The sequence below is a fragment of the Neisseria sp. Marseille-Q2251 genome, from assembly GCF_940793045.1.
GTDB lineage: Bacteria > Pseudomonadota > Gammaproteobacteria > Burkholderiales > Neisseriaceae > Neisseria.
The window spans coordinates 1-48,765 of record NZ_CALNWV010000014.1; the positions used below are offsets into that span (position 1 = coordinate 1).

37 protein-coding genes and 1 pseudogene are annotated in these 48,765 nt (G+C 50.7%); 18 read left to right on the forward strand and 20 right to left on the reverse strand.

Annotation, left to right across the window (positions count from 1 at the left end; all coding sequences use genetic code 11):
* Positions 1-158: 158 nt before the first annotated feature.
* Positions 159-2,789, reverse strand: a complete 2,631-nt coding sequence (leuS, locus tag AAG834_RS06760; protein ID WP_342031656.1) for a leucine--tRNA ligase — start codon at positions 2,787-2,789, stop codon at positions 159-161.
* A gap of 360 nt (positions 2,790-3,149) precedes the next feature.
* Here leuS and dnaJ point away from each other — a divergent pair, with 360 nt between their 5' ends.
* Together dnaJ and AAG834_RS06770 are read left to right on the forward strand one after the other, a co-directional pair.
* Positions 3,150-4,283 carry a molecular chaperone DnaJ gene (gene dnaJ / locus AAG834_RS06765; RefSeq protein WP_342031657.1) on the forward strand — a complete coding sequence of 378 codons (1,134 nt, stop codon included), beginning with the start codon at positions 3,150-3,152 and terminating at the stop codon, positions 4,281-4,283.
* Between the two features lie 131 nt (positions 4,284-4,414).
* Complete coding sequence (locus AAG834_RS06770) at positions 4,415-6,430, forward strand: prolyl oligopeptidase family serine peptidase (protein ID WP_342031658.1); 2,016 nt, start codon at positions 4,415-4,417, stop codon at positions 6,428-6,430.
* A 65-nt stretch (positions 6,431-6,495) separates the two neighbouring features.
* Here AAG834_RS06770 and AAG834_RS06775 read toward each other — a convergent pair whose 3' ends face one another.
* Complete coding sequence (locus AAG834_RS06775; protein WP_342031659.1) at positions 6,496-6,729, reverse strand: helix-turn-helix domain-containing protein; 234 nt, start codon at positions 6,727-6,729, stop codon at positions 6,496-6,498.
* A gap of 106 nt (positions 6,730-6,835) precedes the next feature.
* Between AAG834_RS06775 and AAG834_RS06780 the strand changes: the two genes are divergently transcribed.
* The 5 genes from AAG834_RS06780 (at position 6,836) to fabF (ending at position 12,806) form a co-directional block, all read left to right on the forward strand.
* On the forward strand, positions 6,836-8,326 hold the full coding sequence (locus AAG834_RS06780; RefSeq protein ID WP_342031660.1) for a hypothetical protein: 1,491 nt from the start codon (positions 6,836-6,838) through the stop codon (positions 8,324-8,326).
* Between the two features lie 182 nt (positions 8,327-8,508).
* Positions 8,509-9,486 carry a siderophore ABC transporter substrate-binding protein gene (locus AAG834_RS06785; protein WP_342031661.1) on the forward strand — a complete coding sequence of 326 codons (978 nt, stop codon included), beginning with the start codon at positions 8,509-8,511 and terminating at the stop codon, positions 9,484-9,486.
* Between the two features lie 1,057 nt (positions 9,487-10,543).
* Positions 10,544-10,909, forward strand: coding sequence for a cupin domain-containing protein (locus tag AAG834_RS06790; protein WP_342031662.1), 366 nt, complete (start codon positions 10,544-10,546; stop codon positions 10,907-10,909).
* Between the two features lie 237 nt (positions 10,910-11,146).
* Positions 11,147-11,383: an acyl carrier protein gene (acpP, locus tag AAG834_RS06795; protein ID WP_003742600.1), complete on the forward strand. Its 237-nt coding sequence runs from the start codon at positions 11,147-11,149 to the stop codon at positions 11,381-11,383.
* A gap of 175 nt (positions 11,384-11,558) precedes the next feature.
* Positions 11,559-12,806 (forward strand): beta-ketoacyl-ACP synthase II, encoded by a 1,248-nt coding sequence (fabF, locus tag AAG834_RS06800; protein ID WP_003768942.1) that lies wholly within the window; start codon positions 11,559-11,561, stop codon positions 12,804-12,806.
* Between the two features lie 333 nt (positions 12,807-13,139).
* Here fabF and AAG834_RS06805 read toward each other — a convergent pair whose 3' ends face one another.
* Entirely contained in the window at positions 13,140-13,997 is an 858-nt protein-coding gene (locus tag AAG834_RS06805; protein ID WP_107813839.1) for a ParB/RepB/Spo0J family partition protein, read from the reverse strand.
* 159 nt (positions 13,998-14,156) lie between these two features.
* Here AAG834_RS06805 and AAG834_RS06810 point away from each other — a divergent pair, with 159 nt between their 5' ends.
* From AAG834_RS06810 to AAG834_RS06820, 3 genes are all read left to right on the forward strand, one after another.
* The gene (locus AAG834_RS06810; protein ID WP_342031663.1) at positions 14,157-14,735 is read left to right on the forward strand and encodes a UbiX family flavin prenyltransferase; all 579 of its coding nucleotides are present in this window, start codon (positions 14,157-14,159) and stop codon (positions 14,733-14,735) included.
* Positions 14,736-14,937: 202 nt separating this feature from the next.
* The gene (gene gyrB / locus AAG834_RS06815; RefSeq protein ID WP_070454985.1) at positions 14,938-17,328 is read left to right on the forward strand and encodes a DNA topoisomerase (ATP-hydrolyzing) subunit B; all 2,391 of its coding nucleotides are present in this window, start codon (positions 14,938-14,940) and stop codon (positions 17,326-17,328) included.
* 329 nt (positions 17,329-17,657) lie between these two features.
* Positions 17,658-18,608 (forward strand): DUF2167 domain-containing protein, encoded by a 951-nt coding sequence (locus tag AAG834_RS06820; protein WP_342031664.1) that lies wholly within the window; start codon positions 17,658-17,660, stop codon positions 18,606-18,608.
* A gap of 56 nt (positions 18,609-18,664) precedes the next feature.
* Here the strand turns inward: AAG834_RS06820 and gltX are convergent, their stop codons facing one another.
* Positions 18,665-20,059: a glutamate--tRNA ligase gene (gltX, locus tag AAG834_RS06825; protein ID WP_342031665.1), complete on the reverse strand. Its 1,395-nt coding sequence runs from the start codon at positions 20,057-20,059 to the stop codon at positions 18,665-18,667.
* Between the two features lie 159 nt (positions 20,060-20,218).
* On the opposite strand from gltX, the gene AAG834_RS06830 reads away from it, so the two are divergent.
* On the forward strand, positions 20,219-21,313 hold the full coding sequence (locus tag AAG834_RS06830; RefSeq protein WP_342031666.1) for an ABC transporter substrate-binding protein: 1,095 nt from the start codon (positions 20,219-20,221) through the stop codon (positions 21,311-21,313).
* 29 nt (positions 21,314-21,342) lie between these two features.
* Here AAG834_RS06830 and AAG834_RS06835 read toward each other — a convergent pair.
* The 3 genes and pseudogenes from AAG834_RS06835 to arsC all read right to left on the reverse strand — a co-directional run.
* Positions 21,343-21,594 (reverse strand): annotated as a pseudogene (locus AAG834_RS06835) (glutamate--tRNA ligase family protein); the annotation flags it as partial.
* A gap of 110 nt (positions 21,595-21,704) precedes the next feature.
* Entirely contained in the window at positions 21,705-22,376 is a 672-nt protein-coding gene (locus AAG834_RS06840; protein WP_342031667.1) for a YdcF family protein, read from the reverse strand.
* A 22-nt stretch (positions 22,377-22,398) separates the two neighbouring features.
* Positions 22,399-22,758, reverse strand: a complete 360-nt coding sequence (gene arsC / locus AAG834_RS06845) for an arsenate reductase (glutaredoxin) (RefSeq protein ID WP_342031668.1) — start codon at positions 22,756-22,758, stop codon at positions 22,399-22,401.
* Between the two features lie 188 nt (positions 22,759-22,946).
* Between arsC and AAG834_RS06850 the strand changes: the two genes are divergently transcribed.
* Positions 22,947-23,429 carry a TlpA disulfide reductase family protein gene (locus tag AAG834_RS06850; protein WP_003775962.1) on the forward strand — a complete coding sequence of 161 codons (483 nt, stop codon included), beginning with the start codon at positions 22,947-22,949 and terminating at the stop codon, positions 23,427-23,429.
* An 89-nt stretch (positions 23,430-23,518) separates the two neighbouring features.
* Here the strand turns inward: AAG834_RS06850 and prfB are convergent, their stop codons facing one another.
* The 11 genes from prfB to hrpA form a co-directional block, all read right to left on the reverse strand.
* Complete coding sequence (prfB, locus tag AAG834_RS06855) at positions 23,519-24,622, reverse strand: peptide chain release factor 2 (protein ID WP_003743167.1); 1,104 nt, start codon at positions 24,620-24,622, stop codon at positions 23,519-23,521.
* Between the two features lie 179 nt (positions 24,623-24,801).
* Complete coding sequence (locus AAG834_RS06860) at positions 24,802-25,470, reverse strand: XAC2610-related protein (RefSeq protein WP_342031669.1); 669 nt, start codon at positions 25,468-25,470, stop codon at positions 24,802-24,804.
* 499 nt (positions 25,471-25,969) lie between these two features.
* The gene (locus AAG834_RS06865; RefSeq protein ID WP_342031670.1) at positions 25,970-27,475 is read right to left on the reverse strand and encodes an SWIM zinc finger family protein; all 1,506 of its coding nucleotides are present in this window, start codon (positions 27,473-27,475) and stop codon (positions 25,970-25,972) included.
* Positions 27,476-27,680: 205 nt separating this feature from the next.
* Positions 27,681-28,250: a DNA adenine methylase gene (locus AAG834_RS06870; protein WP_342031682.1), complete on the reverse strand. Its 570-nt coding sequence runs from the start codon at positions 28,248-28,250 to the stop codon at positions 27,681-27,683.
* Complete coding sequence (locus tag AAG834_RS06875) at positions 28,246-28,536, reverse strand: DNA adenine methylase (RefSeq protein ID WP_342031671.1); 291 nt, start codon at positions 28,534-28,536, stop codon at positions 28,246-28,248. Before AAG834_RS06875 ends, AAG834_RS06870 begins: the two co-directional genes overlap by 5 nt.
* Positions 28,537-28,591: 55 nt before the next feature.
* A complete protein-coding gene (locus AAG834_RS06880) occupies positions 28,592-29,866 on the reverse strand; it encodes an AAA family ATPase (RefSeq protein WP_342031672.1) in 1,275 nt (424 codons plus the stop codon).
* A gap of 29 nt (positions 29,867-29,895) precedes the next feature.
* Positions 29,896-30,336 (reverse strand): hypothetical protein, encoded by a 441-nt coding sequence (locus tag AAG834_RS06885; RefSeq protein ID WP_342031673.1) that lies wholly within the window; start codon positions 30,334-30,336, stop codon positions 29,896-29,898.
* A gap of 263 nt (positions 30,337-30,599) precedes the next feature.
* Positions 30,600-33,680 carry a DUF3418 domain-containing protein gene (locus AAG834_RS06890; protein WP_342031674.1) on the reverse strand — a complete coding sequence of 1,027 codons (3,081 nt, stop codon included), beginning with the start codon at positions 33,678-33,680 and terminating at the stop codon, positions 30,600-30,602.
* 68 nt (positions 33,681-33,748) lie between these two features.
* Positions 33,749-35,326: a phosphoethanolamine transferase gene (locus AAG834_RS06895; RefSeq protein WP_342031683.1), complete on the reverse strand. Its 1,578-nt coding sequence runs from the start codon at positions 35,324-35,326 to the stop codon at positions 33,749-33,751.
* A gap of 196 nt (positions 35,327-35,522) precedes the next feature.
* Positions 35,523-36,128 (reverse strand): YcxB family protein, encoded by a 606-nt coding sequence (locus AAG834_RS06900; protein WP_342031675.1) that lies wholly within the window; start codon positions 36,126-36,128, stop codon positions 35,523-35,525.
* A 107-nt stretch (positions 36,129-36,235) separates the two neighbouring features.
* Positions 36,236-37,630, reverse strand: a complete 1,395-nt coding sequence (gene hrpA, locus AAG834_RS06905; protein ID WP_342031676.1) for an ATP-dependent RNA helicase HrpA — start codon at positions 37,628-37,630, stop codon at positions 36,236-36,238.
* 128 nt (positions 37,631-37,758) lie between these two features.
* Here hrpA and AAG834_RS06910 point away from each other — a divergent pair, with 128 nt between their 5' ends.
* From AAG834_RS06910 to AAG834_RS06935, 6 genes are all read left to right on the forward strand, one after another.
* Entirely contained in the window at positions 37,759-38,397 is a 639-nt protein-coding gene (locus AAG834_RS06910; RefSeq protein ID WP_342031677.1) for a DUF2961 domain-containing protein, read from the forward strand.
* Between the two features lie 179 nt (positions 38,398-38,576).
* Entirely contained in the window at positions 38,577-39,350 is a 774-nt protein-coding gene (locus AAG834_RS06915) for a transferrin-binding protein-like solute binding protein (protein ID WP_342031678.1), read from the forward strand.
* 378 nt (positions 39,351-39,728) lie between these two features.
* The gene (locus AAG834_RS06920) at positions 39,729-40,508 is read left to right on the forward strand and encodes an exodeoxyribonuclease III (RefSeq protein WP_003758273.1); all 780 of its coding nucleotides are present in this window, start codon (positions 39,729-39,731) and stop codon (positions 40,506-40,508) included.
* Positions 40,495-40,839: a hypothetical protein gene (locus AAG834_RS06925; protein WP_342031679.1), complete on the forward strand. Its 345-nt coding sequence runs from the start codon at positions 40,495-40,497 to the stop codon at positions 40,837-40,839. Before AAG834_RS06920 ends, AAG834_RS06925 begins: the two co-directional genes overlap by 14 nt.
* Positions 40,840-40,849: 10 nt before the next feature.
* Entirely contained in the window at positions 40,850-41,380 is a 531-nt protein-coding gene (locus AAG834_RS06930) for an alpha/beta hydrolase (RefSeq protein ID WP_342031680.1), read from the forward strand.
* A gap of 131 nt (positions 41,381-41,511) precedes the next feature.
* Positions 41,512-42,516, forward strand: coding sequence for a quinone-dependent dihydroorotate dehydrogenase (locus AAG834_RS06935; RefSeq protein ID WP_070870035.1), 1,005 nt, complete (start codon positions 41,512-41,514; stop codon positions 42,514-42,516).
* Positions 42,517-43,293: 777 nt separating this feature from the next.
* Here AAG834_RS06935 and AAG834_RS06940 read toward each other — a convergent pair.
* Together AAG834_RS06940 and vgrG are read right to left on the reverse strand one after the other, a co-directional pair.
* Positions 43,294-43,749 (reverse strand): hypothetical protein, encoded by a 456-nt coding sequence (locus AAG834_RS06940; RefSeq protein ID WP_070870037.1) that lies wholly within the window; start codon positions 43,747-43,749, stop codon positions 43,294-43,296.
* A gap of 25 nt (positions 43,750-43,774) precedes the next feature.
* On the reverse strand, positions 43,775-48,765 hold a 4,991-nt coding region (gene vgrG, locus AAG834_RS06945; RefSeq protein ID WP_342031681.1), incomplete at its 5' end, for a type VI secretion system tip protein VgrG.

Below are 48,765 nucleotides of genomic sequence, written 5' to 3' on the forward strand. Positions count from 1 at the left end.
GCAGGTAGTGGAGTACGGCTTGGTATTTAAAGTGTAATGTATATTTGCTCATAAAAAAACTGCACCTTGGTGGTTGGAGGGTATGTGTCCAACTTTTGGGGTGCAGTTCAGTTTTCAGACGACCTTTTTTAATTACAGCAATCAATGCCGAATCGGCTTTACACCACGATGTTCACCAGTCTGCCCGGTACGACGATGATTTTCTTCGCAGGCTTGCCTTCCATGAATTTCACCGCGCCTTCGGTGGCGAGTGCGGCGGCTTCGAGGTCGGCTTTGGAGGCGTCGGCGGCGACGGTGATTTTGCCGCGCAGTTTGCCGTTGACTTGAACCATCACTTCGATTTCGGATTTGACCAAGGCGGCTTCGTCGACTGTCGGCCAGCCTGCTTCCCACAGTTTCGCGCTGTTCAATTCGCTCCACAGGGTTTCGCAGATGTGCGGCACGATGGGCCACAACAGGCGTACGGCGGTTTCCAATACTTCTTGGGCGACGGCGCGGCCTTGTTCGCCGCCGGTGTCGGTTTTGTCGTATTGGTTGAGCAGTTCCATCACGGCGGCGATGGCGGTGTTGAACTGCTGGCGGCGGCCGTAGTCGTCGCTGACTTTGGCGGTGGTGGAATGCAGTTTGTGGCGCAGGTCTTTGAGTTCTTTAGACAAACCGTCTTGGCTGCCTGCAAACGCTTTGACCGCGCCGCCTTGTTTCAGGTATTCGTAAACGGTACGCCACAGGCGGCGCAGGAAGCGGTGCGCGCCTTCGACGCCGCTGTCGCTCCATTCGAGGGACTGTTCGGGCGGTGCGGCGAACATCATGAACAGGCGGGCGGTGTCCGCGCCGTAGGCGTTAATCAGTTCTTGCGGATCGACGCCGTTATTTTTGGACTTGGACATTTTTTCCGTGCCGCTGATGACGACGGGCAGTCCGTCGGCTTTGAGGACGGCGGAAACTGGGCGGCCTTTGTCGTCGAAAGTCAGCTCGACATCGGCAGGGTTGATCCAGTCTTTGCTGCCTTTGTCGTTTTCGCGGTAGTAGGTTTCGCAGACGACCATGCCTTGAGTCAGCAGGCGTTCAAACGGTTCGTCAACATTAACCAAGCCTTCGTCGCGCATCAGTTTGGTGAAGAAGCGCGCGTATAAGAGGTGCAAAATCGCGTGTTCGATACCACCGATGTATTGGTCGACCGCGCCCCAGTATTTCGCGGCTTCAGCCGATACCATGCCTTCTGCGAACTTGGGCGACATGTAGCGGAAGAAATACCAGCTCGATTCCATGAAGGTGTCCATGGTGTCGGTTTCGCGTTTTGCCGCACCGCCGCAGCATGGGCAGGTGGTTTCGTAAAACTCGGGCATTTTTGCCAGCGGCGAACCCATGCCGTCGGGTACGACGTTTTCAGGCAGAACGACGGGCAGTTGGTCGGCAGGGACGGGGACGTCGCCGCATTTTTCGCAATGGACGATGGGAATCGGGCAGCCCCAATAGCGTTGGCGCGAAATACCCCAGTCGCGCAGGCGGTATTGGGTTTTCGGTTCGCCTGCGTCTTGGCTTTGCAGTTTGGTGGCGATGGCGTCGAAGGCCGTCTGAAAATTCATACCGTCCAAGTCGCCGCTGTTGACCAATACGCCGTTTTCTTTGTCGGCATACCATTCTTGCCATTGGTTTGCGTCAAATACGTTGTCGCCGACGGCAATGACTTGTTTTTTCGGCAGATTGTATTTGGTGGCAAACTCGAAATCGCGTTCGTCGTGCGCCGGAACCGCCATCACTGCGCCGTCGCCGTAGCCCCACAATACATAGTTGGCAATCCACACTTCCAGCTTGTCGCCGTTGAGCGGGTTGACGACGTAGCGGCCGGTCGGTACGCCTTTTTTCTCCATTGTCGCCATGTCGGCTTCGGCAACGGAACCCGCTTTGCATTCGGCGATAAATGCCTGCAATTCGGGTTTGTCGGCGGCTGCGGCGGTTGCCAGCGGATGCTCTGCGGCAACGGCAACATAAGTCGCGCCCATCAGCGTGTCGGGGCGGGTGGTATAAACTTGCAGGAATTTCGCGTAATCGCCTTCCAAGCCTTGTTTGCTGTCGTCTGAAACGGCGAAGCGCACGGTCATACCGCGTGATTTGCCGATCCAGTTGCGCTGCATGGTTTTGACTTGTTCCGGCCAGTGTTCCAGCTTGTCCAAATCGTTGAGCAGCTCTTCGGCGTAATCCGTGATTTTGAAGTAATACATCGGGATTTCGCGTTTTTCGATCAACGCGCCCGAACGCCAGCCGCGTCCGTCGATGACTTGCTCGTTGGCAAGGACGGTTTGGTCGACGGGGTCCCAGTTTACCGTGCCGTTTTTGCGATAGACGATGCCTTTTTCAAACAGCTTGGTAAACAGCCATTGTTCCCAGCGGTAGTATTCGGGTTTGCAGGTGGCGACTTCGCGTTCCCAGTCAATCGCAAAACCCAGGCTTTTGAGCTGGGTTTTCATGTATTCGATGTTGTCGTACGTCCAGGCGGCAGGGGCGACGTTGTTTTTCATCGCCGCGTTTTCCGCCGGCATGCCGAACGCGTCCCAACCCATAGGCTGCATGACGTTGAAGCCGTTTAAGCGTTTGAAGCGGCTCAATACGTCGCCGATGGTGTAGTTGCGCACATGCCCCATGTGCAGCTTGCCGCTGGGGTAGGGGAACATGGAGAGACAGTAGTATTTGGGTTTGGAAGCGTCTTCGGAGACGTTGAAAATACGGGCGTCATCCCATTTTTTCTGCGCCGCAGGCTCGATGGCGGCGGGCTGGTAATGTTCTTGCATGGTCATTCTGTTTTTCGCTTGAAAATGTGAGGGCGGGCTGACGATTCGATAACGGCGGTATTTTGTTCTATCGATTGCCGCCTTCTGCGTTAAAAATATGCGCAAGATGTCTAATCTTGCTGCATTTTTTGCCTTGAATCCGGCATTTCTGTGCCAAAATCCGGCCCGTTTCGAATCGCCCGTCCGCCCTGAGAAAAATAAAGGAGAGATTATAGCAGGTTGTCGGTAGGTCGGTTTGACAAAGGTCGTCTGAAACAGAACGGTATTTTTCAGACGACCTCACATTCAGACTCTTGAGTTTTCCCCACCCCACCCATATATCCGGTCTAGTTTTTACACATATCAACAACCATCACTATCATGAGCAACCAAGATTTTTATGTAACACTCGGCGTGGCGCGTGGTGCGAGCGACGACGAAATCAAAAAAGCCTACCGCAAGCTGGCGATGAAATACCACCCCGACCGCAATCCCGGCGACAAAGAGGCGGAAGAAAAATTTAAAGAAGTTCAAAAAGCCTACGACACCTTGTCCGACAAAGAAAAACGCGCCATGTATGACCAATACGGCCATGCTGCGTTTGAGCAGGGCATGGGCGGCGGCGCGGGCGGATTCGGTGGTTTTGGCGGATTCGGCGGCGCACAAGGCTTCGACTTTTCTGATATCTTCAGCCAAATGTTCGGAGGAGGAGGCGGCGGCCGTCAGCCAAATTATCAAGGCGCGGATTTGCAGGTCGGCGTCGAAATCACGCTGGAAGATGCCGCCAAAGGCATCAAAAAACGCATCAACATCCCAACCTACGAAGAATGCGATGTCTGCCACGGCAGCGGTGCAAAACCCGGTACGTCCGCATCAACTTGTTCGACCTGTCACGGCTCCGGTACGGTACACGTCCGCCAAGCCATTTTCCAAATGCAGCAGACCTGTCCGACCTGCCACGGCACAGGCAAGGAAATCAAAGACCCGTGCGTCAAATGCCGTGGCGAAGGCCGCACCAAAACCAGCAAAACCGTTGAAGTCAACATTCCCGCCGGTATCGACGACGGTCAACGCATCCGCTTGAGCGGCGAAGGCGAACCGGGTACGCACGGCGCGCCCGCAGGCGATTTGTACGTCAACGTCCGCGTCAAAGAACACAAAATCTTCGAGCGCAACGGCTTGGATTTGCATTGCGAGCTGCCCATCAGTTTCGCCGTCGCAGCCTTGGGCGGCGAAGTCGAAGCTCCGACCTTGGACGGCAAAGTCAAACTGAACATCCCGAAAGAAACGCAAACCGGCCGCCGTATGCGTGTCAAAGGCAAAGGCATCAAATCCCTGCGCTCCAGTGCGACGGGCGATTTGTACTGCCACGTTGTGGTGGAAACGCCGGTCAACCTGACCGACCGCCAGAAAGAGTTGCTGGAAGAGTTCGAAAAAATCTCCACCGGCCTCGACCGCAGCCAAACCCCGCGCAAAAAATCGTTTTGGGACAAAGTGGGCGAACTGTTTGACTGATTCGGATTTGAAAACAGTAAAAGGTCGTCTGAAAGCTGATATCGTCGGCTTTCAGACGACCTTTTCATCTGTCTGCAAGGCTTTCCCGTTATAATTCCCGCTTTCGCTATTTTTCAGACGGCCTCCCTTCTATGAAATCCTACCCCGATTCCTATCTCCATTTCGAAAACCTCGACGCCCCCGAAACGCAAAATTTAGCTGCTGAAGCGCATGCCGAAACGCGCAAGCGCTTTTTGGACAACGATAAAGCGCGCGCGCTGTCGGACGGGATTTTGGCGCAGATGCAGGACACGCGGCAGATTCCGTTTTGTCAGGAACACCGCGCACGGATGTACCATTTCCATCAGGACGCGGAGTATCCGAAAGGCGTGTACCGCGTGTGTACGGCGGCGACCTACCGTTCGGGCTATCCCGAGTGGAAAATCCTGTTTTCGGTGGCGGATTTCGACGGGCTGCTCGGCGACGATGTGTATCTGGGCGGGGTGTCGCACTTGGTGGAGCAGCCCAACCGCGCGCTGTTGACTTTGAGTAAGTCGGGCGGCGATACGGCTTATACGCTGGAAGTGGATTTGGAAGCGGGCGGGCTGGTCGAGGGCGGCTTTCATTTTCCGGCGGGGAAAAACCATGTGTCGTGGCGCGATGAAAACAGCGTGTGGGTGTGTCCGGCTTGGGACGAGCGGCAGTTGACCGAATCGGGCTATCCGCGCGAGGTCTGGCTGGTGGAGCGCGGCAAGAGTTTCGAGGAAAGCCTGCCGGTGTACCAAATCGGCGAAGACGGGATGATGGTGAACGCGTGGCGTTACCTCGATCCGCAGGGTTCGCCGATTGATTTGATTGAAGCGTCTGACGGTTTTTACACCAAGACGTATTTGCAGGTGTCGTCTGAAGGCGAGGCGAAGCCGTTGAACCTGCCCGCCGATTGCGACGTGGTCGGCTATCTGGCGGGACATCTTCTGCTGACGCTGCGCAAGGACTGGAACCGCGCGAACCAAAGCTATCCGAGCGGCGCGCTGGTGGCGGTGAAGCTGAATCGGGGCGAACTCGGGGCGGCGCAGCTTTTGTTTGCGCCCGATGAAACGCAGGCATTGGAAAGCGTGGAAACGACCAAGCGTTTTGTGGTGGCGAGCCTGCTGGAAAACGTACAGGGTCGTCTGAAAGCGTGGCGGTTTGCCGACGGCAAATGGCAGGAGGCCGAACTGCCGCGCCTGCCTTCGGGCGCGCTGGAAATGACTGACCAACCGTGGGGCGGCGATGTGGTTTACCTTGCCGCCAGCGATTTCACCACGCCGCTGACGCTGTTTGCGCTGGATTTGAACGTGATGGAACTGACCGTCATGCGCCGCCAGCCGCAGCAGTTTGTTTCAGACGGCATCGAAGTGCGGCAGTTTTGGGCGGTTTCGTCCGACGGCGAGCGCATCCCTTATTTCCACGTCGGCAAAAACGCCGCGCCCGACACGCCGACGCTGGTTTATGCCTACGGCGGTTTCGGCGTGCCCGAGCTGCCGCATTATTTGGGCAGCATCGGCAAATACTGGCTGGAAGAGGGTAACGCCTTCGTGTTGGCGAACATACGCGGCGGCGGCGAGTTCGGCCCGCGCTGGCATCAGGCGGCGCAGGGAATCAGCAAACACAAAAGCGTCGATGATTTGCTTGCCGTCGTGCGCGATTTGTCCGAACGCGGCATGAGTTCGCCCCAACACATCGGTTTGCAGGGCGGCAGCAACGGCGGCCTGATTACCGCCGCCGCCTTCGTGCGCGAGTCGCAAAGCATAGGCGCGCTGGTGTGCGAAGTGCCGCTGACCGACATGATCCGCTATCCGCTGCTCTCCGCCGGCGCAAGCTGGACGGACGAATACGGCAACCCGCAGAAATACGAAGTCTGCAAACGCTGGCTGGGCGAATTGTCGCCGTATCACAATCTTTCAGACGACGTGCCATACCCGCCCGCACTCATTACCACCAGCCTCAGCGACGACCGCGTCCATCCCGCCCACGCGCTCAAGTTCTACGCCAAACTGCGCGAAACCTCTGCGCAATCGTGGCTCTACACTCCGGACGGCGGCGGCCATACCGGCAACGGCACGCAACGCGAATCCGCCGACGAACTCGCCTGCGTGTTGCTGTTTTTGAAAGAATTTTTGGAGTAAGGGCGGGAGCGACACTGCTGCCGCGAATGAAAAAAGGTCGTCTGAAAGGGTGTTTCAGACGACCTTTAATATTGATTAATTTTATCTTCTACTGCTTCAATTAGTTCGGCAGCTGGACAATTTAATCCTTTAGCTAGTTTTAAAATCGTACTTAACGATGGCTGTTGCTGCCTCAATTCTAAGATGCTGATGTATACCCGTTGAAGATCAGATTCAAATGCAAGTTGCTCTTGTGTCAAACCTATCTCTTTCCGTTTCATTCTCAAGACATTACCAAAAATGATTGCTATCTGTTCCAAGTAAATCTCCTACAATTGTAGGAATTTCACCAGTGTGTTATGCTTTCGTCTTAATACAATAGTATGAATTTAGTAATTTAAAACAATTTATTTTGAGGGATACCTTGTGGAAAACGAAAAAAACTTAAAAACCGATCAAATAGCAGGCACAATTCTCGGAAATCTTCAATCTGCCGAAAATTTTGCTGACAATGTCGTATTAAATGCTGAACGTGGTCATGGATTTGCAGCAGAAAAAGCAAATCATTTATATGACTTATTTCATGGGGAAAATGCACAAATTATCGGCAGTGATAATGCAAAAAATGGTGCGGATCGGCTAGTCAATGGAGTTGAAATTCAAACCAAATTTTGCAACAGCGGCTCAAAATGTATCAGTGAATGTTTTGAAAATGGGAAATTCCGCTATTGGACAAAAGATGGAAATCCCATGCAAATTGAAGTACCGAAAGATTTTCACCATGCAGCCAAAGACGCCTTCATCGAGCGTGTTAAAAAAGGGCAGGTAATCGATATTTCAAATATGTCTCCTGAAGAAATTAAGAAAACTGCTGAGAATCTGGCCGATAAAACCATTAAAGAAAGCCCGTTTACCTATGCACAGGCGAGAAATATCGCAAAATTCGGGACAATCGAAAGCCTTACTTATGATGCTGCAAACGGAATAAAATTGGCAGGTACAAGTGCGGGTATCAGTTTTGTACTTTCTTTCGCCCAAGCTGTATGGGCTGGAGAAGATTTCAATCTTGCATTAAAAAATGCTTGTTATTCAGGAATTAAAGTAGGGGGAGTCGCATGGATTGGCAGTATTGCAACCGCCCAATTGGGACGTACCGCCACAGTTCAAGCATTAAGACCTGCGACAGACTGGATAATTGGTCAGATGGGCAATAGAACGGCAGCAGCCATCGCAAATACCGTCCGTATAGGAAGTAAACCGATTTATGGGGCTGCAGCGGCCAACAGTGCAAGTAAATTACTACGAGGAAATGTGGTAACGGGCGCAGTAACTGTAGCCGTACTATCATCTGTAGATTTTTACCGTATGTTTCAAGGAAGGGTTTCTGGGGCGCAGGTATTCAAAAATGTAACCAATACTGCGGCAGGAGTTGCCGGTGGTACTGCCGGATGGATGGGAGGTGCTGCCATTGGCGCATCAATAGGCAGTGCAGTCCCTATTGTTGGAACTGCTGTAGGCGGAATCATCGGAGGAATTTTAGGTTCTCTTGGTGGAGGTGCTGCCGCTGGAAAAGTGTCTTCTATGGCTATGAATGCAATGATTACAGATGATATGGAAAAAATGCAGGAAATTTTAGGCGGCGTTTTTTCTCAATTGGCTGAAGATTATATGCTGTCAGCAAAAGAAGCTGAAAATATCGCCGATAAATTAAAAGAAATACTTTCTGCAGATATACTGAGGGATATGTTTCAATCCAATAGCCGAAATTTATTTGCACAAAATCTGATTGAACCCCTTATCGTGGAAATAGTGAAGGCAAGACCACGAATTTTACTTGCTGACTTACCTACAAATGAACAAATTGCAGATGAAGTAGAAGAGATATTGGAGGAAAATTTAACATCATCGGAAGAGTAATTTATTTAATTGATTATGTTGTTTATAGGAAAAAGGCCGTCTGAAAGCGTATTTCAGACGGCCTTTCCCGTTTCGGGAATTTGTTTTGCCGTATCGGGAATTTTGCGTTTTGCGGCGTGGTTTCTGCAGATTATTTGTTTAATAATAAACATTCTTATTCGTATGCAAAGGAACCGCACACCGTGAAACCGCGTTTTTATTGGGCAGCCTGCGCCGTCCTGCTGGCCGCCTGTTCGCCCGAACCTGCCGCCGAAAAAACCGTATCCGCCGCATCCCAAGCCGCATCCACATCTGCCGCCACGCTGACCGTGCCGACCGCACGGGGCGATGCCGTTGTGCCGAAGAATCCCGAACGCGTCGCCGTGTACGACTGGGCGGCGTTGGATACGCTGACCGAGCTGGGCGTGGATGTGGGCGCAACCACCGCGCCGGTGCGCGTGGATTATTTGCAGCCTGCATTTGACAAGGCGGCAACGGTGGGGACGCTGTTCGAACCCGATTACGAAGCCCTGCACCGCTACAATCCGCAGCTTGTCATTACCGGCGGGCCGGGCGCGGAAGCGTATGAACAGTTGGCGAAAAACGCGACCACCATAGATCTGACGGTGGACAACGGCAATATCCGCACCAGCGGCGAAAAGCAGATGGAAACCCTGGCGCGGATTTTCGGCAAGGAAGCGCGCGCGGCGGAATTGAAGGCGCAGATTGACGCGCTGTTCGCCCAAACGCGCGAAGCCGCCAAAGGCAAAGGGCGCGGGCTGGTGCTGTCGGTTACGGGCAACAAGGTGTCCGCCTTCGGCACGCAGTCGCGGTTGGCAAGCTGGATACACGGCGACATCGGCCTGCCGCCCGTGGATGAATCTTTACGCAACGAGGGGCACGGACAGCCCGTTTCCTTCGAATACATCAAAGAGAAAAACCCCGATTGGATTTTCATCATCGACCGCACCGCCGCCATCGGGCAGGAAGGGCCGGCGGCTATGGAAGTGTTGGATAACGCGCTGGTACGCGGCACGAACGCTTGGAAGCGCAAGCAAATTATCGTCATGCCTGCCGCGAACTACATTGTCGCGGGCGGCGCGCGGCAGTTGATACAGGCGGCGGAACAGTTGAAGGCGGCGTTTGAAAAGGCAGAACCCGTTGCGGCGGGGAAAGAATAGGGGTCGTCTGAAAACGGAGCTGCAAAAAAAGCGGGGGTTTCTGCGAAGCTAAAGCGCGTTTTCAACGAATTGAAAAGCAGCCTGTATGTTGAAAATACCGCCCAAGCAAACCTGCGGTTCGCCGCCCTCTCCCTAGCCCTCTCTCACGGGAGAGGGGATTGGATTACAGGCTGTCTTTAAGGTTCAGGCAAATTTTCACTTCGTTGATGCTCTATTTTCAGACGACCTTTTGGAACACCACAGACACACGCATCGAGCGGCTGAATCAAAGATTCAGACCGATGGCAGCCCGCACCCGAGTTTATGCGGCAAACAGCGAGGCTACGGCAACCCGTCCCCTCTCCCTGTGGGAGAGGGTTAGGGAGAGGGCAGTAAGCCGTAGGCTTACATCAAAGCCGATAACGCTTTCACAAAGCCTGTGCACTGAAAACTGAAAGGTCGTCTGAAAACGGAGCTTCCGAAGGAAGCGGAGTTTCTGCGAAGCTAAAACGCGGTTTCAACGAAGCGAAAAGCAGCCTGCACGTTGGAAATACCGCTCAAGCAAACCTGCGGTTTGCCGCCCTCTCCCACGGGGCGAGGGGATTGGGTTGCAGGCTGCTTTTAGGGTTCAGGCAAATTTTCACTTCGTTGAAGCTCCGTTTTCAGACGACCTTTTGGAACACCGCAGGCACACGCATCGATCGGCAGAATAAAAGATTCGGACCGATGGCAGTCCGCACTTGAGTTTATGCGGCAAACAGCGAGGCTACGGCAACCCTAACCCTCTCCCTGTGGGAGAGGGTTAGGGAGAGGGCAGTAAGCCGCAGGCTTGCATTCGGAACGAAACAAAAACCGCCGCACGGAGTCTAATCAAACCGGTTACGAAAACAAATAACGCAGCCATATTCCGCTTTCAGACGATCCAAACCGACCGAAACATATAGTGGATTAAAATAAAAATGAGACAAGACAGCAACGCCTGCTGTGTACAGCTAGAATACATAAGGGCGTTGGCAACGCCGTATCATTGCGATTTTAGTCCGCCATAAATTTTGTCTACAACCAAAGGAAAACCATCATGAAAAACATCAAAATCCAACTTTTCGCCATCCTCATCGGTCTCTCCGCCGCAGCCGCGCCCGCAGCAGAAACCGCCCAAGGCACGGGCAAAGTCTTTGAAGGCACCAACTACACCGTCATCCGCGAAACCCTGCCCAAAGGCAAGGAAATCCCCCGCCACAACCACCCCGGCCACACCCTGCTGGTTACCCAAACCAAAGGCAGCTCGGTATTTTTGTTTGACGGCGGAAAAAGGCAGGAATTGCGGCCGGGCAGCGTCCTGAAGGCGGACGGCAGCGAATATGTCGCCATCAAAATAACCGACGACAGCGAATTGGTGATTGTGCTGGTGAAGGACGCAGAGAACGGTCGGAACGGAAAATGACATCCGTAAAAGCCGGGGTGGGTTGCAAAAAAATACTAACCGTCTGACGACAAACAAAAACAAATTCCCGCTTGTAGGTTAAAATCAGGCTATGCTAATATGCACAACAACAGGTTTTTCCAGAATAATCTGTGTTAGAATGCAGACTTAGATGGAAAACTCTATCCGAACTCGGTACAATACCGACGAATTTATTTCTCTTAAACAACCCGCCGCAAGGCAAAAGGAACGACTGATATGTCAAACATCGAACAACAAGTTAAGAAAATTGTTGCTGAACAACTGGGCGTAAACGAAGCCGAAGTCAAAAACGAATCTTCCTTCCAAGACGACCTGGGTGCAGATTCTTTGGACACCGTAGAATTGGTTATGGCTTTGGAAGAAGCTTTCGGTTGCGAAATCCCCGATGAAGAAGCCGAAAAAATCACTACCGTACAACTGGCTATCGACTACATCAACGCCCACAACGGCTAATCGGCCGCACCAAACATCCCCAGCCTCTGCTGCGTTAGCGCAATAGAGGCTGTTACCTTATATATGTGGGGCAAAATCCGTTATAATAGCCGCCCGGAATCCGATTCCGAACCGCTATTATCATTTTCAGACGGCATCTTGCCGCATCCCACCGAAAACCAACAGCGAGATTATCATGAGTCAGAGAAGAGTAGTCATCACAGGCCTCGGCCAAGTATCACCGGTCGGCAACGACGTCGCCACCGCATGGAGCAACCTGCTCGCAGGCAAAAGCGGCATCGGCCGGATTACCCGCTTTGACGCATCCGATATCAACAGCCAAATCGCCGGCGAAGTGCGCGATTTCGACATCGGCCAATACATCAGCGCGAAAGAAGCCCGCCGCATGGACGTGTTCATCCACTACGGCATCGCCGCCGCGCTGCAAGCCATCAGCGATGCCGGTTTGGACGAATTGGAAAGCCTCGACAAAGACCGCGTCGGCGTGAATATCGGTTCCGGTATCGGCGGCCTGCCCAGCATCGAAGCTACCGGCAAAGCCGTTATAGAAGGCGGCGCGCGCAAAATCAACCCTTTTTTCATTCCCGGTTCGTTGATCAACCTGATTGCGGGTCATGTAACCATCCTCAAAGGCTACCGCGGCCCCAGCTACGGCATGGTTTCCGCCTGTACCACCGGCGCACACTCCATCGGCGACTCCGCCCGACTGATTAAATACGGCGACGCGGACGTGATGATTGCAGGCGGTGCCGAAGGCGCGATCAGCACTTTGGGCGTGGGCGGCTTTGCTGCCATGAAAGCACTTTCCACCCGCAACGACGATCCCGCCACCGCTTCCCGTCCGTGGGACAAAGGTCGCGACGGTTTCGTTATCGGCGAAGGCGCGGGCGTGCTGGTGTTGGAAGAGTTGGAGCACGCCAAAAAACGCGGCGCGAAAATCTACGCCGAAATCGTCGGCTTCGGCATGAGTTCCGATGCTTACCACATTACCGCTCCGAACGAAGAAGGCCCTGCGTTGGCAGTTACCCGCGCGCTGAAAGATGCCGGACTGAATCCCGAAGACGTTGATTACGTCAACGCACACGGCACGTCCACCCCGCTGGGAGATGCCAACGAAACCAAAGCGCTCAAACGCGCGCTGGGCGACCACGCCCGCAAAGTCATCGTCAACTCCACCAAATCCATGACCGGCCACTTGCTCGGCGCAGCAGGCGGCGTGGAAGCGTTGTACAGCGTGTTGGCGGTACACGAGCAAAAATCCCCGCCGACCATCAACATCTTCGAACAAGACATCGAAGCGGGCTGCGATTTGGATTACTGCGCCAACGAAGCGCGCGACGCGAAAATCGACGTTGCCATCTCCAACTCCTTCGGCTTCGGTGGTACCAACGGTACGCTGGTGTTCAAACGTTTCAAAGACTGATTGAAGCGGTTTGAAACAAGACAAAAGGTCGTCTGAAAACCTGAAACAAGGGTTTTCAGACGACCTTTTTCATGTTGGCAAGCATGGGACTTATAGTGGATTAACTTTAAATCAGGACAAGGCGACGAAGCCGCAGACAGTACAGATAGTACGGAACCGATTCACTTGGTGCTTCAGCACCTTAGAGAATCGTTCTCTTTGAGCTAAGGCGAGGCAACGCCGTACCGGTTTAAAGTTAATCCACTATATATTGAAAAAGCCGGGTTTCGCATCATGCAAAACACGGCTTGAAAAGTGGTCGAAAAGGCTTTTGGTCGATATCTGATTTTCGTCTTATGCCTGATAATCAATGCCCAACTGTTTCAGCAGATACTCAAATGTTTCCGGCGTATCGAAGTGGAGGACGATTTTGCCTTTTTTGTGATTGGTGGTTTTGACTTCCGCATTAACGCCCAGCCTTTCGGTCAAAACGTCGTTCAGACGACGTATATCGGGGCTGATGGTTTTTTTGATTTCCTGTTTGGCTTGATGGGCGATTTGGCTGCGGCGTTCGACTTCGCGTACCGACCAACCGTTTTTCACCGCTTTTTGCGCCAATTCGAGCTGCTCAACCACAGGCAGGGTCAGCAGGGCGCGGGCGTGCCCCATCTCAAGATGGCGGTGGTAGAGCATTTCTTGGACAGGCTCGGGCAGGCTCAACAGGCGCAGGCTGTTGGAAATGGCGCTGCGGCTTTTGCCGACTGCCTTAGCGATGGTTTCATGAGTCAGTCCGAACTCGTCGGCAAGGCGTTTCAAACCTTGCGCTTCTTCAATCGGGTTTAAGTTTTCGCGTTGCAGGTTTTCAATCAAACCCATTGCCAGCGCGGTTTCGTCGCTGATGGTTTTGATGACGACCGGAATCTCGGTCAGTCCGGCGAGCTGGGATGCGCGCCAGCGGCGTTCGCCGGCAATCAGTTCGTATTGGGAAAGGCCGTGTTCGCGCACGATGACCGGCTGGATAACGCCTTGCGCCTTAATCGAATCCGCCAATTCCTGTAAGGCTTCGTCGTCCATCTGTACCCGCGCCTGATAGCGGCCGGGTTGGATGTCGTTGATGGCGACGGTAGTCAGGCGGTCGCTGCTGCTGTTGTCCACGCCGTTGGAAATCAGGGAATCTAAACCGCGGCCCAAACCGCCTTTTGCTTTTGCCATATCGTGTCCCTTTCAGACGACCCTAAGAATGAAAAAACAGTATTCTATCGGATATTCGCGAGCGCCGACAATTTGTATTGCTGTGTTATTCCAAGTGGCGATTTTTACTATAATGAACCCCCTCGGTTATTTTTCAGACGACCCACAGAAAGATTATTTATGACCCGACGCCTGATTATCGGCATCAGCGGTGCCAGCGGTTTCCAATATGGTGTCAAAGCCTTACAGCTTTTGCGCGCACACGACGTCGAAACGCATTTGGTTGTTTCCAAAGGTGCAGAAATGACACGCGCTTTGGAAACAGACTACACCAAAGAAGAAGTCTATGCGCTCGCCGATATTGTGTATTCCGTCAACCACATCGGCGAACGTATTGCCAGTGGCTCGTTTAAAACGGACGGTATGTTGATTGCGCCTTGCTCCATGCGGACGCTGGCATCTGTCGCACACGGGTTCGGCGACAATCTGTTGACCCGCGCTGCCGATGTGGTCTTGAAAGAACGCCGGCGCTTAGTGTTGATGGTGCGTGAAGCGCCGTTAAACCTCGCCCATATTGAAAACATGCGCCGAGTGACCGAGATGGGCGGCATTATTTTCCCGCCCATCCCCGCTATGTATCAGCAGCCGCAAACCGTTGACGACATCATTACCCACAGCGTGGCACATGCCTTGGACATGTTCGACATCGAAACCGAAGGCGTGCCCAGATGGAACGGCGGACAAACTGAAGCAGGCTGAAGACGATACGGTTTGATAACGAAATTTTGCCGCTCCGAAGCCGCCGCAAACGTGCTAAGCCGCTGAATTATCCAGCAGAATCAGGTATAATAACGGTCTATTTCCGTCCATCGGACAGCTTGACCGTCCGGGTGGCGTGCTCAACTGTCGTTCAGACGACCTCAGCAGAAATTCTTTTAAAAAAATCTTACAGATAAAGACCATGACTGACCAAAAACACGAAGAATACGGCGCCGACAGCATACAAGTGCTGGAAGGCTTGGAAGCGGTACGCAAACGCCCCGGTATGTATATCGGCGACACGCAGGACGGCAGCGGCCTGCACCACATGGTGTTCGAAGTATTGGACAACGCCATCGACGAAGCACTGGCGGGACATTGCGACAAAATCACCGTAACCATCCATGCCGACAATTCCGTCAGCGTGGCCGACAACGGGCGCGGTATGCCCACCGGCATCCACCCGAAAGAAGGACGCTCCGCCGCCGAAGTCATCATGACCGTATTGCACGCGGGCGGCAAGTTCGACAACAACAGCTACAAAATCTCCGGCGGTCTGCACGGCGTGGGCGTGTCCGTCGTCAACGCGCTGTCCGACTGGGTAACGCTGACCATCTACCGCGACGGCAAAGAACACTTCGTCCGCTTCGTGCGCGGCGAAACCGAAGAGCCGTTGAAAGTTGTCGGCGATTCCGACAAAAAAGGTACGACCGTGCGCTTCCTCGCCAGCGCGGAAACCTTCGGCAACGTCGAATACAGCTTCGACATCCTCGCCAAACGCATCCGCGAACTTTCCTTCCTGAACAACGGCGTGGACATCGAATTGATTGACGAGCGCGACGGCAAACACGAAAGCTTCGCCCTTTCCGGCGGTGTGGCTGGGTTCGTGCAATACATGAACCGCAAAAAAACGCCGTTGCACGAAAAAATCTTCTACGCGTTTGGCGAGAAAGACGGCATGAGCGTCGAATGCGCGATGCAGTGGAACGACAGCTATCAGGAAAGCGTGCAGTGCTTCACCAACAACATCCCTCAGCGCGACGGCGGTACGCACTTGACCGCGTTACGCCAAGTGATGACGCGCACCATCAACAGCTACATTGAAGCCAACGAAGTCGCCAAAAAAGCCAAAGTTGAAACCGCCGGCGACGATATGCGCGAAGGTTTGACCTGCGTGTTGTCCGTCAAACTGCCCGACCCCAAATTCTCGTCGCAAACCAAAGACAAACTGGTTTCCAGCGAAATCGGCCCCGTCGTCAACGAAGTCATCAACCAAGCTTTGACCGACTTCCTCGAAGAAAATCCGAACGAAGCCAAAATCATAACCGGCAAAATCGTTGATGCCGCCCGCGCGCGCGAAGCCGCCCGCAAAGCCCGCGAAATCACCCGCCGCAAAGGCGTGATGGACGGCTTGGGGCTGCCCGGCAAACTCGCCGACTGCCAAGAAAAAGACCCCGCATTGTCAGAACTTTATCTGGTCGAGGGCGATTCCGCAGGCGGTTCCGCCAAACAAGGCCGCGACCGCAAATTCCAAGCCATTTTGCCGCTCAAAGGCAAAATCCTGAACGTCGAAAAAGCCCGTTTTGAAAAAATGCTTGCCAGCCAAGAGGTCGCCACCCTGATTACCGCGTTGGGCGCAGGCATCGGCAAAGAAGAGTTCAACCCCGAAAAACTGCGTTACCACCGCATCATCATCATGACCGATGCCGACGTGGACGGCGCGCACATCCGCACCCTGCTCCTGACCTTCTTCTACCGCCAAATGCCCGAACTGGTCGAACGCGGCTACATCTACATCGCCCAGCCGCCGCTCTACAAAGCCAAATACGGCAAGCAAGAGCGTTACCTCAAAGACGAACTGGAAAAAGACCAATGGCTGCTCGGCCTCGCTTTGGAAAAAGCCAAAATCGTTTCAGACGGCCGCACCATCGAAGGCGCAGAACTTGCCGATACCGCCAAACAATTCCTGTTGGCAAAAACCGTCATCGAACAGGAAAGCCGCTTCGTGGACGAACTCGTCCTGCGCGCCATGCTGCACGCGTCGCCCGTCGATTTGACGTCGTCTGAAAACGCCGATAAAGCCGTTGCCGAACTTTCCGGCTTGCTCGACGAAAAAGAAGTCGCCCTCGAACGCATCGAAGGGCACGAAGGCAACCGCTTCATCAAAATCACCCGCAAGCTGCACGGCAACGTCATGGTCAGCTACATCGAACCCAAGTTCCTCAACAGCAAAGCCTACCAAACCCTCACCCAAACCGCCGCCGCGCTCAAAGGCTTGGTCGGCGAGGGCGCCAAGCTCTACAAAGGCGAGAACGAGTACGACGTGGACAGCTTTGAAACCGCGCTGAACATCCTGCTCCAAAACGCCCAAAAAGGCATGTCCATCCAGCGATACAAAGGTTTGGGCGAAATGAACCCCGAACAGCTTTGGGAAACCACGATGGATCCCGCCGTGCGCCGTCTGTTGAAAGTGCGCATCGAAGACGCCATCGCCGCCGACGAAGTATTCGTTACCCTGATGGGCGACGAAGTCGAACCGCGCCGCGCCTTCATCGAAAACAACGCACTTATTGCGCAAAACATTGACGCTTGATAGGAACTGAAACATGAAAAGGTCGTCTGAAAATTGGGATTTCCGGTTTTCAGACGACCTTTTTGATTGGCGGGAACGGTCGCGGCGTGATACTGCGAAAATGCTCGAAATGTTCGTCCAGTCAGTCCGGTAAGCCGACGAAAACGCTGCCTATACCTTTGGGTAGTAAATTGCTGCCAATCGGAAAATTTATCTGCATTTTTTTCAAACCATAGGCATATTAATATGCAAGCATAGGTTTGTTTATTGCAAACCTCCTCCTTTGGTCATGCCGGAGCGTATGGTGTTTCGGCTGTCCGCATTTTTTAACTCATTTTTATGGAAACCCCATGATGAAAAGCAACCGTCTCGCCTGCGCTGTTTTGGCAGCCTTGTTATCCCTCCAAACCTTGCCTGCGTATGCCGCCAAACCGGATACTGCTTCAGCTGTCGAAGCATCTGCGCCAAACTCGAAAAATGCTTCAACTGTTTCAGAGGACGAGATCGCCAAACAAACAATCACCGGCCCGGCAGTTATCGACTTGGGCAACCAGGCAAAACTAAAACTGCCCGCCCAAATGGTCTTTATTAAAAAAGATGCCGCCAATAGCTTGATGGAAGAATGGGGTAATGGCACAAATCCCGACCGCTATGGGCTTATTATTCCGGAGCAAAAAAATAAAGATAGCGCAGCCCCTTGGTGGGTCGATTTGAATTTCAATGATTCAGGTTACATCAAAGACGACGATGCCAAAGAATGGGATGTCGAAGGCATGCTCAAGCAGCTGAAAGAAGGTTCTGAGGAGCAAAACAAAGAACGTGCTGCCCGCAACCTGCCTGAATTGGAAACGCGCGGCTGGGTGGAAAAACCGCAATATGATGCGGCTACCCACCGCCTGATTTGGTCGATTGACGTTTGGGAGAAAAACAAACCCGACCAAAATCCTGCCATCAACTACAACACTTACCAGCTCGGCCGCGAAGGTTTTATCGAACTGACCATGGTTACCGATTTGAACAGCGTAGACCAATACAAACCTATCGCACGGGAATTATTGGGCAATATCGAATTCAACGAAGGCAAGCGTTACAGCGATTTCAATGCCGCGACCGACAAAGTGGCGGAATACGGATTGGCTGCCTTAGTCGGCGGATTGGCTGCGAAAAAACTGGGCTTGTTGGCCCTTGCAGGCGCATTACTTGCCAAATTCGGCAAATTGATTGCTGTCGGCGTGATTGGGGCAGGCGCGCTGTTTAAAGGCTTATGGCGCAAAAAAGATAAAAACCAAAGCGAAGAATAAGTCCCTGAGAAACCAAAAAGGTCGTCTGAAAATTTTCAGACGACCTTTTCAATGCTTTAAGAACGTATCCGTTTCAACACTTCTTCCTTGCCGATTAATGCCAACACGGCATCGACGCTGGGTGTTTTCGCCGTGCCGCAGACGGCGAGGCGCAGGGGCATGCCGAGTTTGCCCATTTTGATGCCTTCTTCATCGCAGAAAGGTTTGAACAGGTCGTGGATGGCTTCGGCGTTCCAGTCTTCCAACCCTTCGAGGTGTTCGGCGAAGCGCAGCATACGGGCGGCGGCTTCGTCGTCCCAATGTTTCTGCACGTCCGCTTCGGCGGGCGTTTGTTTGACGTAGAAGTAGAGGCACTCGTCAGCGAGGGTGTTCAGGTCTTGGGCGCGGTCTTTGACCAGTGCCAACACGTCTTCCAACGCGGGTTTTGCCGTGTCGTAAATATCGCGCAGGGCGAGGCGGGGCTTGATGAGTTCGGCGAGTTTTTCGTTGGCGGTGATTTTGATGTGTTCGCCGTTGATCCAGTAGAGTTTCTTCAAGTCCATGCGGCTTGGAGACGGGGAAACGTCTTTCAAATCAAACCATTCGATGAATTGTTCCATCGTGAAGAACTCGTCGTCGCCGTGCGCCCAACCCAAACGCGCCAGATAGTTGAGCATGGCTTCGGGCAGGATGCCCATCGCGCCGAAGTCGGTGATGGCGACGGTATCGCCGCTGCGTTTGGAGATTTTTTTGCCTTGTTCGTTGAGAATCATGGGCAGGTGGCCGTATTCTGGCAGGTTTGCGCCGATGGCTTTTAAGATGTTGATTTGTTTCGGGGTGTTGTTCACATGGTCGTCACCGCGGATAACGTGGGTAACACCCATGTCGTAGTCGTCCACCACGACGCAGAAGTTGTAGGTCGGCGTGCCGTCGGCGCGGGCGATAATCAGGTCGTCGAGTGCTTCGTTGGGAATGGAAATTTCGCCTTTGACCAAGTCTGTCCATTGAGTCACGCCGTCTAAAGGCGTTTTGAAGCGGACGACGGGTTGCACGTCGGCAGGGATTTCGGGCAGGGTTTTGCCTTCTTCCGGACGCCAGCGGCGGTCGTAAGTTGCCGTGCCTTCTTTTTCGGCTTTCTCGCGCATGGCTTCCAGCTCTTCTTTGCTGCAATAGCAGTAGTAGGCGGCGCCTTTTTCCAAGAGTTCGGCGATGACTTCTTTATAGCGGTCGAAACGGCGGGTTTGGTACACGACGTTGTCGGCGTTGTCGTAGTTCAGGCCGACCCATTTCATGCCGTCGAGGATGATGTTGACGGATTCGGCAGTAGAGCGAGCCAAGTCGGTGTCTTCGATACGCAATAGGAACTCGCCTTTATGATGGCGGGCAAACGCCCATGAAAACAAGGCGGTGCGCACGCCGCCGATGTGTAAGTAGCCGGTGGGGCTGGGGGCGAAACGGGTTTTGACGGTCATGATGGCTCCAAAGTCTTTGAAAACAGGTATTTTACTTTTTTGGCAAGGTTTAAACAATGTAAGGCCGTCTGAAAATAATGTCGGCGCAGAAGGACCGTCTGGGAACTTTTCTCCTGAAAACAAGACAAATGATAATCATTTCTTTGAAAGTATCCGCTCATGAACAAACGCGCTTTATTTGCCGCCCTCGCCCTCCTGCCCCTTTTTGCCCAAGCCGAAATCATAACTATCAAAGACGTATTGGGACGCGAAGTCAAAGTCGATGTCCCTGTCAAACGCGCGGTTTTGGCGTTTTACTATCCCGACTATATCGCGGTAACGGGCGCGGACAAATTTAAAAACGTCATCGGCATTTCGCGTGAGTTTTGGGAGAAATTCAATCCCGGCAGCTGGGCGATGTTCAAACAGAAGCTGCCTACGCTGCAAAACATTGCGGACATCGGCAACATCAGCACCGGCACGTTTTCACTGGAGAAAACGCTCGCGCTCAAGCCGGACGTATTGATTCTGGCCGACTGGCAGTATAAGGCCATCGCCACCCACCTGCCGCGCATTAAAGCGGCAGGCATCCCCGTCGTCGTGGTCGATTTCAACGCCGAAACCGTCGCGCGGCACACGCGCAGTGCGGAAATTTTCGGCGAACTCAACGGTACGCAGGCGCGCGCCCAAAAAATTGCCGCCGAATACGCCCGAGGCATTGCCGATATCCAAAAACGCGTCGCGCGCGCCAAGCAGTCCAAACCGAAAATCTATATCGAGTTCGGCGACAAAGGCCCGTCCGAATACAGCTACACCTTCGGCAAAGATATGTGGGGCGCGATTGCCGACACAGCAGGCGGCAACAATATCGCCGCGCCTTACGTTAAAAACTGGGGACCGATAAACCCTGAAAAATTCCTGACGGCCAAACCCGACGTCATCGTCATTTCGGGGACGGAAAACGGCCATAAAGACAAGCCTGGCATTATGGCGATGGGTATAGGCATCAGCCAGGCCGATGCGCAACGCCGCCTGGCCGGATTTGTCAAACGCAAAGGCTGGGCAGACATTCCTGCCGTCAAAAACAAACGCGTTTACGGCATCTACCACACCGCCTCCCGCTCGATCGCCGATTTGGCCAGCGCGCAATTTATCGCCAAAACCCTGTATCCGCAGCAGTTTGCCGACATAGACCCAAACAAGACCTATCTGGACTTCTACCGCAAATACCTGCCCGTCGTGCCGGACGGTACGTTTTACATCCGATTGAAATAGCGGCTGCAAAAATCATAGGCTCAGGCCGTATAGCGGTCGAAACGGCGGGTTTGGTACACGACGTTGTCGGCGTTGTCGTAATCGAGACCGACCCATTTCATGCCGTCGAGGATGATGTTGACGGATTCGGCGGTAGAACGCACCAAGTCGGTGTCTTCTATACGCAATAAGAACTCGCCTTTATGATGGCGGGCAAACGCCCATGAAAACAAGGCGGTGCGTACGCCGCCGATGTGCAGGTAGCCGGTGGTGCTGGGGGCGAAACGGGTTTTGACGGTCATGATGGCTCCAGATTCTTTTAAAACGGGTATTTTACTGTTTTTAAACGGAATCGGACAATGAAAGGTCGTCTGAAAACCTCAAAATTCGGTTTTCAGACGACCTTTTTCATTTATTCGTCCTCTGTTTGACTCATCGTCAGCCAGTCCCAAAAGTTTTCGCTCCATTTGCCGATGCGGTAGAGGAAGAGGGCGTAGCTTTCTTGAAGCAGGAATTTGTTTTTTTCTTTGCCTTGGTCGAACCGCGTGGTCGGCGTGGCGGAAATGTAGGCTTCGATGTCGAGGTCGGAGGCGATTTCGAGGGCGCGGGCGAGGTGGTAGGGGTCGCTGACGATGATGATGCTCTCAATGCCTTCGGCGCGCAGTATCGGACGGATGTTGCGGATGTTTTCGTAGGTGTTGCGCGAGGTATTTTCAAAGATGATGTTGTGCGCAGGTATGCCTTGTTTGAGGGCGTAACGCCGACCGACTTCGGCTTCGGTCATGTAGCCTTTTTTGGATGTGCCGCCGGTGAAGACGATTTTTTCAACGCGGTGGCTTTGGTAGAGGGTGATGGCGTGGTTGATGCGTTCGCGGAAAACGGGCGAAGGCCGTTTGTCCCATGCGGCGGCGCCGAGTACGAGGGCGGCATCGGCGCGGACATGACGCGGCAGCGGCTGCGAGCCGGTGTGGTACACCTGCCATGCGCCAACGCCGAATATGCCGAGTATCAACAGGATACTCAGACCTATGCCGCGAAAGAGGTAGTAGCGCAAGCCGTTGCGGCTGCGAAACAGGGAAATCATGTAGGGACGGCCTTCCCGCGCTTCAGTCCAACAGGGCTTCGATGTTTTCGAGCGGTCTGCCGATGGCGGCCTTGTCCTGTGTGGTCAGGATGGGGCGTTCGAGCAGGGCAGGGTGGGCGGCGATGGCTTCGAGCAAGGCTTGGTTGTCGAGGTCGGGATTGTCCAAACCGAGTTCTTTGTACAAGTCGTCTTTGACACGCATCATGCCGCGTACGGACTCCAAGCCCAGTTTGGCAAAAATGTCTTTCAGTGTCGCCAAATCAGGCGGGGTGTCGAGGTATTTGACGACTTCGGCTTTGATGCCGTGCGCTTCGAGCAGGTCGAAAGCGGCACGTGATTTGCTGCAACGGGGATTGTGGTAGAGCGTGAATTCAGACGACATAGCGTTCTCCGATGTATATAGATTTTGCTGATGGGCTTTATTATCGGCTGCATTGGAGATTTACTCAACTTATCACCCGATAATCGTCATTTTTTACCGCTAAAATCCAACATCTTCATTTTCTCCATAGACAGCACGCTGAAAGGGGTTACAATGCCATCATCTGATTGATGCAAAGGATGGAACTTATGAAAAAATTATTGCTTGCCTCTGTTTTGATGACTGCCGCCCTGTCTGCCCCTGCATTTGCCGCCGACCCGCTGGCAGGCTGGAACGACAACAAGCCGCAAAGCCTGCAATCACTCAAAGCCCCTGTGCGCGTGGTGAACCTGTGGGCGACTTGGTGCGGTCCGTGCCGTAAGGAAATGCCCGCCATGTCCGCGTGGTACAAAGCGCAGAAAAAAGGCAGCGTCGATATGGTCGGCATCGCGTTGGATACTTCCGACAACATCGGCAAATTCCTGAAACAAACCCCCGTCAGCTATCATGTTTGGCGTTATACCGGCGCGGACAGCCGCAATTTCATGAAGTCTTACGGCAACAACGTCGGCGTATTGCCGTTCACCGTCGTCGAAGCCCCGAAATGCGGCTACAAACAAACCATCACCGGCGAAGTCAACGAAAAAAGCCTGACCGCCGCCGTCAATGCGGCTAAAGAAAAATGTAAATAATTCGGACTGAGGCTGAACTTAGAAAATCAAAAGGTCGTCTGAAAACCAGAAATCTCTGGTTTTCAGACGACCTTTTGATATTTTGAGGTTTACACGCCCTGTTTCAGGCTGGCTTCGATGAATCCGTCCAAATCGCCGTCCAATACGGCTTTAGTGTTGCCGACTTCGTAGCCTGTGCGCAAGTCTTTGATGCGTGAGGAGTCCAAGACGTATGAACGGATTTGGCTGCCCCAACCTACATCGGATTTGCCTTCTTCCAACGCCTGTTTCTCTTCGTTGCGTTTGCGCATTTCCAATTCATACAGTTTGGATTTCAACATTTCCATCGCAGCGGCTTTGTTGGCGTGTTGCGAACGGTCGTTTTGACACTGCACTACAATCCCCGTCGGCTCGTGGGTAATACGCACGGCGGAGTCGGTTTTATTGATGTGCTGACCGCCCGCGCCCGATGCGCGGTAGGTGTCGATACGCAAATCGGCGGGGTTGATTTCGATTTCGATGGAATCGTCGATTTCGGGGTACACGAACACGGATGAGAACGACGTATGGCGTTTGTTGTTCGAGTCAAACGGCGAGTAGCGCACCAGTCGGTGAACGCCGGTTTCCGTGCGCAGCAAGCCGTAGGCGTATTCGCCTTCAACGCGGATGGTGGCGCGGTTGATGCCCGCAATTTCGCCGTCGTCTTCTTCAAGGATTTCGATTTTGAAGCCTTTGCGCTCGGCGTAGCGGCTGTACATGCGGAACAGCATGCCCGCCCAGTCTTCCGCTTCCGTACCGCCCGCGCCTGCGGTGATGTCGATAAAGCAGTTGTTCGGGTCGGCGGGCTGGTTGAACATCCGTTTGAACTCCAAGTCCGCCATTTGTTTTTCCAGTCCCGCCACGTCTTCCTGCACGGCGGCGAAACCTTCTTCGTCGTTTTCTTCGACGGTCATTTCAATCAGCATACGGTTGTCTTCGATGCCCGACGCGATGTTGTCGAGCGTCAACACGATGCCTTCGAGGATTTTGCGCTCTTTGCCGATTTCTTGGGCGCGTTTCGGGTCGTTCCACAGCTCAGGGTCTTCGGAAAGGCCGATGACTTCTTCCAATCGGTCTTTCTTGCCCTGATAGTCCATATAGACGCGGATGTCTTCGCTGCGCTTTTCCAAATCGTTCAGGGTGTTGTTGAGCTGGTTGATTACTTCGGCTTCCATGATTCTTGTGTGCTTTCAAAATTTTAGGGGCGTATTGTAAGGGATTTGCGGGCTTTTTTCTATGATAAAGGTCGTCTGAAAACCTGAATCTCAAGTTTTCAGACGACCTTATATATTGGCATCTTTAGGTTCGCACCCTCCGCCAGCCATGTGGCGGATTCCTATCCGATCTGACCGGATTATTTATTCAGACGCTGCCATTGTGCGGGGGTGTAGGTTCGGGTAGTGGTTTTCTCGTTGCCACGACGGTCGGTTCGGGTTTCAGTTACCACGACCTTGTCCTCGTCAGAGGTATCGACTGAACGGGAGTAGAACGGCACCAGATTATACTCATCGGGGTTGTAACGATAGCGTTCTTCGATACGGGTGCAGCAGTCAACTTCGTTCGTCACAATCAGCGCTTTTTGTTTGTTGTCGACGCGGAACATCCCCATGTAATTCTTGGTCAATTCAGACAGTGAATAATTGGAGCTAAAATAACCATACTCGCCTTGCACGTAGATATCGTATGTAGGAGAGTCTTTAGGGCCCTTATTGCCGGTCGCAACGGCAATATCTTTGAGTCCGTCAAAGGTAAAGTCTTTCATAATCAAAGGGCTTTTTGCTGCAGAGATTTTGCTGCCTTCGCCGCGTTCAAATATCAGGTCGTCACTCTTAAAAACATTTGTGGTTTCCTGCTTAGGGTGATACAAAAACACCGCGCCTTTGCCGCCGCAATGATTGTCTTTGCAACTCTCGACAGAAATATGCGCCTGCCAGCCGTCGGGCAAATCAGTCACACGGAAAAATTCTTTTGCCTGAGCGCCAGCAGCAGCGAAAAGAGCAAATAGCATGAGGTATTTTTTCATCATAGTTCCTTTACGTTTAACCCCGACCGGGTAATCAAATCAAATTTATGCAGAAGAGTAACCCTCTTCATATCAGGCAGCAAGGGCAATTAAGCCAAACAGGTATTCTTTCATAATTTTCTTATCCTTGCTTTACAAAATGACAAAAGGTCGTCTGAAAGCAGGAAAGGTGTGCAGATAGGCGGGAAAGCGTTGTGTACATAATTTATAGTGGATTAAATTTAAATCAGGACAAGGCGACGAAGCCGCAGACAGTACAGATAGTACGACAAGGCGAGGCAACGCCGTACCAGTTTAAAGTTAATCCACTATAACCGATTGGAGCGCGGCATACGGGGAAGCATTGCCTACGGACGTAAAGGTCGTCTGAAAACGGATTTCAGACGACCTTTGGTTTGGTAGGGAAGGGGGAGTTTAGAAAGGCTGCACGCAGATTCCAAGTTTGTGTGATTTGCTGGTGTGTGAATGTGAGACGTTGCCAAATTAGACAGCCTGCACCCTAAAACCCCGCCCGATCCAATTCTTCCAACAGCGCAGGCCGACGCGGTTTTTCGCTATATCGCTCCCTGATTTCGTCGGCAAAGTCTTCTATCGCCTGCCGTTGTGCGGAATATTGGCGGCGGAGGGTCTTTAATTGGTTCAAGAGCTGGCGGTATTGCTTACGGTTGCTTGCTTCGTCGATTTCAACTGCAAAGATTTTCAGGTAGCAAGCCACGATTTGGTCGTGATACAGCTCTGGGAAAGACGGGGCAAAACGTTCCATCATGTACAACGAAAGGTGTTGCTGCAATAGGGCGAGCAGCCGGTCGAATTCCTGTTCATGCTCGAATATTTCAGCTTGCAGCGAATATTGACCCGACAAGCGCGTAAGCAGGCGGTTGAATTCATCCGGCCATTCGGCGGCGGGAAACGTGGCTTTCCAGGCTTCGTAATGCGGCAATGAAAGGCTGGTGGAAAACGCCAAATCCGCTGCGATCTCGCGTACATTTTTACCGGTTTCCTTCAATACATCGAAAAGTTGCAGCTTCCATTTGTGCGCTGTGCCGAGCGTTCCTTCATCTTCGGCAATGCTGATGCCTTCGCGCAAGAGGCGTTCCGCTTCCGCCCAATCTTGCTGCCCGACTGCTTGTTCTACCGCAATTTGTCTGAATTGCGGCAGGTGCAGATGTCGTCTGAAATAATCCTGCGCGGCAGCAGTATCGCCTTTCGCCTGCAAAACCTGCCAACCCTCGAATGCCCAAAATTCATGTTCCCAACCCGACTCGGTAGCAGCCAAACGTTTAGCCACATAATCTTGCCACGCCTGCCATTCGCCGCGCAGTCGCCAGATTCGGGCGCGGATTTGGTAGATTTTATTGCCTGCCTCCGAGAAATCAAAATAGCGGCTGTCGTCCAAACATTTGTCCAAAAAATTAATCAAACGCTTCGGGACATTTTCCATGACCGCCTCTTCCAGCAGGTCGATTGCCATATACATAGCATCGCCCAACATACCGTCCGAATCGTCCGCCTTTTCAAAAGCATCCTGCAAACGCGGTATCAACAGAGGCAAAGCCTGCTGCAACGCCGCCGTCCCCTCCTGCGCCACATCTTCCAACCAGTTTTGCAGCCTGAAGCCCAAATCAGCGGCTTCGTAGTAATCATAATATCGGGTTCGGGAAAAGATACTAGAGAGCTGCTGCCGATACGGATTGCCGCCCTTTTTAGGCTGTTGCGCGTCAGATTCGTCAGGCTGCCCGTCCGGCGTTTGAGCGCGCACCGCATACCACAACGCCGCCATATGCTTGCACGCCCCGCCATAAGGACAATCGCAGCCCCCGTCCTTAATGTACAAATCACTATCCAGCTTCAGCCATACCGAATAGTTTTCCGAACCGCACACCTCCGCCCGATAACGCCCGGCGGAAGTTTTTTGGACATCGCGAACCTTGCCCTGCTGAAAATACAGCAGGCCGCGTTCGGCGATGTGGGGCGGGAACAGGTGGAGCGGATGGATACGGGGCATGGTTGGTTTCCAAGAAGTTGTTGAAATATGGGAAGTTTACTGGTTCGGGCGACGTTTGGGGAGAGGGCGGCGGGAATTCTTGTTTGGCAAAGTGGTAAAAGGTCGTCTGAAAATCGGTTTCAGACGACCTTTTGGGGTGGTTGGGGGAGTAGTTTGGAAGATCGCTGGAATATGTACCTAAAGCGCATACATAATTATATGTAGGCTACAACTTGCTGTTAGGTCTCAATACATTTTTCCCATAAATCATGACTTCGGAACCCTTAATTCTTTTATATGCGCAGTAGGATAAGATGTATTCTTCTTGATAATAATTTTTATAAATAGATTTAATTTCATTACAATTATCATATGAAACAATCCAAGGTGTTTTAATTGTACCTAAAGCATCACAAATCTGAACGTGGTCATCATGATTATAGAAATTACGGTACAAACGATGACCTTTAATATAGTAAGGTGGGTCAAGATAGATTAAAGCAGGGGAAGGTAATATTTGGTCTGCTTTACCTAATAGTTCAAGCGCATCAAGGTTATACACATGAATATTATTGGCATAATTAGCAATACGTTTAATTAGGGTAGATAAACGGACTTTATTAAACCGAGCATCCAATTTGTATGTACCATTTTGGGCTTTACCACCAATTACGCCCGCTTTTAAAATACCAGAGTGATTGGTGCGATTTAAATAAAAAGTTGCAAAACCATGCTCTAAATCAGAATGGTTTTCAGGATGTTTTAAAATCAGCTTTTGTTTCTCCCATTCTTCAATAGTTAGTTAAGGGAGCTTGTTGTAGTAGTGCTAGAAAATCATCTGTATTAGTAACGATAGCATGCCAAAAGTGATAGATGGCCAAATCTGCATCATTAATATGGATATCGGAAACATAGCCGTTGAAGAGTAAATCCAATGCTACGCCTGCTCCACCTGCAAACGGTTCCATATAATGACCGCCTTTGAGATGATTTGTTTCAATGACTGATTTTACAAAAGGAGCAAAAGCCCCTTTACCGCCAGGATAGCGTAAAGGTGTTAGGGGTTTTGGGTTGCCTGCCATATTTTTTACTCAATATTTTTTTATTCTCAATAATAAACTAAAAAAGTTATTCTCATTAAGAATTGTCCGGTATTCTATTTTCACTTAAACGAGCATTTTCTGGCCAAAGCTCAGGATCTAATTTATGTAATAATGCTACTTTACGGAAACAAAAGCGTAAATCTCGATAAAATTTTTCCATTTCCGAGTAATGGTTATCTAACCAAAAATCAAAAACTATTTTAAATTCTTCAAGATTATTTTTGAAGATTTTTTTATTCCGCTCCCTTCTTATCCCTGATGCGGATTTACTACTTTCTTTTAATTCTTCAATAGTTTCTTCAATATCTGATATTTGCTGTTTAATTGATGTAAGATAGCGTTGTTTAGTTAATCCATTACTCAATGCGGTATCAGTATTCCAAAAGTTTTGACTCTGATACATTTCAAAATTTGGTTCATTCGCTAATTCATCATAATAATCAAAAATTAACTGTTCGGGACTCTTTCCACCAGGTAAGACGATGATATTATGCTTTGTTTTTTTCTGTCCGGTGTTATCACCATCTAATATGCAAATAGCATTCATAGTGTTTTGATCTAAATATTGGTCTTGAAAAATCCCTTTTAATATTTCACAGCCAATACTGGCATTTACAAAATGAAACTTATCTCTCAAATTTCTAAAATATTTACATCTACTGCTGAAATAGCCAAAAATTGATTGGAGAATGACTCGTGCTTCTGCATCTTCAGTGAAGACAGGGATTTTAGGTGGTGCGCTATAGCTAACATTTTGAATTTCTTGCAAGTGTCTTTCAATTTTTTGGATAGATGGTTTGGGCAATAAGGTTACATGGTCGCCTTGGTGAGTGAGATAGTTCAGTTTTATTTTGTCACGATAAGCAGGAAGTAATGCTTTCTCTAACAAATATAGACTATGTGTAGTAAAAAAAATTTGAATTTTATAGTTTTCTGAATATTCTTTTAAGAGATTTAGGAGGCGTAGCTGCATAGCAGGATGAAGCGTTGCATCCATTTCATCAATTAATAAAATGGAAGCAGGTTGTTCGACACTATGTAGATTTGGGGCGTTTTCGTAGTAATAGCGAAGGAGTACTAGATTTTTTAAGATAATAATCGCATTATCTTCGCCAACTGATGCTGTATTGGAGTCGATGCCTTCAGTATCGGTCAAATATTCAGTTCGAGTTTTAATATTTGCGATAATCTGAGGGGTTGATTCAGTTATTTTGATGCCAGTTATATGTTGGACCAATCGATGGAAAATTGCATTATATTCTTCAGGCAACTCTTTTCTTACCCCTTTGACAGGAGTATCGTTCTTCATTTCCCCAAAAGGTAGCAATCTAGCCAAACTTAAATAAACTGTACGTAAGGTTGGAAGACTTTGGTTTTGAGAAGATGAATATTGAGGAATGAGCCGAAAGCGTGAGTGAGTATCGTCCGAACTCTTATTATGCCTTCTAAATCCAATAGACTGTCCATCGCTATAATATACTTTAAATAATTCACCACGCTGTCCAGGGGCAGGTCGTTGTATTCCTTATCACCTTTTGTCAACAATTCGATTTTTGCATTGACTTGAGCAGAAATATTGTTGATTACATTCAATTCACTTGCGGGTACTAATTGAGTATTAGTGGATTTTTCTGCTTGGAATGCATTGCTGATGAGATATAGGATAGATGATTTACACGTCCCGTTTAATCCTGAAATAATATTAATATGATTGCAAAATTCTAATTCTAAGGGGGCTTTTAAGCGTCGATATTGTGTAAAGGTAATACGTTTAATCATATTTAGGCTGCCTTTTTAGATACAAAGACTATTTTTAATAAAACAACAAGGACAATTGTAGTTTTATATTGATGTGAAAATTACGGTAAATAATACTTATTTATGCATTATCTATTTCTAAGTGTATCAGAAAATTGTTTTTTGATTCCATTATGTACTAAATAATGAATAAGGGTAGTAAAAATTTATTCTGTAATTGATTAAGATGGTTGGCAAGGTTGTTCATTTTGCAAGCAGCCCGAAAATTTGTGGGTCATTTTTATTCATTTCTCCTTCGTTTCCCACACCTTCAACAACCTCTTCACCGACACCGGATACGGCGTCTTCAATTCCTGCGCAAACAGTGACACCCTCAATTCCTCAATCATCCATTTAAACGCGGCGAGGTCGTCTGAAACGGGTAGTCCTTGTTTTACCAAGCTGTCGGTTTTTTCCTGCCACATTTGTTCCAATTCCTGTATGTCGGCTTCGCGGGCTGCGTCGCGGGCGGGGTTGCTGCTGTATTTTTCGAGGCGCAGGGTCATGGCTTTGAGGTAGATGGGGAGGCGCGGCCATTGTGCCCACGGGGTGCGGGTGGCGAAGCCGGCGGCGAGCAGGGTTTGCAGGCGTTGGCGCATGAGGTGGGTGAGCGGGTGTTTGCCGAGTTTACCGTTCAGTTCGGCGTAGGCGGCGGCGGTTTCCTGCAAGTAGCGGCTGAGGGCTTCTTTGACGGCGGGCAGGCGGCTGCGGGCGCGTTTGATTTGTTCTTTGAAGGCTTTTTCGTTGCGCGGCAGTTCGTCTTCGCCGATAAAGGCGCGGTCGCAGACGGCTTGGGTGAGGTCGTCGCGCAGGGTGTCGGCGTTGATGTGTTTGAGCAGCATGGCGGCTTGGGTGAAGCCTTGGATGCCTTTGTTTAGGTCTTTAACTTGTTCTTTTAGTTGTAGTTTCATGAGTTCGATCACGCCTAATCTGTGGGCTTGTTCGGCGGCGGCAGACGTGTCGAACAGGCGCAGGGCGATGCGGCCGTCTTTTTCTTTTTGCAGGCCGAGGTAGCCGGTGAGCTGTTGTTTGCCGCGTGCGAATTTGATGTATTCGGGCAGGGTGCCGATGTCCCATGTGGTAACGTTGTCGCGCTCGAATTCTTGGGTGTTGTCGCGGAAGGTGGTGGCGGCGGCTTTGCCAAGTTGTTGCTGGATTTGGATTAAATCGCGCCCCATGGCTAATTCTTGTCCGCCGTCGTCGATGATGCGGAGGTTGAAATAGCAGTGTTCGGGCAGCCTGAACGCGGCCCATTCGTCTTGGTTGATTTGCTCGAGTATGCGGATGTCGCCTGCGGTTTTGGCGATGGCTTGGGCGAGTTGGGGCAGGATGGGGGCGTTGCGGTCGGGGTTTTGGCTTAAAAATTGGGTGATGAATTCGGGCACGGGCACGCAGATGCGGCGGATTTGTTTGGGCAGTGCTTTGATTTGCAACTGGATTTTTTCGCGTATCATGCCGGGTACGAGCCATTCGAGGGCGGCGGGGCTGATGCGGTTGAGGACGGTGAGCGGCAGGGTGAGGGTAACGCCGTCGAGCGGGTGGTGCGGCTCGAAGCGGTAGCTGAGTTTGAATTTTCCGTCTACGGTTTGCCAGTGTTTGGGGAATTGTTCTTCGGTAATGTGCGCGGCGGCGTGCTGCATGAGGTCGTCGCGGCTGAGGAACAGCAGGCGCGGGTTGTCGCGCTCGGCGGTTTTGAGCCAGGCTTGGAAGGTGCGGATGTCGGCGAGGGGGAGGGGTTTCAGACGGCTTTTTTGGGGTGCAGGCTGCTTTTTGGTTTTGGGGTCGTCTGAAAATGGTGGAGTGTGGTTTTCAGGTAGTCTTTGGGAGTGCAGGCTGCTTTCGGTTTTAGTTTTAGCTTCGCAGAAATTCAGCCTTGCTTCGCAAGACATTGTTTTCAGACTGCCTGAAACCGTTGAAACTGCGGCACTCTGTTCCCTCTCCTGTGGGAGAGGGTTAGGGAGAGGGTTTGCTGCGGTTGCGGAAAAGTTGGTTTGTGCGGCAACTGTTTTGCCCTCTCCCCAGCCCTCCCCCACGGGGGAGGGGGTGGTTTGCTGCGGATTTGCAGGATGCAGGCCGTCTGAAACCGCGTCCGCCGTATAAAAATCGGGCAGCCGTTCGTGATAAAACGTGAACAGCGCTTCATCATCGACCAGCACGTCTTGCTTGCGCGATTTGTGTTCGAGTTCGGTAATTTCCTTAATCAGCTTTTTGTTGTGGACAAAAAAGTCCGCTTTCAAATCGCATTCCTGCGCCACTAACGCGCTGCGGATAAAGATTTCGCGCGCTTCTTCGGGGGCGATTCTGCCGTAGGACACGGGGCGGCGCGGCAGGACGGTCAGGCCGTAGAGCGTTACCCGTTCGCTGGCGATGACTTCGCCGCGTTTTTGTTCCCAATGCGGCTCGAAATAGTGGTAGCGGACGAGGTGCGGCGCTTCCTGCTCAATCCATTCGGGCTGGATGGCGGCTACGTCGCGCGCGTAAAGTTTCGTTGTTTCAACGAGTTCCGCCGCCATCACCCATTTGGGTTTGGCTTTGAACAGGGCGGAGGCGGGGAAAAGGTGGAAGCGGCTGCCGCGCGCGCCGGTGTAGTCGTTGCCGTCGGGCGATTTCATGCCGACGTTGGCGATAAGGCCGGTGAGCAGGGCGCGGTGGATTTGTTCGTAGCCCGCTTCTTTGGCGGCGCGGATTTGGGCGCGGTGTTGTTTCTTATCCAGTTGTTTTTGTTTGAATTTGGCGGATAAGTCTTGGTCGCCTTGGCTTTCAGACGACGTGAGCTGCCTGACTTCGGGAGGTCGTCTGAAAGCGGCTTCCTTGGTGGTCAAACCCATTTCAATCGCGGTTTGGGCAAGCTGGTGATGCAACTCGCGCCACTCGCGCATCCGCAGGTGCGACAGGAAATATTGGCGGCACCACTGCACCAACTGCTTGTTGGACAAGCCTTTATCGCGCTCGCGCTGGAAGCTGTCCCAAATGTTCAGGTAGGCAAGGAAATCGGACTGCTTGTCGGTAAAGCGTTCGTGTGCCTTGGCGGCGGCATCGCGTGCCTCCAGCGGCCGTTCGCGCGGGTCTTGAATCGACAGCGCGGACGCAATCACCAATATTTCCGCCATGCAGTCGTGTTTCTTCGCCGCCAGCAAAATGCGCGCAATTTTCGGGTCGATGGGCAGGCGCGCCATTTGCTCGCCGAGGCGGGTCAGGCGGTAGCGGGGAGGGGCGACGATATTGCCTGAAAAGTTTTGAAGGTCGTCTGAAACGGTTTTGTCGTTTGTCGGATTGTGTCGGGCGTGAATGCCTGAGCCGCGTGCTTGATTTTTAGTGTTTTGCATAGTCTTGTAGGTCGGGCGTTCATGTCCGACGTGGTCTCAATTTATATTGTTTGTAGGTTTGTGCCGCCTTATTGCGGATAAACATATTCCGCTTTGCCGTTGCGGATGTTCAGGCTGCCTGCATCGCCTGTGATCAGGTTACCGGTTACCGAGCCTTCGGTGCAGCCTGAAACCTTCATATCGTAGCCCAGCGTGTGAATCAGGAAAGTTGAAAGCTGTTGGTGGAAGGCAATTTCGCAAGGCGCAAAGGCTTGGTTGGCGGATTGCTGCACGGCAGCATCAGGGCTGTATAACACCAGCGGTACGATGTAGCTGTCGGGATGTACCGTGCCTTGGTTGAAGGTGTCTTTGTGCACATACTGCCCGTGGTCTGAGGTATAAACAAACAACCAGTTGTTTTCAGGCTGTTTTTGCAGCTGCTGGAATACGGTTTGGATCATTTGGTCGGTTTTGTGGATGGTACTGTCGTATTTGTCCACGATATTGGCTTCGCCGAACACCTTATCCTGTTGTTGCAACAGCGCGCCGTATGGGACGTGCGAACCGCGTTGGTGCAACACAATAAAATGCTTGCCCTGCTGCAAATTGATTTTGTCGAACAGCGGCAGCAGCTTATCGTCGGGCATATTGTCGCCGTTGCGGTAGCCGAGTTGGGTCGGTTGAATCAGATGGTCGATCCACTTTTTGCCGATCAGGTTCAAAATCGCCATCTCGTTTTCCGCTTGCGCGCTGTAAAAATACGTTTCGTAACCCTGCTCTTTGGCGAGGCGGAACATATTGGTATCGCCGCTGCTGATTTGTTCGTAGCCGTTGGCATGCGGTATGGCATTGAAAAAGCTGGGCAGGGATACAGCCGTCATCAAAGCGGCGGAATAGCTTTGCTTCACAATCGGCTTAAAGTCGGCTTGCGACAGTTGGGTCAAAAACGGCGAAGTTTCGCGTCCGTAGCCAAACAGTTTCAAATGCGCCGCGCTTTCGCTTTCACCCATGATTAGGACGATATTTTGAATACTGCCTTGTCCGGTTTTGCTTGGCGCAGGCTGTTTGAAAACAGGAATCTTGCTTAAATCAAACAACTGATACGGCAATACGCGCCCGACAAAATAGCCGAAGCTGAAATAATTGGCTTTGACGCGGCTGTATGTCGGTTTGGGCGAAATACCGTGTTCCTGCGTCGTACTGAATGAACGTCCAAAAATCAGCAACATCGCCGCAGCGAACAATATATCGGCGGCAAAATGCGTCTTGCGGCGGAACTTGGCAAGGCTGCAAAACAACACGGCTTCCGCCACTCCCCACAACGCAGGCAGCCACAACTTATCCAACATCGACGCGCCCGCACTGCCGACTTCGGTAATCTCTTTCAGCATCAGCCAATAATTTATGCCCGTCATCCAACTTTGATAAACCGCATAATGCACATTGTTGGCAATAATGCTGAGCGCGAAAAACAACGCAATCAGCAACCGTGAAGCCTTATAACGCGCAAACAAATACAGCGCAGCAATCACAAATGTCAGCGCAAACGTTTCCGCAATTTTTGCCGCCGGCAGAGTTTCAATCCCGAAGACAAAGCGATAGGCGATTTCGCTGGCAGTAAGCAGAGATGAATACAGAAAGAGAACGAAAAGGGATTTTTTCATAATGGGAAATTTCACAATAAAAGTTGCAGGCAGGGTTTTGGGTGCGTGGCAACATTATTCTTTACAGCTATCTGTTTACAGATTGTTTTTCAAGAATGAGGTCGTCTGAAAATGGTTTGTGGAGTTGATTAAGGGCGGTAGGTTGTTTTTTATTTTCAGATGGTCAAGTCACTTTTCATGCTTAATGGTAATCCGATAATTATTTATTCATGTTTTCTTTAATCTGATTAATAAAGTACTGTATTTGTTGTGTATCTTGAAATGCACTCTTAGGCAGGAATTTGAAAATACTTTTTTCAAGAAAAATGAAAATCCAATCCTTTGTTTCTTCCACGCTGTAAATATGTTTGTAGAAGTGCAAACTTTGGAAGGCTTCTGTCTCGTGGTAAATACCGTTATCGCGAAGTTCCACTGTATTTTGGGAGAATAGCGGCGATTTGTCCTGATACAGCTTATCGAATGAAAAAATGCCACGGGAAGCTCTCAGGAAAGAAAACTGTCCGAGCAAAATAACTCCGGCAACGACGAATCCCCAAAAAGTAAATGTAATGCCGAAGCGGAAATATTCATAACCGCCATAGCCAGATAAATCATATGACCTATTGGCAAGCGTGGCTAATAAATTTAAAACTTGACCGTACTGTTTGTGGAATAAGACGAAAAAAATTGAATAGAAGGTAATCAAAATGATGGTTATCAACCAGCGCAGGGGAGGTCTTTTCTTTTGTTTTTTTATCAAGAGTATTTGCCCGTCGGAAAAGCCTTTGCTGAATTCTGCTGTTGTCAGTTGATACTGGATTTTCATTGCAATTCAAACCTTTTAAATAAATGTAGAAACTGTTGTTTTGTATTGTTCATCGGAAGGGCAAACGATGTGTAGGCTGCTTTTTGGGTTTCATAGAAATTCTATTTTCAGACGACCTCCACCGCCCCCAATTCCAATAACACCTGAAACCCGTCATTGATATACCGCGAATCGGGCATTTCTAAAAACGGGAATGCCGCTACGTCGCCGAGTTTCAATGCTGCCATGCGCAGGATGACGGCGGCCAGGTTGCTGCGGACGATTTCAGGGTCGGTGAATTCGGTACGGTTGTTGAAATCTTCTTCTGAAAACAGTCGGATACATACGCCTGCGGAGACGCGTCCGCAGCGGCCGGAGCGTTGGCGTGCGGCGGCTTGGGAGATTTTTTCGACATGAAGCTGCTCCACTTTCGCCCGTGCGGAATAGCGTTTGACACGCGCGAGGCCGGTGTCGATGACGTATTTGATGCCCGGCACGGTGAGCGAGGTTTCTGCAACGTTGGTTGCCAGCACGATGCGGCGTTTTGCGCCTGAGGGGTGGAAGATTTTGTGCTGTTCGGCGTGCGACAGGCGTGCGAACAGGGGCAGGATTTCGTCGTTGCGGCGCAGCGTGGATTTGCGCAGGGCTTCGGCGGCTTCGCGGATTTCGCGTTCGCCCGGCAGGAACACCAAAATATCGCCTTCGCCGTGTCGCGCCAATTCGTCCGCCGCATCGACAATCGCGTCGGTCAGCTCCACTTCTGCGTCGTCTTCGTCTTTGCTGGTCAGCGGGCGGTAGAGGATTTCGACGGGATAGGTACGCCCGCTCACTTCCAGCACGGGCGCGCCGTTGAAGTGTTGGGAGAAGCGTTCTGCGTCTATGGTTGCCGAGGTGATGATGACTTTCAAATCGGGGCGGCGCGGCAGGAGCTGTTTCAGGTAGCCCAGCAGGAAGTCGATGTTCAGGCTGCGTTCGTGCGCTTCGTCGATGATGATGGTGTCGTAGGTGGCGAGATAACGGTCGGTCTGCGTTTCCGCCAGCAAGATGCCGTCGGTCATCAGCTTGACGCAGGCATCGCGCGAGGTGTGGTCGGTGAAGCGCACTTTATAGCCGACCGCGCTGCCGATTTCGGTGTGCAGCTCTTCAGCAATCCGCTCCGCCACCGAACGCGCGGCCAAACGGCGCGGCTGGGTATGCCCGATCAAACCTGCCGCTCCGCGTCCGAGTTCCAAACAAATCTTGGGCAACTGCGTGGTCTTACCCGAACCGGTTTCACCGCAAATAATCGTTACCTGATTTTCAGCAATGGCTTTTTTGATTTCCTCGAGCTTTTCGTGAACGGGCAGGGTGTTGTCGAACTCGGGTTTGGGCAATGTGGACAAACGCTTCAAAAAGATTTCGTGCGATTTTCGGTATTTTTCTTCGACTTTGGACAAACCGCCGTATTTGTTGGGATTTTTGAAGGCGGAACGTAGGAAGTGGCGGTCTTTGGAGAGGGTTTGGGAGAAATCGGGATGGGGCATGGTACGGGCGGATGTCGGTGAGAATAAAAATGGTAGTATTATAGCAAACTGGCTTTGCCTAATCGGTATGGGTACTATTTAGCCCTCTTTTGCAGGCAGGCTGTATTGTTTAATGAAAAGGAATATCTATGAAAAAGATTTTATGTTTGGTTTTGGCGATGAGTATGGGCAGCGTGGCATTTGCCGCGGAGTACAGAACGAAACAGCCCATTGCCCACGACTGGCTGAAAATCAACGGCAATCAGTTCAATATTGAATCTGCCAACGAACGCGGGCATATATGTGGCGCGCAAGGGAAAATGGATAAGAATAAGGTTTGGAAAGATGGGGAAGGCTGCCAAATATCGTTCCAATTCAAGGGGGATGAGGTGAAAGTGGATGCCGAAGGCTGCGAAAATTATTGCGGCGCGGGCGTATCTTTCCCGTCGGAGTATTACAAACTGCCGCAGGTTTGTTCGCAACAAGGTGTCAAAAAGATGGAAAACCGTTTTCAGACGACCTTACGTTCAGGAAAATTCGAACAGGCAGCGGACATCAAACAAAATTATCTGAAACAGTGCGGCAATTTCCTCAATCCGATTGAAACAGTGACCGCTGCCAACGATGCCGCCGATGCTTACCGTCAGGCAAACAACAAAGCCGCCTGTGTCCAAACTTTGGATGCGGTGCAGGATTATTATGAGAGCCAATTGTTGGATAAGGACTTGGTGAATAAGATTAATGTGCAGATGGAGCGTGACAAAGCTTTGCGCCAACAATGTAGCTGAACGCTGATAAAAAGGTTGCTAGAAGGTCGTCTGAAAAGTAAATGTGTACTTTATGACGGCCTTTATTATTGCCGTTGGTCGTAAAAAATGCTCGTTTGGCATATTTATTACAAAGTCATATTGTTTGTGCTTAGAATGCGTTCCTGTCTTCGTCAGATAACAATTTTAAGAACAAAATTATGAAAAAATATCTTGCTTTGATGTGTGTTGCAGCCTTATCTGCCTGCGGTGGCGGCAGCTCCTCCCCCAGTACGCAATCCACGCCGACACAGGCTCCAAAATCTGCCCAAGCCCTGCCCTCGGCAGACGCAGCTTCCGCATTGCCGGTAGCTGCGAAGTCGGAAAAACCGGAATCCGGCAAACAATTTTTCAGCGGAACCAATTCTTCTGATTCCGCAGTGGCATTCAATCATGCAGATTGGAACAAAATCACCATCGAAGGCGTAGAGGTCGATCTTGCAACCGTACAAGGCGAGAGTTTTAAAAACGGCTGGCGAGACAGTGTCGGCGGTTCCGAGAATAAACGCCTTGCCAATTTTGGCGGCAATTATGTCCTGCACCACAGCACACCCGATGCGGTTGCCGGTATCGTGAAGACCGAATCGCAAAACAATTACGCTTTCTTCAACGGTAATTTTACCCGTGAAGCAGAAATGCCGAAAATCGGACAGGCAGTTTACGACGTATCGACCGTCAGTGTGCGCGGTACTCTGGCGCAGGCATACGGTACAGGCCGTCTGACTGCCGATTTCGAAAGCAAAAAAGTCAGCGGCAGCCTCGGCTATTTCAACAAAACGCTCACCGTTGATGCGGATATCAACGGCAACAGATTTTCTTCCGTCACCCCGACGGCAGAAATACACGGCGGTTTCTTCGGTTCCGCAGCCGCAGAGACAGCAGGTGTTTATCAGGTCGGTAAAATCGTAGGGACGTTTGCCGGTCAAAAACAATAAAAAGTGAAAGTTGCATTTACTTTTTTACAAGGGGTGCAGACATTCAAAATTCCACGATTTTCAGCATAAATATCAAATGTGTAGCAATGGCACGGTAAAGTTGGTCATCTTACGGGCCTTGTTACTCAAGCAGAAAGTATTTAAAAACGAAAAAAGCGCAGAATTTTGAATCGTCGAACCACCCCAAGGGGAAAGGTCGTCTGAAAAAGGTTTGGTTATCCGTTTTCAGACGACCTATTTTTATGGTTGGTCCGCAAAGGTAATGTTGAAGCGTTCACAAACAGTTGCAGCAAAAAGGAAGAGCGGTTTTGTAGTGATTCCTCTATATCGGTTACAATCCGTTTTTCTTCTCAAACCAATATTCCAAAGCACAAAATTATGCTGAAAATCATCTCCGCCAACGTCAACGGCATCCGCTCCGCCTACAAAAAAGGATTTTACGAATACATCGCCGCATCGGGCGCGGACATTGTCTGCGTGCAGGAACTCAAAGCGCAGGAAGCCGATTTGTCCGACGAAATGAAAAATCCGCACGGGATGCACGGCCATTGGCATTGCGCCGAAAAACGCGGTTACAGCGGCGTGGCGGTGTACAGCAAACGCGCGCCTGACAATGTGCAAATCGGTATGGGCATTGAAGAATTCGACAGGGAAGGGCGGTTTGTGCGCTGCGATTTCGGCAAGTTGTCGGTGATTTCGCTTTATCTGCCCAGCGGCACCAGCGCGCCGGAGCGGCAGGAGCTGAAATACCGTTTTTTAGATGCGTTCTATCCCATGCTTGAAGCCATGAAGGCGGAAGGGCGCGACATTGTCGTCTGCGGAGACTGGAACATCGCCCACCAAAACATCGACCTGAAAAACTGGAAAGGCAATCAGAAAAACTCAGGCTTCCTGCCTGAAGAGCGCGAATGGATAGGCAAAGTCATCCATACGCTCGGCTGGACGGATATGTGGCGCACGCTCTATCCCGACAATCCGGGCTACACTTGGTGGAGCAACCGCGGACAGGCGTATGCGAAAGATGTCGGGTGGCGCATCGACTATCAGATGGTTACACCCGAACTCGCTGCCAAAGCGGTATCCGCGCATGTTTATAAAGACGAGAAATTTTCCGACCATGCCCCTTTGGTCGTGGAGTACGACTATGCTGCCCAATAAAGTTTTCGGCAAATACGATTGGAACATGAACGGTAAAACCGGCATAGGCGCGGCATGGGTGGTCGCCGCGTTTGTGCTGCCTATGCTGGTGTGGACGATATTCATGCTGGCGCGGATGTCCGGCTGGGTTGAAATGACCCGCGCAAATCCGCTTTGGGCGGTGGTGTGGCTGCTGTTTTCGCTGCCTTGCCTCCTGATTGCCGCCAAATGTTTCGGCTGGAAAGGCTGGCGGTTGATTGCCAACATCCTGATCTGCCTCGCCACCTGCGCCGTTTTAAGTGTCCCCGCCGTGCTCTTGATTACCTTTACGCTCAACGATTTGCTCAAATAGGTCGTCTGAAATGCGAACTTTCGAACTCGAAGACCTGACGCTTTTCTTGATACGCGACGCGGACGAAGCAGAAATGTGGATAGACCGCTGGGCGGTCAGCTATCCCGTCGTCCAAACCGCTGCCGCTTCCGCCAATCAAAGCATCGCCCAATGGCAGGCAAATATTCAAACAGCGTTTGAAGGCATCAGCGGCGAACACATCGCCGTCGTCGCCCACGGCGCAGGCGTGTCCGCCTTTTTGGCGTGGCTCTACCAAACCGACATCCTGACGCAGAAAAAAATCGTCAACATCATTCTCGTTTCGCCGCGCCCCGAAGCCTTTCCCGACGATGAAATATATACCTTCCAGCGCGTCCGTTGCCCCTGCCGCACCGCGCTTGTCATCGCCGAACAAAACGGCACGCCACGAAACTGGGCGGAAGAACGGGCAAACCTGTGGAACGCCCGCCTCCTCCTGTCGCCACATTCCGGCACGCTCAACAGTGCACTCGGCGGCTGGCAATGGGGCATGAAGCTGATGCAGGAAATGCTGTTGAGTTGAACAAAACACTTGCAAGGATAAAACAGAAAAGGTCGTCTGAAACTGGAAATCAGGTTTCAGACGACCTTTTCGCAGGCAAGTAACAGTTTCGGGTAAAATACGGCAGTTCGCCAATTATCCGAAAGAAACCCATGTATTCCCTAGCCCGCAGCCTGCTGTTCAAACTCGATGCCGAAAAAGCCCACCATTTCACCCTCGATGCGCTCAACAAAGTATACAAACTCGGTTTGCTTCCGATTTCCGACAACCGCACCAAGCCCGTCAAACTCATGGACATCACCCTGCCCAATCCGGTCGGGCTTGCTGCCGGACTCGACAAAAACGGCGAATACATAGATGCATTGGGTGCGCTCGGCTTCGGCTTCCTCGAAATCGGCACGATCACGCCCAAACCGCAGCCCGGTAACCCGCAGCCGCGCCTCTTCCGCGTTCCCGAACACCAAGGCATCATCAACCGCATGGGCTTCAACAACCACGGCATAGATGCCATGATTCAAAACATCGAAAAAAGCCGTTATCAAGGCGTATTGGGCATCAACATCGGCAAAAACGCCGGCACCCCCATCGAAAACGCCGCCGACGACTATTTAATCTGCCTCGAAAAAGCCTACGCACACGCAAGTTACATTACCGTCAATATTTCCTCACCCAACACCAAAAACCTCCGCGCACTGCAAGGCGGCGACGAACTGAGCGCGCTGCTCGAAGCCCTGAAAAATAAACAGGCGCAGCTTGCCGCTGCGCACGGAAAATACGTCCCGCTCGCCGTCAAAATCGCCCCCGATTTGGATGAAGCACAAATCGAAGACATCGCCCACGTTGTCCAATCCGTCGAAATGGACGGCATCATCGCCACCAATACCACCATCGACAAATCAAGCCTCGGCAGCCATCCGCTCGCAGGCGAGCAGGGCGGCCTAAGCGGTCTGCCTGTGCGCGAAAAAAGCAATCAAGTGCTGAAAATGTTGGCGGAACACATCGACGGCAAGCTGCCGATTATCGGCGTAGGCGGCATTATGAACAGCAAGGACGCCGCCGAAAAAATCCGTCTCGGCGCAACCGCCGTCCAAGTGTACAGCGGCATGATTTATAAAGGTCCGGCATTAGTGAAGGATTGTCTGGCAGCATTGAAGTAAGCACGATTTCCAACACAAAAGGTCGTCTGAAAACCGGTTTAACTGGATTTAAACGGTTTTCAGACGACCTTTGTGAAAGTTGGGTTTTCAACCCAACCTACGCTTACTTATTTAGATTATGCTTGTTATTTAGTGGGTTATTTCAAAAATATATTTAATAAATAAACATATATAATATCCATAAAAAGAATCGCAAGCATACCGAGTTAAGGTATATGCACTGAATAACAATGTAAATATACTTATGATCACCGAAATCAGTAGGGTTTTCATATCTCTTATAAAAAGTAAATTTATCAGAGTGACTACTGAGAATAGACTTGCAATATAGCTTGATAATCTAATGAATGTAAGTAAATATGAAAATAATTCTGCATCCATCACTATTGATATCTTCATGATCCATAAGGTCACATAGATCAATGATGGAAGATTTAGCAAAATTTGAGCAATCAGTAAGAAGTAATTTTTTTGCTTCATTTTTTTTAATATTCTCAATTTGATCATGAATATCTTTAGTTTACCCCTAGCTATTCTAATAGTATGAAAAACCAACTGTATGATTTATAACTTGTATGATGCGGCACCATGCCCATAGGGACGTAAGTCATTCCTACCTTACACCTACACGAAAATGAGAATCTTGTATTTCAGTATCTGAATTAGATAACAAACTAACCATTTTCTTTATAGCAATGTTAGTGCGACTGTAAGTACATAAATTAGGTCTTCTAAAAGTTTTCAGACGACCTTTGTGAAGGTTGGGTTTTAAAATTGCTATTTTTCTTTACATTTTAGATCTATATACGCCCAAAAATCTTGATTTAGTTTCTCTTGTTCTTTTTGTGTTAAATGATCAATACCAATCCTATTAGATAATGGCATCTTTTGATTAGATTCTTTTAGCAAGCAACTAGAAAAGCTAAGAATTTTTCTTAAATCTAACTTACTATACTGCATATTCTTTCTGGGTTGATTAAAATAGTCATCATAAATTTCAACAAATGCCAAGTTCATGATGATTAGATTGTCAATGCTGCTTAAATTATCCAATTGTTTAGAGTCAATTGCCTGATTTCTGGATTTAATCAAAAAAACTATATTATTCAGATGATTGAGTTTTAATGTTACTTCAAAATTTTCTTGATCCATAATATCCTGTTGATTTTGCTTATCGGCATATGCAGCAACAGAAAATGAAAACATTAAAATAAGTAATAATATTTTTTTCATAAGAAGATTCTCAATGATTCTATAACTATAACACATTGTGTTGTCTATAACATTCTTCTTGACAGAGTGATGGCAAAAGAGTATTTCTTTGTTTCTGTGACTCAACAATACAACATGCCGTACATACTTCCAATGTATTAGGCTTTATTTGTTTTGTGCACCGATTGATAGGCTCTTCTAATGTCCACTTGCGGAATATCTTTATCGGATTTAGACCAGAATCAGGTTTTGGAGCCTTTCCATAATTCCCATAGCCTATTTCTTTATTTTTGTGATCAATACCGATAATGCTTGACGAACAACCTTTAGCATTATTTTTATCACATGCAGTAATTACCTGTTTGGCTATATCTGGTGTATTCTCCCATCCTAAAACATCAGTCCACCTCGATATATTGAAAGCATAAATATACAAACTTTCTCCACCGGCTAATCTAATTGGATCCTGCTGCGTAAACCGCCCAATCTCCGGATCATAATAGCGGAAGAAGTTGTAATGCAGCCCCGTTTCTTCATCATAATACTGATTCTGCAGACGGAAGGGTTGATGTATATCCAGTTTCAGACGACCTTCTTGGGTCAGTTTGCCCCAGCCGCTATAGTCGCCGCTCCAAACAATATTGCCTTTCTCATCGGTCATCTCGCGCGGGATGCCGATTTGATCGTTGTGGTAATACAGGATTTCTCTTGCCTTATCTAAGCCATTGTAGGTGGTGATTTGAGCAAGGGGTTCATAGTTTTGGTCTTCGGTGTAAACGTAGGTATAGGTTCGGTCTTTACGGTATTCCTGTAACAGACGGCTGCCGTCCCATAGGTATTGGATTTCGTTGCCGTCTGGATGGACTTTGGCTATGCGGCGGCCTATGGGATCGTAGCGGTAGCGATATAAGACGGTGTTTTGTCCGGGGCGATGGATTTCGGCTTCGGTCAGTTGATTATCCGCATTGTAGCGGTAATGTTGGATTTCGCCGTCATGCTGCTGTTTTTCGATCAGGTTGCCCAACGGGTCGTAGCGGTAACTGGTGCCTTGGTATTGGGTAAGGCGGTTGCCGACGATTCTGCTTCCGTCGGTAAGGTTGTGGGCAGGGTCGTAGCGATAGTGCTCGTCCGCGCTTTGGGTAATTCTGCCCCGTACGTCATAGGTGTAATCCCTGCTGCCGTTGGTTTGGTCTTCGGTACGGACGAGGTTGCCGGTAGTGTCGTATTGATAACGGCGACCGATAAGGACGGCAGGGTCTGCTTTGTTGTGGCTGTTCGGTTGGGCGATTTGTTGTTTCAGACGACCTAATGGGTCAAGTTGAAATTGGGTATTCAACTTGCCGATAGTCCGCTCGATCGGGCGATGCAGGGCATCACGCTCGATGTCGGCAAGGGTGGTACCGTCGAGGTTAATGTGGTGCAGGTGTCCGCTGCCGTAATACAGGCGGTTTAAAATTTCACCCGTAGGCAGGATGGTTTGGGTGCGGTTACCCAGTACGTCGTAACGGTGTTCGGTAATCTGTGCAGCGACATCTTTGGATTGTGAACGGCTGGTACCGGACGAAAGAGGTTCATCCAAGTGAATGAGCTGTTCTTTAACCAGTCTGTTGTGGTCATAGCCGAAGCGAAGCTCGCTATGGGCGTTGTGTGCTTGGATCAGACGGTTAAGTTTATCGTAGCGGTAGTGGGTGCTCAGGATTTCTCCGCCGTCCAGATGACTGTCTTTCTGACGGATGCGGCCGATACGGTCGCGGTGGTAGATAGTTGTCCGTAGCGGGCGGGTACGCACGTCGATGTTCCCAGACGCGTATTCTTCTTCGCGTATGAGTTCGCCTGCAGGGTTGTAGGTGTAACGTGTCATTTTGCCGTCAAAGCCGGTTTCACGGATCAGGCGGTCGCGCTCATCGTATTCGAAGGTATAGCTGTCGCCGTTTTCGTTGACGAGGGTTTTCAGACGACCTACGGAATCGTAACGGTATTGGAATGCATCACCCAGCGCGTTGTAGCGGACGGTTGGTTTGCTGTCATTGTCGTAATCGTAGGCGGTACGGTTGCCTTCGGCATCAGTCAGAACACTCAGTCGGCCAGCATGATCGTAGCTGAAGTGTTCGCTACTGCCATCCGGATAGTCGGTACGCAATGGTTTCCTATTTTGGTAATGATAGTGCGTGGTGTGGCCGGCTGCATCGGTAATACTTTCGAGTTTGCCCTCTTCGTTATAGGTATAGCGGGTTTGCTGGCCGGAACAGTCGGTTTGAGTGCTCAGGCGGTGGTGCTGGTCATATTCGAAAGTATAAGTATTGTTTTTTGCATCGGTAATTTGGGTAATTTGCCCATTTTCGTTGTAACGGTAACGGGTTGTATTGCCTTTGCTATCGCTTTGGGTTGCAGGTAACCCTTGTTCGTTGTACTCAATCAGGGTCTTTTGATTGTGCGGGAGGGTAATCTCTACCGGTCGGCGTTCTTGGTCATAACGGATGTGCTGGTTTTGTCCGCCTTCTCCGCCAACAAAGGTCAGCAGCCCGCATTCGTTATAACGGTAGCGGGTTTCACGTCCCATTTCATCAGTAATTTTAATGGGGCGGCCTAAAGCATCGCGTTCTGTCAAGACACTACTACCATCTGCAAAGACTTTTTTGACGACTTCGCCATGATGGTCGTAATAAAGGTGTTCACTACGCCCTAATGCGTCAGTGATTTGGGTATGCCCGTCGGCATAGGCAAAACGCCACTCTTCACCGTTGTCGGTATGGCTGCGCAATACCCGGCCTTGGGGGGTGTAATGGTCGTATTGATAGTAGGTATTTAATCCGGCCGTAGTTTGGTGACGAATCATCATGTGACGACGGTAGCCGAAACGTCGGTGAACGAAACCTTCGGCATCTTCTACCGCGACAAGATCGCCGTTGTCGTCATAACGGTAACGGACAAGAAGTTCCCGACCTTCAGGTAGATTATCGTTATAGCTACCCATACTGGTAAGGCGGTAAACGGGGATCTGCGTTAAAGGGCTGAGATTGTCAAACTCAAACCATATCTCACGTCCCAGTTCGTCAATAACGGTATGAGGCAAGCCGGTATCTTCATTGTAAACAATGCGATAGCCGTTGCCATGGCGGTCGCTTACCTCTGTTAGGGCGTAAGTGCCATTACCGCTGCCACTACGATCGGTGTCATTCAAGTGTAGGGGTGAAAATCTATGTCTGCTGCTACCGTCCAGATTACTGATTTGATAGCTGCCATTATCGATTCGTTCGAAGATGATTTGTTCTGCTTCAAACAGAACCTGCCCTTCATCTTCTTCCAGTTCTGGCAGATCAAATGTACGTCCCTGATTATCGGTATAGGTAAAACGACTGTCTTTGCGCTCTAGCTTGGCGCTCAATGTGGTGCGCCAGCCGCTACCCAGCCAACTTTCTTCCAAATCAGAAAAATAGCTGCGACTCCATACAAACGGCACCAATCCATCAAAAGCAAAATCAGTTTCATCCGGTAAAACTTTTATGCCTGAAATAGGATTGACAGGACGACCAATTAATTCGGCAATCTTGCAAGGGATACAGGTTTTATCAGTTTTTGCAAAACCATTAAAGAAAAAGCTATCGGAACCGCCCACCGGCATTGCTGGCGCTTTGACACGAACGATTTTAGGGGAGGCAAGGATGATTTCACCGTTTTTCAATTTAATGTAGCTGCCTCCACCACCGCTAATCATCACTTCGTCCTTGCCGACGATCATTACTTTGGCAGTGCTGCTGGTCAGCTCAAGGTCTTTTTTGGCATCAATTTGCATCTTGTTATTTTTTGCCTGTATTTCAATCTTGCCTTGAGCTGCATGGATTTTAACGGCTTTATTTTGTGCGAACAGGTTGATACTTTTCAGTGCATGTGCAGTAAAGTTCTTGCCGGCGCTGATATTACTGTCCTGCATGCTGACCCAGTGAATATGTCCTTGTGCTGTATTCAATATGCTTTGTTTGGTACTGGCGGCCAGACCGTCGGGAGCGGAAATGACGATTCCCGATTTTTTCAATTTCTTTAAGTTGCTGTTGATGTGGTTTGCTTGGGCAATGCTTTCTGTTGCAGTATTGCCCGCACGTTTGGCAGCAGTATCCAGTAATTTGGCAGCAACCAATGCTTTTCGCATGCGTCGTATCGCTTTGCCCATCTCCAGAACTTCGCCTTTTGCACCTCCCTGAGCATCTGAGCTGACGAGTATGCCTTTCCCCGCCCGTACGGCACCCCAGCCGTCGGTTCTGAGTTCGAAGCCTTCGCCGTTCTCTCCGCGTTTCTCCCTACCGCTGTCGACGATGTGGCCGAGGTTGAGTTGGGATTTTTGGTAGTCGGTGGCGAGTTTGATGTGTTCCTGACCTTTTTGGTCTTCCATCCTGAGTTTGTTGTTCGCCCAGGTGCGGATGACGTTCCTTGTGTTCCAATCGGCAGGGATATGGTCGGGATGGGCACTGTCGTGCATGACGCCGGAGATATACGGACGGTCGGGATTACCTTGGACGAAGGACAGCATGACTTCGGTGCCTTCGTGTAAGGGGAAGTGGATGCCGTATTCGGGACCGGCATAGGGTTTGGCCAGTCGGACGGGACGGCTTTCTCCGCCGGGACTCCATTCGTCCAAATCAAACGGGAGTTTGACGCGGTAGCGTCCCATGTCGTCGATGTAGGCGTAGGTGCAGTTCTCTGCTGCGGTTACCCGTGCGGGCAGTGTGCCGGCGATATGGGGGCGCGGGGTGGTACGTTCGGGACGGAAGGCGAGTTGGGCGGGAACGGCGGTAAAGGTGTGGCTGTAAGCGGTATCGCGGCTGCCGCTGTGTTCCATGGAAAGTACCAGCCAGCCGTCGGGTGCTTCGGGGAAGGCGGTATCGGTTTGGAACACTTTCATCGGCGCCATGGAGACGACGTTGCCGCTGCCGTTGGCGACGGTTTGGCGGCAGAGGACGGCTTCGTTCAACAGGGTCGTCTGAACTTTGGCTTCGTCGGGGGTTTTGGGATGGAGGCCCCAGTTTTGCTGTTTGCCCAATA

Bases quoted from the DNA above. Each gene is read 5' to 3' on its own strand.
- AAG834_RS06865 (WP_342031670.1), bottom strand. From the start codon at position 27,475: ATGCCCCGTATCCATCCGCTCCACCTGTTCCCGCCCCACATCGCCGAA.
- gltX (WP_342031665.1), bottom strand. From the start codon at position 20,059: ATGACCGTCAAAACCCGTTTCGCCCCCAGCCCCACCGGCTACTTACAC.
- prfB (WP_003743167.1), bottom strand. From the start codon at position 24,622: ATGGAAGCCGAAGTAATCAACCAGCTCAACAACACCCTGAACGATTTG.
- AAG834_RS06820 (WP_342031664.1), top strand. From the start codon at position 17,658: ATGATGAAAAGCAACCGTCTCGCCTGCGCTGTTTTGGCAGCCTTGTTA.
- AAG834_RS06875 (WP_342031671.1), bottom strand. From the start codon at position 28,536: ATGGCAGGCAACCCAAAACCCCTAACACCTTTACGCTATCCTGGCGGT.
- AAG834_RS06930 (WP_342031680.1), top strand. From the start codon at position 40,850: ATGCGAACTTTCGAACTCGAAGACCTGACGCTTTTCTTGATACGCGAC.
- fabF (WP_003768942.1), top strand. From the start codon at position 11,559: ATGAGTCAGAGAAGAGTAGTCATCACAGGCCTCGGCCAAGTATCACCG.
- AAG834_RS06770 (WP_342031658.1), top strand. From the start codon at position 4,415: ATGAAATCCTACCCCGATTCCTATCTCCATTTCGAAAACCTCGACGCC.
- gyrB (WP_070454985.1), top strand. From the start codon at position 14,938: ATGACTGACCAAAAACACGAAGAATACGGCGCCGACAGCATACAAGTG.
- dnaJ (WP_342031657.1), top strand. From the start codon at position 3,150: ATGAGCAACCAAGATTTTTATGTAACACTCGGCGTGGCGCGTGGTGCG.
- AAG834_RS06935 (WP_070870035.1), top strand. From the start codon at position 41,512: ATGTATTCCCTAGCCCGCAGCCTGCTGTTCAAACTCGATGCCGAAAAA.
- leuS (WP_342031656.1), bottom strand. From the start codon at position 2,789: ATGCAAGAACATTACCAGCCCGCCGCCATCGAGCCTGCGGCGCAGAAA.
- AAG834_RS06925 (WP_342031679.1), top strand. From the start codon at position 40,495: ATGCTGCCCAATAAAGTTTTCGGCAAATACGATTGGAACATGAACGGT.
- acpP (WP_003742600.1), top strand. From the start codon at position 11,147: ATGTCAAACATCGAACAACAAGTTAAGAAAATTGTTGCTGAACAACTG.
- AAG834_RS06850 (WP_003775962.1), top strand. From the start codon at position 22,947: ATGAAAAAATTATTGCTTGCCTCTGTTTTGATGACTGCCGCCCTGTCT.
- AAG834_RS06840 (WP_342031667.1), bottom strand. From the start codon at position 22,376: ATGATTTCCCTGTTTCGCAGCCGCAACGGCTTGCGCTACTACCTCTTT.
- AAG834_RS06810 (WP_342031663.1), top strand. From the start codon at position 14,157: ATGACCCGACGCCTGATTATCGGCATCAGCGGTGCCAGCGGTTTCCAA.
- AAG834_RS06890 (WP_342031674.1), bottom strand. From the start codon at position 33,680: ATGCAAAACACTAAAAATCAAGCACGCGGCTCAGGCATTCACGCCCGA.
- AAG834_RS06915 (WP_342031678.1), top strand. From the start codon at position 38,577: ATGAAAAAATATCTTGCTTTGATGTGTGTTGCAGCCTTATCTGCCTGC.
- AAG834_RS06885 (WP_342031673.1), bottom strand. From the start codon at position 30,336: ATGATTAAACGTATTACCTTTACACAATATCGACGCTTAAAAGCCCCC.
- AAG834_RS06790 (WP_342031662.1), top strand. From the start codon at position 10,544: ATGAAAAACATCAAAATCCAACTTTTCGCCATCCTCATCGGTCTCTCC.
- AAG834_RS06940 (WP_070870037.1), bottom strand. From the start codon at position 43,749: ATGAAAAAAATATTATTACTTATTTTAATGTTTTCATTTTCTGTTGCT.
- AAG834_RS06910 (WP_342031677.1), top strand. From the start codon at position 37,759: ATGAAAAAGATTTTATGTTTGGTTTTGGCGATGAGTATGGGCAGCGTG.
- arsC (WP_342031668.1), bottom strand. From the start codon at position 22,758: ATGTCGTCTGAATTCACGCTCTACCACAATCCCCGTTGCAGCAAATCA.
- hrpA (WP_342031676.1), bottom strand. From the start codon at position 37,630: ATGCCCCATCCCGATTTCTCCCAAACCCTCTCCAAAGACCGCCACTTC.
- AAG834_RS06900 (WP_342031675.1), bottom strand. From the start codon at position 36,128: ATGAAAATCCAGTATCAACTGACAACAGCAGAATTCAGCAAAGGCTTT.
- AAG834_RS06880 (WP_342031672.1), bottom strand. From the start codon at position 29,866: ATGAAGAACGATACTCCTGTCAAAGGGGTAAGAAAAGAGTTGCCTGAA.
- AAG834_RS06920 (WP_003758273.1), top strand. From the start codon at position 39,729: ATGCTGAAAATCATCTCCGCCAACGTCAACGGCATCCGCTCCGCCTAC.
- AAG834_RS06805 (WP_107813839.1), bottom strand. From the start codon at position 13,997: ATGGCAAAAGCAAAAGGCGGTTTGGGCCGCGGTTTAGATTCCCTGATT.
- AAG834_RS06860 (WP_342031669.1), bottom strand. From the start codon at position 25,470: ATGAAAAAATACCTCATGCTATTTGCTCTTTTCGCTGCTGCTGGCGCT.
- AAG834_RS06830 (WP_342031666.1), top strand. From the start codon at position 20,219: ATGAACAAACGCGCTTTATTTGCCGCCCTCGCCCTCCTGCCCCTTTTT.